This is a genomic window from Salinithrix halophila, from assembly GCF_042650125.1.
Lineage (GTDB): Bacteria > Bacillota > Bacilli > Thermoactinomycetales > DSM-45169 > Salinithrix > Salinithrix halophila.
In genome coordinates, this window is sequence record NZ_JBHSAP010000003.1 from 1 (window position 1) to 57671 (window position 57671).

Here is a 57671-nt window from a genome sequence, read left to right on the forward strand (position 1 = left end):
CAGGATCAAACTCTCCGATAAAGGTGAGCTTGAAACGCTCAAATGAATTAACAAGGTCGAATCAATTGCTCTTCAGTTTTCAAGGAACGCTTTGTTGTTCCCGCTGTTTTGGCGGTGCCGCTCTCTTGCGGCGACAAGATCTATCCTATCAAATCTATCGGATCCTGTCAACAACTTTTTTTGCGGGTTTTTCCGAGGTCCTGTCGAAACCTGCTGTTTCTCAAGGGCAAATAATACTTTATCATGCATGAAGACACAGGTCAAGAGTATTTTTCCCTATGAGGTTTCCAATCATACACAGCATGATATTCGTGTGATGAGGACGTATGTCGCTTCCAATCCTCCCGCCTCCATCGTATACTATTATAGAAGGTAAGCCTTATCGGCTTTGCCCAGGTCTCCAGGCTGCCTGTTAGAGAACGAAGCCTGGACAGGAGAGGAGAAGAACATTTCTTATGATGGACTGGCTCTCGTGGTTTCCCAAAGAACTTCAAGTATTAATCATGGCGGGACTTCCTTTTGTCGAATTACGGGGAGCCATTCCCTTCGCCACACTGATAGGATTACCCGCTCGTGAGACCCTTATATTGGCGATCGTCGGTAATCTGATTCCGATCCTACCCTTGATTTACTTCTTTCAACCTTTGACCGAACGCCTTTACGCTTGGTCACCCCGGGCCCGCCGTTTTTGTGAAAGGGTTCAACAGAAAGCGGTGGAAAAAGGGGATTCGATCCGCAAATACGGCGCCCCGGTCGGCCTATTTCTGTTCGTGGCCATTCCTTTCCCTGGAACCGGCGCCTACACTGCTTGCTTTGCAGCTGCCTTTTTCCAGGTGCCTTTCGGAATCTCCTTCGGTGCCATCGCAGCAGGCACCATCTGTTCCGGCTTACTGTTCGCAGCGTTGAGCCATCCTTTAGCCTATCTCTTCCATTGAACACGTGAACAAGAAACGGCCTCTGGATTTCCGGGGGCCGTTTCTTGTTGTGGAATGCAAATTCCCTTTGCTACCCACATAGTTTGAAATAGAGGTTGATGGGGAGGGAAAAGCATTGAAGCTGAGCGTATGGGAGGAGCACCGTTTCTGGTTGGAAATCTTAGAGGATCATGCCCGATTTGTCTTTGAATTTCTGTCACCCGATGAAAAGGAGTGGATTGAGCAAGCGAGAACCTATATGCACAGTTTCAAAACACTCCGTCAGCACCTTCAGGAGATAGACCGGAATGCAAGCCCATCCTCTCCTGAAATGATCCGTTTCGCTAAGGAGGCTCAACCTGTCGCATCGGGATATTATCGGCTAGAATGTATGATTCAAAGCCTACGTATCCAAAACCAGATCATCATTAATACAACGCCCACCTATTTTAACGGGACACTGGCTGAAAACGGAGAATATCTCCGGCTGCTCTCCTATTATGTCCATGGTCTAGAGGCGCCGCCTCTGCCATTGGCAGAATTATTGGAGCTCTGGCTCATCGACCAATTGGGGCATGCGCTGTTGCTGATCAGCCACATCGATCCCGTTGAAGTGGGGGTCAAGGTGCAAGCGGAGCGATTCCAGGCCGTCTTCCAGACTTTCTTAAACCAGAACCGGGTTCTGACAGGATATATGCGAACCCAATCACCAGGCTTCCCCAGACAAATGAAGCTGGCGGCGGAAGTAGGGGTGCAAGTCGTTCAATTTTATGCTTTTATCTATCAGGTGGTTCGCGATTACCAGAATGAGATGCTGATGAACAAAACCACTCTCCGGTTTTTGGAACATCACTTTCCGGAAGCCTGCTATTTCCTGATTAAACTGTCACTTTATATTCCTGGAATCCAACTTCCGGCTAACTGTTCTTTGACAAAGCCTCACCGCTTCCCTACTGTATAAATCCCTCCGATTTCGCTTACGCTACAAGAATCAACTGGGCTAAAAAGAGGGAAGAAGATGAGTCTTTTCCGTCGGTGGAGAAAAGAAGGTCAGAATCGCTCCACAGGTAAACCCCTATCAACAAGGATCGGGGATAACTTGACAGAACTTCAACGGCGCTTTCCCCATGCCCCTGATTTGGTCATCCGCCGCTTCCAAACAAAAGCTGGTGATGAAGTTGCTTTGTTTTATCTCGAAAATCTGGTGGACAAAATTGCTATCAATGACCAAGTGCTGCGCCCGTTGATGTATGACTTGCCATCCGTTGAAAATTTGGATCAACCCGAACTTCCCATCGGAAAAACAGAGACCGCATCGGATTGGGCCAAAGTTGAAGCTTCTCTTTTCGAGGGAAAAAGCATCCTTATTCTAGAAGGCCATCATTCAGCCCTCCTATTTTTCACACAGGGATGGCCCCAACGGGCGATTCAGGAGCCCCAGGTAGAATCCACCCTTAAAGGCGGGCATCAGGGTTTCGTAGAAACGGCCACGCAAAATCTTGCACTCATCCGTACTTACTTGAATCATCGGGAGCTACATATTAAGAAGTATACATTGGGACTGCGGGGGAATATTGAAGCTTATATCGTGTATCTGAATGATATCGTACAACCCGATTATGTGGCGGAGATGGAAGACCGTATTCAACAGATTCATGTAGATACCGTTCTTAACACCGGCGAATTGGAACAATATGTGGAGGATCATCCTTTTGCCCTGTTTCCTCAATTTCTTCACACGGAACGGCCGGACACGGTTGTGTCTCAGATCCTCCAAGGGCGAATCGCCGTATTGGTCGACCGCTCCCCTTTTGTCATGATTGGACCCGCCACGTTCACAACTTTTTTCCAAAATGTTGATGACTACAGCGTCCGTTGGCTAGTGGCGTCTTTTCTGCGCCTTTTGCGTTTTTTTGCCTTCTTCATTGCGATCAGCTTACCCGCTCTTTATATCGCGGTCATCTCCTTTCATTATGAAGTGATTCCCTTCGACTTGATGCTTTCCATCGCTACCTCCAGAGTTCGAGTGCCTTTCCCCCCGATTCTGGAAGCATTGTTAATGGAAGCGGCCATTGAGATGATCCGAGAAGCCGGGGTCCGCCTCCCATCCCCCGTAGGACAGACCATCGGGGTCGTAGGAGGGATTGTGGTAGGACAAGCTGCCGTACAGGCGGGGATCGTCAGCAATATCATGGTCATCATTGTGGCCATTACCGCGATTTCATCCTTTATCATCCCCAACCACGATATGGCCTTCGCCGTCCGTCTCGTTCGATTCCCGATGATGCTGATCGCTTCCCTGTTCGGGATGGTGGGGATCGCGATCGGGCTCATCGTTCTGTTCGTCCATATTATCAACATGGAATCCCTGGGCCAACCTTACGGCAGCCCTTTCGCACCAACTCGTCTTCCCGACTGGAAAGATACCTGGATTCGGGTCCCCCTCTGGAAAATGAATACCCGGCCCTTGTCCCCTCACCCCCTGCAACGGCGCCGGCAAGGTCAGACCCGAAAGGGTGAGGATGACTGATGGAACGCTCTACCTTCAACCAACTTTCTCTTTCCCAATACGTATTCATCATCTACAAAACCCAAATCGGAATCGGTGTTCTCACCCTGCCCCGAGATGTGGCGGAACAAGCAGGAACAGACGGTTGGATCTCTATTGTCATCGGCTGGGCCGTTTCCGTCGCACTCAGTATTCTGATCGTCAAAATCATGGAAAAGCATCCCGAAGACACCCTTTATGACCTTCTCCCGAAAATCTTTGGCAAGTGGATGGGAAAGGGGCTTTCGTTGTTATGGGTGCTTTATTCCCTCTTTGCCGCGTCCACGGTATTTTTTGTTACACTTCACATTATCGAAGTTTGGGTTCTTCCTGGTGCTAAAGCCTATCAGTTGACAATCCTTTTTATGATTCCCATCCTGATGATTGTCCAGCATGGTTTAAAGGCGATTGGACGAACCGCCGACTTCGTCTATCTGGCCACGATCTGGATGCCTCTCATCCTGATCTTCTCCCTTCAAGAGCATGTCGAGTGGCTGAATCTTCTCCCCTTGATGAAGGAGGGGTGGAAGCCTGTTTTTGGGGCGGTGAAATCAACGGCCCTTTCCTTTCTCGGATTTGAAATGGCTTTTCTCCTGTATCCCTTCCTGAAAAACAAGAAAGCTGCCGTCAAAGGAATTGTCATCGCCAATTCCCTCTCCCTTTTAATCTATTTTATCGCCACGCTTTTCAGCTTTGTCCGTTTCAGCCCGGAACAAGTGAAACAATTCGTTTGGCCCACGCTCGTCCTTTTGAAACCCATTCAATTCCCTTTCCTTGAACGGTTGGAAATTACGTTTTTATCTTTTTACCTGTTTGTTTTGTTCATGACCGTTATCCCTTATTTTTATATGGCCCTATTCGGAACCATGAAAATTACAGGAAAGCAGGATCATCGTCCGCTGATGTGGGGAATTGCCCTGTCGGGAATCATCCTGATGTTATTTGTTGAGCCCTTAAGTACCGAGGTCAACCAATTACAAAAATGGTTCGGCAACGTGGGAATCCTGTATGCGTTTTTATTCCCCCCTTTCCTCTGGCTCATGGATCGCATCGTAACCCGAACGAAAATGGGGTCGATGAAATGAAAAGAAAGTTTTTGTACGGACTACAAGTTGTTCTACTCATCCTAATGCCTGGGTGTGGGGAAAAACTATACCTGGAGCAGGCAAGTATTGTTTTAGTGTTGGGTCTAGATAAGGAACAAGATACATACAAGATCTTTCATTCCAATCCCGTCTTCAACAGGCAAGCAGAAGAAAAGGTGGATATCACCACCGCCACCGGATCGACTCTGCGTGAAACCACCACACTCATTAACAACATGACTACAGGAAAAGTCGTAGGCGGAAAGCTGCAAAATATCCTGATCGGAAAACGGTTGCTAAGAAAACAGAACGCCTTCCCTTTATTAGACGTCTTGTTCCGGGATCCCAAAAATGAAACCAACGCGAGAGTTATCGTCGTCGACGGCCCGGTTCAGGATGTGATGTATGCCGACACACAAGATAAAGGAATGCTGGGGACGGTCATCCGAGATATTGTTGAATCCTCGAGTAAAAATGGCACCACGGTGCTGACTCGGTTGTTACAATTTCATCGACAGATATTTGATAAACGGATTACCCCCCACCTATCGGAAATGACCATGAAGAATGACGAAATTACGGTAACGGGAACCGCCCTCCTCGATCGACAGGGGAAATATGCGACTTCATTAAACAACAAAGAAAGCACATTGCTGTTGCTATTGCAGGGAGACACCAAACAATCGGTGCCTCTGATGCTTCATCAGAAACCCGGCGATCAGGAGGAAATCAGTATCAATATCGACAACTCCTCTGTTAAGGTATCAACTGATTTTCAAAAAGGCCGGTTTGTTTTCGACATCGGCATTCAAGTCGAGGCCTCTGTCACGGAACGCAAGTTTCCGATCGACTGGAAAAAGGAAACACCCCGAACAGAGTCTCTCTTGCAAAAGCAAGTGAAAAAGGAATGCGAAAACCTGGTCAAAAAAATTCAGCAACATCAATTGGATCCCATTGGATTGGGAATTTACGCCAAGTCTCATCGGTATGCAGAGTGGAAAAGGGTCGAAAAAGAGTGGGGAAAAGCTCTCTCCAAAGCAAAAATCACCATCTCCCCTGAAGTAAAAATCAAAAATTACGGCGTATCCATGTGACAAATCGACGTGGTCTTTATCAAAGCGGCCTTCATATAGCCCCTTACGCGATCGATGCAAAGATAAAACAGAAAAAGAAAAGGGAGAAACCAAACCATGAGAGTACCTGAGCAGGTGAAGGAGTGTCGGGTAGCTTCCCATTATTTGCGTACAGATCTCTCGTAAGGGTTCCTCCCGCTTATGATGATTGCCAACGCGATAGTGGGTTCTCAATAATTTCTTTACAGAAAGCATCTACATTTCACCTGCTTTCTTGTTTGAGAGCTGAGACCCTGCGACTCTGCGGAGTGCATATTAAAAACACCCCTAAAAAGCAGTTTCCTTTCAAGGGATATTTTTCGAAGCAGATTTGTATCATTCATCGAACTTTTAACAAAGGCTTTTTTCAGTCGGCGGAAGGGTCAACCGACGGCTTCGGTCGGGCACCGCCCTCCTCTTTCAGCGAACGAATCCAATCACGCTCCAATTGTTCCAGTGATTTCCCGTAAACCTTCCGTATGGCAGAACGGGTACGCCGGTTGATGAGAGGGAGCTTCTCCCCGCTGTCTCGATCCACCGCCGGGCTGAGTTCCAGGACCGCAAACAGCTGTTTTACCTTTTCCACTCCATATTGTTCCATCAGAAAGCGGAAAAATTGATCGCACTCCGCATAGTAAGCCTTGGCCTCCTTTTCCGGAAGGCTCTCCAAATGGATGGTCTCAAGACGCCCAAGAGACCACCTGGGCTTGACATAAGCTTCTTCCTCTTCAGTCCGGATCCCTGGGAGAAGGTGAGACTGAAAATATTCGGCAGCCCCTTCCTGAAGCCAATAAGCCGCGTTATCTCCAGTCATCTCACTGATCATCTGATGGGTCACCTCATGAACGATACCCGAAGAAAGCAATTTGCGGTCTGTGACAGCGGCCGTACCGATCAATTTGACCGACTGACCTGCCTCGTGCCATCCCCCTGCCCAATCAGGGAGGGAAAGCTTGATAGACTGGCGGAACACTTCCGGTGAGTGATACAACTTCACTTCCAAACGCTCAGCAGGATGCCATCCGAATTGGCGTTCCAAGCCGTGGACGGCGCGATCCGCCGCTTCCAGGGAGATCAAAGCCTGTTCCTTCAACCTTTCATCCGAATAATGAACCAACACGTCGCCTCGGGCGATGTGATAAAAGGGAAGGTCTGCGTCACGCCATCCCTTCTCCGTCTCCTGGAACAAAAGCGGAAATTTGACGGTTGTCGTCTTCCCTTTACGGCTGTATTGTTGTTCCAGCCAAACACGCACTTGGTGTTCCTTCCCAGGAATGAGGGAAATCATTTTCAGACGGAATGAACCCCGGTCAATCCAGCGGACGGCATCGTCAAACCAACGTTTCTGTTCCTGGATATACGTCCTCATCCCCGGATGAATCACCTCCAGAAACCGCCGTCGATCCTTGTGATTCACTGCATCTTCTTTTTGCTTGATTAACCGTGTGATCTCCTTTTCAACAAGCGATTCGTGAGCTTTTATCACCAAAGCATCTCCGGAGACGGGTCCTGCTCCTATGAGTAAGCACGCCGCAATCCAGAAAAGGAGTAGGTGCCTACATCCCTTCTTCATCCGTATCAATGGCATACCCTCCATAAAAAGGTGGTACCGATACGACTAGTTTCATACGGAGGGGGCCCCTTCATACCCCCTATAAAAAAACCGCTTCCCAACGAGCAGGTTGAGAAACGGCAGAAGAACGTCGAAATCCTATATTTTCCAATAGCATGAACACATCATCCGTCTTCAGCCCAAGTTTGTGACAAAACCCCTCATACGGAGACCCCTCGATCCCGTCTACGCGATGCTATCCACTGTTTCACCAGGGGGTAGAACAGGGATACCACCGTCACAGCCAGCAACGCAACGGTGATGGGTCGGTCCACAAAAACACTCCAGCTTCCTCCGGACAAGGTCAGGGACTGACGAAGGGATTGTTCCATCATACCTCCCAGAATAAAAGCCAGGATTAAGGGAGCCGCCGGAAAGCGGAACCGGCGCATAAGGAAACCAATGATGCCAAAGAGGATCAACAGATACAGATCAAAGGTGGCGAAGCTGACTCCGTACACCCCAATCATACAAAAGAGGATAACCAGGGTAATCAAAAGGGGCCTCGGAATCAGAAGCACTCGAGCAATATAAGGAATCAGGGGCAGATTCAGAACCAACAGGAATAGGTTCCCCACATACATGCTAGTGATCACCCCCCAAAATACATCCGGGTGTTCATTGAGCATCAGTGGTCCGGGCTGCACCCCATATACCAGCAGGGCTCCTAACATGACCGCTGTCGTACCCGAACCAGGAATCCCCAGGGTAAGAAGGGGAACGAAGGCCCCGCTACAAGCGGCATTATTGGCTGTTTCTGGAGCAGCCAACCCCTTTAAAGCACCCTTTCCAAACCGGGAAGGATCCTTGGCCAGGCGTTTCTCAGTCACATAGGCCAAAAAGGAGGCGATAGTAGCACCGGCTCCCGGCAATACTCCCAGTAAAAATCCCAATACGGACTGCCGCCCCGTCGGCCCGGCAATTTCTTTTATATCTGCTTTGCTCAACTTGAGGCTGCCTACTTCCTTCCAAGTTGAAAAGAGAGACTTCTTCCGGTTCCTGATCATGAAAGCCACTTCGGCCAAGGCGAATACCCCCAAAGCCACGATCAAAAAATCGATTCCTTCCATCAGTTCAGGTTTGTTAAAGGTAAACCGCTGGGTCCCCGTCTGCTGGTCAATCCCCACCGTCGCCAGTATCAACCCGACTACAGCAGAAATAAAGGCTTTAATGGTGGACCCTTCCGCCAGACTGGCAATCGCCGTCAACCCCAGTAACATGAGAGCAAAGTATTCGGGAGGTCCGAAACTGACCGCAACCTGAGCCAATTTCGGTGCCACGAGCATCAAAGCGACCACACCAAAGCTTCCCCCGATAAATGAACATATCGCAGCTATCGCAAGGGCTTTCCCCGCTTTTCCCTGCTGTGCCAACGGATATCCGTCAAATGAGGTGGCCACCGTTCCGGCTACACCTGGGGCGTTCAGCAGAATCGATGAGGTGGATCCGCCGAAAATGGCCCCGTAATATACCCCAGCCATCATAATCAAGGCGGAAGCAGAGTCCATGCCGTAACTGAGGGGGATCATGATCGCGATAGCACTAATCGGTCCCAAACCCGGAAGCATGCCGATGATGGTCCCGGCAAGCACACCGATAAAAACATAAATGAGATTTTCCGGGGATAGGGCCACTTGAAATCCGTATAGGATGCTATCCAATGTTTCCATGCTGCTTCCCTCCTTTTAAAAGGGCAAGGGGCCCTGGGGTAAGGTGATATTGAGCAGATAGGTGAAAGCGTAATACATCACCCCGGTAAAACCGAGGGCTACCGTTACATTGACTCCCCACCGCCGGTATCCTAGCAAGACTGTAACACCCAAAATGAAGGGGATGGTAACCAAAACGAAGCCCAACCACTCCAAAAAGAACACATACAGGAGAGTAGCTCCTAAAACAGTCCCCAGCACACCCCATTCCTTGCGAGACAGAGAATCTTCTTGATCGGCAGGAGTCTTCTCTCCGAAAAAGAATAACAAAACCGCTAAAACCAAGAGGAGCCAGCCCAGTCCGATAGGTAGTGCATCAGCGTCCATGACAGCCAATGCATAAGAAGGAAGGCGGTAACTGAAAAGAAGATATAGCACAGCGATAATCATCAACACAATGGACGCTTGTCGATCCCGTGTCATGGATTCGGCACTTTCTCCCGCGCAGAACGGGGAGTGCCTCCCTCCCTTCGTGAGTAGAAAAAGATGGCGGGGAAACCGCCATCCCAGTTCAACGGTTAGTGCTTCAGTCCTGCTTCTTTTATCAATTTTGCAAAGGTTTTGTACTCCTTGTCCATATGGCGACCGAACTCCTCGCCGGTCATGAACCCTTCCTCCCAGCCCAGTTTGTTAGCCTGGGCTTTCCATTCATCCGTCGCCAGCATTTTTTTAATTTTCTGTTCGTAGTACTTCACCGCGGCGGGCTCCATATTCGGAGGCCCCATGATTCCCCGCCAGACTGTGAAGGAATCATCAATGCCCTGTTCCTTCAAGGTAGGGAATTCAGAAACGGTCTCTCCTTTCAACCGCTTCTCCGCCGTAATCGCCAAGACTTTTACCTTACCGGCCCGTGCCTGTTCTGTCGCTTCGGCTAAACCGGTCGAATACACATCTACATGACCGCCCAGGAGGGCACTCATCCCTCCCCCGTCCTGCATGGATACGTATTTCAGTTTTTTCACTTCCACTCCGGCTTTCTTTGCCGCTTTCACAAACTGCATGTGATCCATGCTGCCCGGGGAAGAATCACCTACGATCGACGCGGCCTGGGGATTCTTTTTCAAATCGCCCATCAAATCGCCGATATTTTTCCACTTGGCGTCTTTCTTAACCACAAACGCTCCATAATCGGCGATCACTCCGGCAATCGGTGTGAAGTCTTTATGCCCAACCTTTGACTGCCCATTCAGTGGAACAAATAGAATCGGCGGAGAGGTAACGAAGAGCGTATGGGGATCCCCCTTCTTATTGGCTACATAAGACCATCCCACCGCTCCTCCGCCTCCCGGTTTGTTCACCACCGCCATCGGCTTATCCAAAAGCTTTTCTTTATCCATCGTCTTCTGAATAATCCGGGCGGTCGTATCCCAACCACCACCTGCACCTGCCGGTGCAATCATTTCAATCGGTTTCTTCGGTTTCCACTCACCGGATGCTCCGCTTTTACCGCCGGTACTTTGCCCTGTACAAGCCGCCGTAACCAGTGCAAGAGATATCGCCCCGATCCCGAGCAACCATTTATTCACTTTCATCGTATCCACCCCTTTTCCGTTGGGAAAGCGCTTCCAACTGTCTTCACCATAACCAATGATGGCGATTTTGTGAACTATATCGAAATAAACACCATTTTGCTCATTTTGTTCACGGACACAAAAAAAACCCGCTTCCCAAAGAAGCGGGTGAATCTGTTGAAATCACCTTACATACTACCCAAGAAAACAAAGCGGATGATAAATAGAGCAGCTAATATATAGATGATAAGATGAACCGATTTCCACTTTCCGGCGAAAATCTTAGCCAACGGGTACAGAATAAATCCAACAGCGATTCCGGTAGCGATGCTGAAGGTGAGCGGCATCATCAATACGGTCAGAAAAGCCGGAACCGCCTCACTCAGATCCTTCCACTCGATTTCCTTCAAACTGGCAGCCATTAAGACCCCGACGATGATCAGAGCTGGGGATGTGATCGCCGCTACAGAAGCGAAGGCCTCGACCAGTGGGAAAAAGAAGATGGACAGGAGGAAGAGCAACCCGGTGGTAACTGCCGTCATTCCCGTCCTTCCACCAGAAGCCACTCCTGCGGTGGACTCGATGTAAGACGTTACCGTGGACGTCCCCAAGGCTGCACCCGACATCGTAGCGACGGAGTCAGCAGTCAAGGCTCGTCCCGCCCGAGGAAGTTTGTTGTTTTTCAAGAGCCCGGCTTGGTTGGAAACGCCGACCAAGGTGCCCGCTGTGTCAAAAAGGTCCACGAACAGGAAGGCAAAGATAATCGCAAAAAAACCCATGTCCAAAGCCCCCATGATGTCCATCTGCATCAAGGTTGGGGCAAGGCTTGGCGGAGCATCAAAAATCTTGTCCGGCACCTGGACAACGCCTGTGACCATGCCGGCCACCGCCGTACCAATCATCCCGAAAAAGACAGCTCCCTTCAGCCCCCGAATCATCAGAAACAAGGTGAGCACCAGGCCGAAGAGAGTGAGGAGCTCCCCCGGTTTCAACAGATTCGGGTTGAGAGAAACGTAGGTGGCATCATTGGGGACGATAAACTGGGCGTTCTTCAGGCCGATAAAGGCGATAAAGAGACCGATCCCCGCAGAAACGGCATATTTAAGCCCCGGGGGGATCGCATTGATGATCAGTTCCCGCAGTTTGGTTACCGTCAACACCAGGAAAATGAAGCCGGACAGAAAGACCGCACCCAGGGCGGTCTCCCAAGAGACACCCATCCCAAGCACGACAGTGTAGGTAAAGTAAGCGTTCAAACCCATGCCCGGAGCAAGAGCGATGGGATAGTTGGCCAGAACGCCCATCAACAAGGTACCGATCGCCGATGCCAGCGCCGTGGCTACAAAGACGGCGCCAAAATCCATTCCTGCCTCTTTCCCAAGCAGAAAAGGGTTAACCAACAGGATATAAGCCATGGTTAAAAACGTGGTTGCGCCTGCCAGTATTTCCGTCTTCAGATTGGTTCGATGTTCTCGAAAGCCGAAATACCGGACAATGAAAGATTGTCGTTCCAAAACGTTAGCCACCCTTCAGTGGATGTTACTCCCATTCGATCGTGGCCGGCGGCTTCGAGGTGATATCGTATACCACCCGGTTGACGCCGTCCACTTCGTTAATGATCCGGTTGGAGATTGCCTCCAGCACATCATAGGGAATTCGGGACCAATCCGCCGTCATACCGTCGATGGAGGTAACCGCCCGGATACCGACCGTGTAAGCATACGTACGGGAATCCCCCATAACCCCGACACTCTTGAAATCGGGGAGGGCGGTGAAGTACTGCCAAATCTCCGAATCCAACCCTGCCTTGGCGATTTCATCCCGCAGGATAGCATCGGACTCGCGGACGATGGTGAGCTTCTCTTCCGTCACTTCGCCGATGACACGGATTCCAAGGCCGGGTCCCGGGAAGGGTTGACGCCACACAATTTCCTTGGGCAACCCCAGTTCTTCCCCGACTTTACGTACCTCATCCTTAAACAGGGTATTGACGGGTTCCACCAGATCCATCTCCATATCTTCCGGCAGCCCTCCGACGTTATGATGAGATTTGATCGTCTGAGCGGTATCCGTCCCGGATTCCACGATGTCCGTATAGAGGGTTCCCTGACCGAGGAAGTGGTGTTTACCCAGTTTTTCGGCTTCTTCTTCAAATACACGGATAAATTCATTGCCGATGATTTTCCGTTTCTGTTCCGGATCACTCACACCCGATAGCTTGGACAGAAAACGTTCCTGGGCGTCCACTTTGACCAGGTTCATTTGAAAATGATCGCCGAATGTGCGGACTACACTATCCGCTTCCCCTTTGCGAAGCAGCCCGTGGTCGACGAACATACAGGTTAACTGATCACCGATGGCACGGTGAATCAACGCGGCCACGACGGAGGAATCGACCCCGCCGGAAAGGGCGCAGAGGACGCGTTTGTCACCGATTTGGCGTTTTAACTCAGCGACTGTATCGTCGATGAAGGTTTCCATGCTCCAGTTTCCTTCACAGCCGCACACATCATACAGGAAGCGGCGAATCATCTCATTTCCGCCCTCCGTATGGCGCACTTCCGGATGGAATTGGACGGCATAAACCTTGCGGACCGGATCACTCATGGCAGCGACGGGAGCCGAATGCGTCTTCCCGTCCACCTGAAACCCTTCCGGAGGAGAGATCACCACATCACTGTGGCTCATCCATACCAGTTGATTCCGGCTCATTCCGTTATACAACGGGCTGTCGGATACCAGTTCTACCTCGGCTTTTCCGTACTCCCGTTTATGGGCTCGATCAACGACGCCCCCGTAGTGGGCGGAGATCATCTGCATCCCATAACAAATACCGAAGATCGGAATACCCAATTCAAAAATTGCGGGATCGCACTTGGGAGAACCGTTGGCATAGACGCTGTTCGGCCCCCCGGAAAAAACGATCCCTTTCGGAGCCATTTCACGCAGCTCTTCGGCACCTGTGCTATGAGGGATCAATTCACTAAAGACCCCTAAATCTCGAATCCGTCGGGCGATCAGCTGATTGTACTGACCCCCGAAATCCATCACCACAACGCGCTCCATCGGTTTATCCATCAGAAAGTCCCACCTTCTCATTCAGGAATGTCAACATAAAAAGACCGGCCACCTCGCACCGCTCCTACCCGGCGATACAAGACTCCGGTCCACCGTTCCTTCGCATAAAAGCACATCCATGCATAAAGAAAGGCACCGGTGACCCATATGCTCGTAGTCCGGCCGTTTACGGCAGCCGGGTAGAAACGTTCAGGCCGTATTCCTGAAAATATACGAGATAGATCTACCGTTCATTTTGGTTCCCGTATCCCATCTCAAAAACGCGATTTAATCATACCAATCGGCAGAATCCGGGTCAAGCAGTTGTTTCCAGGAGGTTGTTGCCAACAGTTTTCCCCCAGGCCTGGAAACCATTCTTTGGTGAAACTTTAATCCGTTACCATCGCCCACTCCCGAATCTCGAGACGACGGGCCCCCTTTTTGATATAGGGATCGCTTTTAGCCAGGGATTCCGCTTCTTCCGCTGTTTTCGCCCGGTAGATGACCATCCCTCCAGAGCCATCCTCAAAACGACCGTAAGCCCATATGTTTCCCTTCTCCTTCGATTCCCTCAGATAATTCAGGTGCTCCTCCCGGAAACGAGCGCTTTTCTCTTCATCCAACCTATTCAGAAATGCCACAAAGGCCTTCATGGTGCCCCCTCCTCTTTTTATCTTGAACGGATTTCTCATAACAACCTCTATCATAGTTCATCCGGATACTGAAAACTAGCATACCCGCTGTTTGCCGATCCCCTCTGGGTGTTGGAGAGAGGCAAGTGTTTTTTCTTTGCCCATGGAAACTTGATCAAGGCAATTCTCTTTCTATAGACCCACACCGGGTTGATGCTTTAACCTATGGATGACCTTACCGGGGAAAGAGGGAGTCGATGAAGAATCAAGCAGAATCGGGAGCTTGGGTTAGTATAGGAGCCTATATTCTCCTGAGCCTATTTAAAATATCTATGGGTTTATACACCGGTTCCCAAGCCTTGACTGCTGACGGGCTGAACAATGTGACGGACATTATCGCTTCCACCGGGGTACTCATCGGCTTGAAAATATCCAGGAAGCCACGAGATGACGATCACCCTTACGGGCATTCGCGAGCGGAAAGCATCTCCGCCTTGATCGCTTCCTTTATTATGGCGACAATCGGTTTACAGGTGTTGGGAGATGCCATTCAGTCCGCTTGGCTTGGGCAGGCAATCGCCCCGAACGCATTGGCTGCTGCCGTCGCCTTGGTTTCAGCTCTGGTGATGTTCGGCGTTTATGCTTTCAACCGGAGATTAGCCGATAAAACCAACAGTCATGCCCTTTCCGCCGTCTCCAAAGACAACCTCTCCGATGCCCTGATCAGCATCGGGGCTGCTGTTGGAATCATCGGGTCTCAGTTCGGTATGCCTTGGCTGGACCCCGTTGCAGCTGTCATCGTCAGCTTCCTGATCCTGAAAACTGCTTGGGAAATCTTCGCAGAAATGTCCCACCTTCTGACCGATGGTTTTCAACCAAAACGGTTGGTTCAATACCGGGAGACCATGGAGCAGACGGACGGGGTGCTAGCTGTCGTCGACCTGAAGGGACGCATGCAGGGGCACGATATTATCCTGGATGCCGTGATCGAGATGGATGCCCGCCTCAGTGTTGAGGAGAGCCATCAGATCACGGAAGAATTGGAGCAGGTGATGAGGGAGAAGCACCACGTGAAGGTCACGCATATCCATGTAGAGCCGGATTCTCCGGAATCCTGATCATTCCTCCTCGTACCAATTCCAAAAGTCCACTTCTCCCAATGACGCACCCGCAATCCAAGGTTCTTTTTTCAGTTTCAGTACCTCTTTGGTCAGCCCCGTAATAAGGGCACCAGAGAGTTTAATTCCGTTCTTTTCTAAGTAACCAATCCGCCGCTTGAGCTGCAGATCGGACTTCCAAGACGGGTCCAGCTTGGATTCGCCCTCTGCCAGCGTCCGCAAACTCTTCATAAAATATTTCTCCCGGTTAGCGGCGCTTCCATACGGTTCCAAGTCCGGGCCAACAGCGCTCTCACTTACGGTTTCAAAAAACCCCTTCGTTTCCACCTTGCGGGATGTCACCTTCTGATAAGGTTCCAGCCAACTATCCCCATAGGGAAATCCGATCGGCTCCCATGGACGTTCTTCTTCCTTTATTTTTTCGTCACCAGTATCGACGGCGAACCAGACAGGTGCAAAATCTTTCCCCTTCATCTTTTTCAAGACAGAAGCCGTAGAACGAGGATGATCAAAAACCAGGTAGGCTTCCACCACTGTGCCTTTCGGGAGTTTATCGAGCCGTTCCCATTCGTACCCCTCCGCATCTTTCGCATCCATGAAAGGTAAGCCTTTCGGTTCCTTGTCTCTCCACTGCCAGTCCATCCAGGTCATCTGTTCGAAGGTAAATTCCGTATCAATGCTCCCAGTCCTCACATGCTCCCCTCCTAACTGCCGGCAGAGTTCCCCGGTCATCTCCACGGAAAATAATCCACCGACAGAGGAGGAGAGGGGACCGCAGGATTCCGTTCCGGGTTCGGTTAAGGCGACAGTAGTCTCAACTAACCTCCTCAGCTTCTCATCCCGCGCCGGCTCGCCGCTGCCATAGTAAACGCTCGTTCCAATGGCCGAAATCAATCCCACCAGCAAAAGAACGGCAATCACCAGACATAACTGTGAAATCCACGTCCTTCTCTCCTTCAAAAACCCCGAATTTCTTTTTTTCATTACTTATCTTCCTTTCCACCATATTCCTTCCGTATATATACGGATGAAAAAAGAAAAGGATTCGTGAGATTCCTAACTCCGGAGACAAGTGGCCACAGATTTAGATAAGAAGGTGCCCAACGTCCTTTACCAAAGGGAAAGGGTATCTTCTTTATTAAGTGTCCGAATTGCGACGGATGAAGATAAAAACCCCCTCCTGGTTCCTTCTACCTGGAGGGGGTTTTTTTGAGTCTTTCCCTTTACTCACAATACCTTATCCGCTCTTACACAGTCCTCAAAGCTGCCGGAGTGGGCTCCGTCGCAAAAGGGCTTGTTTTGGGAAATTCCGCAGCGGCAGAGGGCAAACTGTTTCTTCGTTTCAAACACATTCCCTTCGGCGTCCACCAATTCCACGTCTCCTCGGACAATCAACGGTCCGCGGTCCATCGTCTGAATCCTGACATCCGCCATGATTGCGCCTCCCTTTTCATGATGGTTACAAAAGCATTGTTCACCTTTCCATGAAAGTTCAAACCAACATTTCGCGGTGACCGACGGGATCTTTCAAGAGGGGTCTGGGTCCCCCTGTCGCCACGGCACAGATCGAATCCGATATTCGTAAAGGATGGCATTCAACTGCCCGCCCATGATCAGGATCATCGCAGAAAGATAAAACCAGATGATCAGGACGATCAACCCGCCCAAATTCCCGTATATCAGGGAGTAGTTTCCCAAGGAGACGTAATAGGAGAATCCCAAGGAGATCAGCTGCCACCCCAGCGTGGCAAAAAAAGCCCCCGGAGCTGCTTCTTCCGTTTCCATCCGAAGGTTGGGAGCAAAGTAGTACAGGCAAAAAAAGGCCAGAAAGAGCACCAAGCTGGAAAACAGCCAACGCATCAAGGACCATAGCGACTCCGACCAGGCAGTGAGGCCCAATTGCGGGAGGATGGATCCGCTGATTAACGATCCGAAGATCGGGAAGAGCAGGGAGATCACCACTGCGGTGAGCAACCCAGCCACCAGCAGGAGACTTTCGGCCACCCCCCGCAGGAAGGGACGCCCCTCCTCCACCTGAAAAGTATAATTCAATATCCGAACCATGGATTGAATCCCCATATAGGTTAGCCATAAAGTAGCTAAAATACTGAAGGAAAGGAGATTCCCCCGCTGTACACCCAGGATGCTTTTCAGCGTGTTCTCGATCAGTTGATGAGTGTGGGCAGGAGCATAGGGACGGATGAATTCCAAAACATTGTCCGCAGATAGGGGGAGATACCCGATCAAGGTGATCGCCACCAATAGAAAGGGGAACACGGATAGAAGGAAATAATAGGCCAACTGGGCCGACAGGTCAAAAACCCCGTCACTAAAAAAGCGATTTTTCATCTCCCGGATCACCCAAAGAGTGTCCATGGGCCTGCCTCCTTTGTCCCTTTCGTTCCATGATTACGGCCTATCCATCGTAAATATGTTGTGCGCTTCCCCCCTTTTTTATGGCTTTTCTCCTTGTTTCGGTAACCTATGCTCGAAAGCCCAGGAAGCAATCCCTAACCCGGCTTTCGAGTATTACAGTAGTTGGGCCTATCGATAAACGATAAAAAAAGAGGCTTTCCATAAGCCTGTGCAGCTCATGGAAGCCTCCAATTTTACGTTACCCGATCTTCGGGTTTATTTAGGTTAGGGCGAGATTTACATCATGCCGCCCATGCCGCCCATGCCGCCCATACCACCCATGTCGGGAGCGCCACCGGCATTTTCGTTTTCTTCTGGTTTGTCTGCAACCACCGCTTCGGTGGTGAGCACCATAGCAGCCACGGAGGCAGCGTTTTGCAGTGCGGAGCGGGTCACCTTGGCCGGGTCGACGATGCCGGACTTGATCATGTCTACCCATTCGCCAGTAGCGGCGTTAAAACCGATGCCCACTTCTTCGTTCTTAATCCGTTCCACGATGACGGAACCTTCCAGACCGGAGTTGAAAGCGATCTGGCGCAGGGGCTCCTCCAGTGCACGGCGAATGATCTTCACACCGGTCAACTCGTCACCCGAAGCATCCAGGTTCTCAACGGCGCGCAGCACATTGACGAGAGCAGTACCGCCGCCGGAGACGATCCCTTCTTCCACAGCAGCGCGGGTAGAGTTGAGGGCATCTTCAATGCGGAGCTTGCGCTCTTTCAATTCGGTCTCGGTAGCAGCGCCCACTTTGATGACGGCAACGCCGCCAGCCAGTTTCGCCAGGCGTTCTTGCAGTTTTTCCTTGTCGAACTCGGAAGTGGTATCTTCCAGCTGCTGACGGATCTGCTTGACGCGGCTGTCGATCCCAGCGCGGTCACCAGCACCGTCCACGATGATGGTGTCTTCTTTGGTCACGCGAATCTGACGAGCGCTTCCCAAAGAGCTGAAATCAGCAGTTTTCAGGTCAAGGCCAAGGTCTTCGGTGATCACCTGGCCGCCGGTCAGGATCGCGATGTCTTCCAGCATGGCTTTACGCCGGTCGCCGAAGCCAGGAGCTTTGACGGCGACTGCGTTGAAGGTACCGCGCAGCTTGTTGACCACGAGGGTAGCCAGGGCTTCGCCTTCCAGATCTTCCGCGATGATCAAGAGGGGTTTACCCTGCTGGACGACTTTTTCCAGCAACGGCAGCACTTCCTGCACGTTGGCGATCTTCTTGTCGGTGATCAACACGTAAGGGTCATCCAGCACGGCTTCCATTTTGTCGTTGTCGGTGACCATGTACGGGGAGATGTACCCGCGGTCGAACTGCATCCCTTCAACCACTTCCAGCTCGGTGGCAAAGCCTTTGGACTCCTCGACGGTGATCACGCCGTCGTTGCCCACTTTTTCCATCGCTTCAGCGATCAGTTTGCCCACTTCTTCATCGTTAGCGGAGATTGCTGCCACTTGGGCGATGGAGTCTTTCCCTTCGATCGGCTTAGCGATATTGCGGATCTCTTCTACAGCAGCCGTAACGGCTTTTTCGATCCCTTTGCGGATCACCATCGGGTTAGCCCCGGCAGCTACGTTTTTAAGACCCTCGCGAATGATAGCTTGAGCCAGCACCGTAGCGGTGGTGGTACCGTCACCAGCCACATCGTTAGTCTTGGTAGCGACCTCTTTCACGAGTTGAGCACCCATGTTCTCAAACTTGTCTTCCAGTTCGATTTCCTTGGCGATGGTAACACCGTCGTTGGTGATCAAGGGAGAACCGAACTTCTTCTCCAGCACCACGTTGCGTCCTTTCGGACCCAGGGTGACTTTCACAGCGTTGGCGAGTGCGTCCACGCCGCGCAACATGGAACGGCGGGATTCTTCACTAAATAGAATCTCTTTAGCCATTGCTTGCGTCCCTCCTATGTAGGGGTTTTTTATTTCAAAGGTTCACGTACGGGATTGTCAGTCGACAACAGCCAGAATATCGCTCTCCCGCAGGATGAGGAATTCCTCTTCGCCCACTTTCACTTCCGTGCCCGCATATTTGGAGAAAATGACGCGGTCGCCCTCGTTTACTTCGAGTCCGACTTTTTGGCCGTTTTCATAACGACCGCTGCCCACGGCAATGACTTTCCCCTCCTGAGGCTTTTCCTTGGCCGTTTCCGGCAGGACAATGCCACTGGCGGTTTTTTCTTCTTTTTCGATCGCTTTCAGTACGACGCGATCTCCTAACGGTTTGATCACGAAAGACACCCTCCTTCATGAGGTGGAGTTCTCGTTGTTAGCACTCACTGATATCGAGTGCTAACACCCATAACCATAATATCTTCCTCCCTTCGATTTTGCAAGCCCCGCACCTCAATTTTTTTCCCTTTTTTCTTCCATTTCCATGCAGCCAGCTTTGTAGCAACAAAAAACAACAGAGAGCGTACTCCCTGTTGTTTTTTCTGACCCATTCCCCCGGCTCCATCACTCAAAAGAACTGCCCCACTCTTCCTCATCTTCCTTCCACTTCGCTTCGTAAGCTTCCTCTTCAGCGAGCATTTTTCGGTATACACGGTCTGACAGGAAGATACTCCCCTCATACAAGAGGATCAGTGGAATCGAGACCAGTATATTGGAAACCAAATCCGGTGGTGTCACCAAAGCCGCCAGCACAACCATCCCCAGCCAGGCATACCGGCGCCCCTTCCTCAGAAGTTGAGGAGTAACGATCCGGATCCGAGTCAGGAAGAGGATGACCACCGGCAATTCAAACAAGAGGGCGATCGGAAAGACAACCCGGAACAAGAAGCGAAAAAACTCGTACATCCCATAGGTTTCCTGTGCTCCCAAACGTTCCGTCAGGACGGCCATAAAATTGAGCAAGAAAGGAAAGACCCAATAATAGCCAAAACAAAGGCCCGCTATAAAGAGAAGCATCGCAAAGGGGATATAGCTTAGGGTGGCCTTCTGCTCCTTTTTAGTCAGGCCCGGCTGCACAAACTTCCAAGCCTGGTAAAAAGCCACCGGCATTGTGAATGCAAGGGCGACTATGAAGGCGAATTGCATATAGATCGAGAGGGCTTCTCCCGGGGAGAAAATATTCAATTTCACCGTTTTTTCCAATGTTCCGTTAAGGATATCACCTATCGTCCACCGGATGATGGGCTCCGCGAAAAACAGACCTATCATCAAGCTGAGAATGAAGGCGGCTAACACCATCAGGATGCGACCGCGCATTTCACCCAGATGCTCTGTCCAATGACGTTGATTCATGATATGGTACCTTCCCTCTTCCGGTTTCCTACCTTGCCACCGACAGTCCTATCCCTTAGCCTTCCCGGGTGGGGTCGGGCAATTCCAATGGAGGGACGTACTCATCGATAGGGAAATTTTTCAGGAAATAGATCAGCGTCTGCAACTCGATGGTTAGATCAATGTTGTGCATCCGAACATGAGGCGGGACTGTTAACCGGGCCGGGGTGAAGTTGAGAATACCCCGGATTCCAGATCGAACAATCCGATCCGTGGTCGCTTGGGCCACATTGGCCGGAACGGTGAGGATGGCCACCTCCACATTGTGCAGCTCTCGGACCTCCGCGAAACGCTCCATGGAATAGACGGGGATCCCGTCCACTTCTTGTCCAACCTTGCCCGGATCGGCATCAAAACCAGCAACGATCTTGGTATTGTGACTGCGGTAGAAGTTGTATCCAAGCAGGGCGGTTCCCAGGTGACCCACCCCCACTAGAACCACATTGGATACTTCGTCCTGACGAAGAAAATCCCGCAGGAACTGAAGAAGATAGTTCACATTGTATCCGTATCCCTTTTTCCCTAGTTCACCTAGATAGGAAAAATCGCGTCGGATGGTAGCCGGATCGATTTGCAGGGCATCAGAAAGCTGGGCTGAAGAGACCCGTTTCTTCCCGATGGCGTGGAGCTTTTCCAGGTATCTGTAATAAAGCGGTAACCGTTTGGCGGTTACTTGCGGGATTTTTTGTTCAGACATCGTATGCCTCCATACCCCGGGTCGTCCCCGGATTGGATATGGGTTGGATGAATCCATTATCAACCAGTCTCTTCTTTCATCATACATACTGCGCTGCCCTTTGCCAAGGTTAACAGGAATGCAGGCCGCCGTACCCGAGAGCAACGATCTCTTCCCGGGTAATCTTCTCCCCAGCCAAAAGGCGTGGGAGGAGAACATCAAAGGAGGTAAAAGCGTCGTGGATTACACAGCCCGGAAGCCCCAGCACCGGCACCCCTCGATAGTAAGCAACCAAAAGCATCGATCCCGGCAGCATCGGCGTTCCATAGCTGACCACTTCGGCTCCCATTTCCGTGATGGCACCAGGGGTCCGATCATCAGGATCGACAGACATGCCGCCGGTTACCAACACCATGTCTGCCCCGCTATCAATAAAGGAACCAATCTGGTCCATGATCCGCTGTTTATCATCACTCGCCAGGGTCTGCCCCAGGATGCGGGAGCCGTATCCTTCCACCTTCTCTTTCACCACGGGGCCAAATCGATCCTGGATCCGTCCGTGGTAAATCTCGTTCCCGGTTGTAACGACACCGATGTTGTGAGCCCGATACGGTTTTACCTGTAGGACAGGTTGTGCCTCTCTGGCGATGACTTCCACTTCTTTCAATCGTTCTTCCGGATAAATCAAAGGGATCACCCGACAGGCAGCGACGATTTCTCCTGCCCGGACCGGTTCTTTGTCATTCAGAGTGGACAACACGGCCTGTTCGACGCCATTGATACGATGGACAGCATCGGGGTTCACTTGGAGCAGGCCGTCGATCTTCGCTTTCAGATTCACTTTCCCTTCCCGGGGTTGGGTTCCTGTCAGGTTGGGGCCCCGAACCGCGTCGGCGATACGAAGGGACGCATCGTTCTCGTGGAGCTCCCCAGCCGCCAACTCGATCACATAGATGTGCTCTTTTCCGATGGATAGAAGAGCCTCGGTATCTTCCTCCCGGACGACATGCCCTTTCCGGAATAGAGGGCCTTTGTACTGACCGGGCACCACTTGGGTCAGGTCGTGGGCCAACACCAGCCCGGCCGCTTGGGAGATATGCACCTCTTTTAACGAACTTTTCATGCTGGGACTCCCCCTCGCGGTGGTATGCTGCTTTTTTTCAGTCGGATTGTTTCTATTGTAACAACACCTGATCATCCTGTGTATGGTTTCACTGTTTCTTAACGGACGGCTACCAGACTTTTATTGCCAATCATGTACTAAGCGGCTTGTCCGATAATCTGTCGCACTCTGCATCTCCGTAAAAAAATTGCTTATTGCAGGGTAAAACCGGGAAAAACCGTCTAATATAGAATGAAAGGAGTGAGGATATGAAAGCCCTGAAAATCCTCGTCCATGCAAGTACCTGGTTCGCCCCCTTGTTGGTACCCCTGTTTGTCTGGCTGTTCACTTCGGATGAAGACCTTAAACGACTAGCTAAACAAGCCATGGTCTTTCACTTTGTGATCTGGCTATTGGTCTCCGTTTCGTACATCTTTTCTTTCCTTCTGATCGGAATTCCCTTCCTGATCCTGTTCGCTCTGATCGGATTTATCGCTCCCATCATGGGCATCGTCAGCGCACTCAAGGATCGCCGCTACGACTACCCCATCATCGGCTCTTTCATTCGCTAAGAACACGCTCCCTTTCACGTCCAACGACCCACTGACCGCCTTGATCCCCTCGACAGAAGGGGATCGAGGCGGTCTTCTGTGAGGAGTGGGGTCTATCGATCGTATGCTGCCCCCTTGAGTGGGAGGTCCAACACCCCATCAGGAATGGCCAACCCATGCAAGGGTTCATCGTGAGATTCGGGGTAAACCGTCGCTACCAGCTGAAAGCTATAGCTAACACCGATACGGTTGATGGAGGCCCCTTCATTGGCGAAGAACCGGTCATAATAGCCCGCACCGTAGCCAAGCCGGTAACCGGCGGTATCGAAGCCCACACCGGGCACCACTGCCAGGTCTACCTCCTTGGCTGCTACCTGATTTCCTGGCCGTTCTACCGGTTCCAAGATCCCGTATGCCCCGGCGGTCACATCCTCCGGATGGTCGACCCGATGGAGGGTGAGGAGACGACCTGCCGGATGAGCACGGGGAAGGAGCACCTGTTTCCCCATCTCCCGAGCCCACATCAGCAAAGGACGGACATTCACCTCCCCACGATGGGGCATGTAAAAAAGAACAGTCCCCGCTTCCCGGAAAGCGGAATACTCCCTGAAATGCCGGCAGATCGCCGCCGCCTCATGTTCCGCCTGCGTCGCTTCCATCTCTTTCCGCTTCTGCAATAACCGGGCCCGCAACGCTTCTTTTTCTCGTTTCAATCCTCCACCTCCTGAATGATTGGCTTCATTATATCACGTGTGGGATATGATCCACGGCAGGCTGCCCGCCCAGAGTGGATCCCTTACAAAGAGGCCATCGTTTCCTCCCGGACCTCCATCCGTTACAATGGAGGATGGTGAATCATGGAGGTGAGTACGGGTGACGATTCTACAAGCAAAAGACATCCATAAATCCTATGGTGGTACGCCGGTACTGGCCGGAGTGAACCTCAGAGTCGAAGACGGAGAACGAGTCGGCCTGATCGGACCCAACGGTGCCGGCAAATCCACCCTGTTGAAAATCTTGACCGGACGCCTTGCCGCTGATAACGGAGACGTGTCCGTTTCAAGACAGGCACGGGTAGGATACCTCGCTCAGGAGGGGGAGTGGAATTCGGAGCGTGGAATCTGGGAAGAAGTATTAACGGTCTTTGCTCCTTTGAAAGCGATGGAAGCGGACCTACGGAAGCTGGAAGAGGAAATGAGCTGGGAAGACGTCTACTCCGATGAGCTCCGTTACACCAAAGTGGCCGAACAGTACGCCCGCCTGCAAGAACGGTTTGAGCAAGCCGGGGGATATGGCTTTGAGGCCCGAGCGCGGGGCACTCTCCACGGGTTGGGTCTAGGGCATTTGGATTGGGAATCAACAAAGGTCAGCGCCTTGAGCGGTGGACAAAAAACCCGCCTCGCCCTGGCCAAACTGCTGCTGGAACGCCCCGACCTCGTCATCCTCGATGAGCCGACCAACTATCTAGATATGGATGCCCTCACTTGGCTGGAGCAGACCCTGGATACTCATCCCGGCGCCCTCTTGATTGTTTCCCATGACCGCTGGTTTCTGGACCGTCTTGTCCAAGTCGTCTATGAGATCGATCGCGGCCACGCAACGAGGTACCCCGGAAACTACTCTGATTACATGAGACAGAAAGCAGAACATCTCGCTCAATGGGAAAAAGAATACGAACAGCAACAGACGGAAATCAAGCGGATGGAGACCTTCATTCAGAAAAACATCGTCCGAGCCTCCACCACAAAACGAGCCCAAAGCCGCCGCAAAGCCTTAGAAAAAATGGAACGGATGGACCGCCCACCCTCTGAACGGAAAAAGGCGGGGATCCGTTTTGAACCCGCTGTCCAAAGCGGTCGCCAGGTTCTGGAGACGGAAGATCTCACCATCGGCTACGACCCGAACGCCCCATTGATTCATGGAGGAAGCTTGCAACTAGCACGCGGTCAACGGATCGCACTCCTAGGCCCCAATGGGACTGGCAAAACCACCCTGCTGAAAACCCTGGCTGGACACCTCCCTCCTCTCGGAGGCCGGATCACTTTCGGCACCGGGGTCGAGGTCGATTATTACGCTCAGGAGCAGGAAGAATTGTGCGAAGAAGAAACCGTTCTGGAGGAAGTCTGGAAAGCCCACCCGAAGCTGGACCAGACAACGGTCCGTTCTTTTCTCGGACAATTCCTGTTCAGCGGCGACGATGTCTATAAGACGATCCATGCTTTGAGCGGCGGCGAAAAAGCCCGTCTCTCCCTCGTAAAACGCCTCCTCAACCGAGGCAATCTCCTTCTGATGGACGAACCGACGAACCACCTGGACATGGACACGAAGGAGAGGCTGGAAGAAGCGCTGGAGAACTTCACCGGCACCATCCTGTTTGTCTCCCATGATCGCTATTTCATCAACCGCCTGGCAACGGGCATTTGGGAAGTAAAAAACAAAGGTGTTCATCCCTTCTCCGGGGATTACAACGCCTGGCTAGAAAGGAATCAGGCCCAAGCCGGAATAGCATCCACCCCTGAAACCCCCTCCGCCACCTCCTACACAGAGGAGGTCCGACTCCAACGACAACGGGAACGGGAGGAGCGCCGGATTCGAGAAGAAATCGAAGAGCTAGAGCGGGAAATCGAATCTCTAGAAACAGAGATTGCCCGCATCCAAGAAGAGCTTTGCCGTCCGGAGATTTTCGGCTCCCCCGACGAAAGCCTCTCCCGCCAACAGCGCTTGATGGAATTGGAGGACACCCTCGGAGAAAAGACGGAACGCTGGGCAGAAATCGCAGAATAAGGGAAATCCCCCGTCGTGGAAGGGGGATTTCTTTGTATATTCCAGAGAACACAAGCTATCGAGCCTCGAGGCCCCGGGCTCCTGCCTCCAGCTTCCGCAACAAGCGTTCCTGATCGATAGCCGTCTGTTGTGCTTCCTCCATATCCACTTGTCGGAAAGTGATCTTATGGCCAGGGGCGGCTTGGGCAAGCAATGGGATGTCCACGGAGATCACCGTTGCAACCTTGGCATAGCCACCGGTCGTCTGCCGGTCCGCCATCAACACAATCGGCTGCCCATCAGCAGGCACTTGAACCGAACCGGGAGCCGTGGCATCAGAGAGGATATCGGCCGACTGCCGGTGGCGAATGGTCGGACCTTTCAACCGGTAACCCATGCGATCCGATTGAGGAGTCACTTCGTAGGAAGAAGAGAGAAACGCTTTCACCCCTGCTGAAGTAAAAGCATCGTTCTGAGGCCCCATCACCACCCGTAACTCCGTCTCTTGTCGGTAAACAGGCCGTTGATCATGGGCCAGCCGGAGCCCGGCTCTCCCCGATTTCTCCTCGGATTGCGCGAGAGGAAGGCGGTCCCCCTCCTTCAGCTTACGCCCTCGCCAACCTCCCAGAGCGCCCTTTATATACGTGGACTTGCTCCCCATCACTGGCTCTACAGCGATGCCCCCGGCAACAGCCAGATAAGCCCTCATTCCCTGTCTCGCGCCGCTAAAGGAAAGGATTTGCCCCGCCTTCACTTGAAGGCTCCTCCACATCGGCACCTCTTCCCCATCCAGCTTCGGTCCTAAATCTCCCCCGGTCAGAGCGATACGGATATCACAGCCAAAATAGAGCACCGGCCCCGTGATCGTGATTTCCAGCCCTGCTTCTCCCCGGCGATTCCCTAAAAGGAGGTTGGCCACCTGAAAAGAAAAAGAATCCATCGCTCCGGCGACGACCATGCCGTACTGTTGATAGCCGGTCCGCCCCAGGTCCTGCACCGTCGTCAATAACCCACTTTTCAGTACCTGGATTTCCCTATTCACGACTCACCCACCCGTTTCACATCGATTCCCTCTGCTTCGAAGGCCCCGCAGAGGTGACGGACGAAAGCCACGGCTTTGGGGTCATCTCCATGAACACATACTGTATCCGCTCTTAATTCAATATCCGTGCCGTCAACGGCGCGAACTTTCCCTTCATTCAGCATCCGCACCACTCGGGCGGCTGCCTCGCCGGGGTCATGGATGAAGGCATCGGGGAGAGTACGAGGAGTTAGGGTGCCGTCAGGTAGATAGGTCCGATCTGCAAAAACTTCCTCTGCCACGGGGAGCCCTTCCTTCCGGCCCGCTTTCACCAATAGACTACCTGCAAGCCCGAATAGGATTAGTCCCTTGTCCACTGCAGCCACAGCCCCGGCGATCGCCTCGGCAATCGCTTCTTCCTTGGAGGCCATATGAAAGAGAGCCCCATGAGGTTTGACATGTTGGAGTTTCGCCCCTTCAGCGGTGGCAAAAGCGGCAAGCGCCCCGACCTGATAGAGGGTCAGATTGAAGACGTCTTCAGGCTCCATGGCGATGTACCGGCGACCAAAGCCCAACAAATCCGGCAATCCGGGATGAGCGCCAAGGCCTACTCCTTTGTTCACGGCTGCTCGTACGGTTTTCTGCATGACGTTGTGGTCTCCAGCATGATAGCCGCAGGCAATATTGGCGGAACTGACGTATTCCAGAATCTCTTCGTCCCGGCCCATGGTATAGGAGCCAAAACTCTCGCCTAAGTCACTGTTTAAATCAATCCGTAGTTTCATCGGTCCGACTCTCCCACGTTTTTTCCTTCACTGGATTCTTTCCCCGAGCCACTTCTTCTTCGATGCTGCTGTACTCTTCTTCTGAAATCGGTCGAAACTGCACATGGTCACCCGCAGCCAGCAACATCGGCGGATGTCGGTGCGGGTCGTACAGGCGCAGGGGAGTCCGCCCGATCAACCGCCATCCCCCTGGCGTTTCCAGGGGGTAAACGCCTGTCTGAGCCCCGGCGATCCCCACGGAACCGGCGGGGATTTTTTCCCGGGGCTTTTCCAGCCGAGGGACAGCAATGGTCTCCGACATGCCTCCCAGATACGGAAACCCGGGGACAAATCCCATCATGTAGATCCGATAGGGTGATTGGCTGTGGATACGGATCACTTCCTCTGGAGTAAGGCCGCTGTATCGGGCCACCTCCTCCAGGTCAGGCCCAAACCTGCCACCGTAAACGACAGGAATCTCTACCAACCGGCTTTCCAGCTCCTGATCGGATTCTATCTCCTCCACCAATTCCGAGAGGATGCGGACCAATTCTCCATACCTGACACGATAAGGCTGGTAGTAGACCGTAACCGCTGTATAGGAAGGTACCCACTCCACTACGCCTTCCAGCGACAGCTTCTTCAGTCGGCGGCAATACCTTCGAATTTGGTTATTGATCGCCGGATCGATGCGATCTCCAAACTGGACCCGCACTCCCGTGTCTCCCAGGGGTTGAAAATGGAGTGACAATACACGGCCCCCTCTCCCTCTTTCTCAACTTACTGCGAAAAGAGCTGCGGCAATTTTTCCATGAGGGTGACCCCTCCGAGCCAAGCTGTTCCCAGAGCGACTACTGTACCAAATGCCGTCATCCAGACGGGATGGCGATACGATCCAACAATCCTTTTTTGATGAGCCGCGATGAGAATGGTCCCCAAAGTAAGGGGAAGAATGAGTCCATTGAGCGCTCCTGCAAGGATCAACAACTGTACCGGTTGCCCGGCCATAACCAGGACCAAAGTGGATACCAAGATAAAACCGATGACAAACATGGGCTGTTTTTCCTTCACTTTCGGTGAAAAGGAAGTGAGGAAGGTCACCGATGTATAAGCGGCCCCCACAACTGAAGTGACGGAAGCCGCCCATAAGACAAGGCCGAACAATTTCAGACCGACCCCGCCAGCCGCCGTTTCAAAAACGGTCGCCATCGGGTTGGCGGGAGACAATTTCACCCCCTGGGCCACGACGCCCAGGACGGCCAAAAACAGGATCACCCGCATCAGGGAAGCCACTAAAATTCCCGAAACAGAGCTCTTTGTGACCTCCCTCAGACTCCCCTTTCCGCTGATCCCGGCATCGAGAAGTCTGTGACCACCAGCAAAAGTAATATATCCTCCCACAGTACCCCCGACTAGGGTAATAATGGCCATTAGATCCACCTTGTCCGGTGCCACCGTTTTGAGGGCGGCTTCTCCCACCGGGGGGCCGCTTACAAAGGCAACGTAAGCAGTCAGGAGGATCATTAATCCTCCCAACCATCGGGTGATCCGATCCATCGCCATTCCCGCTTCTTTCGACAGAAAAATTCCGATGGCCAGGATCGCGGTGAGGGCTGCACCCCATCGGGGATCAAGTCCTGTGATCACCTGCACGCCAAGCCCTGCACCCCCCAAGTTTCCGATGTTAAAAGCCAATCCTCCAAGGGAGACAGCAAAAGCTACCAGATAACCGAGACCGGGAAGTACGGCATTGGCAATATCCTGTCCCCGCTTTTCTGTCACCGCGATGATCCGCCAAATGTTCAATTGGGCCCCGATGTCCAGCAGGATGGAGATCAGGATAACAAAGCCGAAGCTGGCCAGCAACTGCTCAGTAAACACCGTCGTTTGCGTCAAAAACCCAGGCCCAATGGCAGACGTAGCCATCAAGAAAGCAGCTCCCAAAAGAACGCTCCGACGGGTGCCGGACCCCTTTATACCACCTGGTGCCTTCATATCCTTCCCTTCTTCCGCTGCAAGGTTTTGCAAAGATTCTATCATATTCGACTTCCGGTATTCTACCGGAAAAACGAAGCTGGAAAGCAGAACCGCGGCTTATATGGAAAATAAATCTTTCATTAGAACGAAACATTCCTCCAAAAGTTGTAGTTTATAATGGTGATGCTCCAAAACAAAAAGAGACCGGAGCGGGGTCAAAACTAAGGAGGTTGATGGATTGGAATTCTTTACGGATTGGATTAACCTTAAAGGATGGATTTGGTTCCTCTCTTTCTTTTTTATTAGTATCCTCGTGGTCACAGGCGTAACGATGATCGTCACGGAAAAGATCGAGCGCCGCCACAAAGAAGAATTCGAACAGGAATTTTCCGGCCCGCTAAAACCCGTTTCAGCCGAGGAAGAATAAAATCGAAAGCTGACAACCCCGCCCGGCCCTCACCCGCGGCGGGGTTTTTATGTACGGGAGCCCGTGATTTCTGGGGAGGGGTCATGAGACCGACTCCACTCCCGAAAGGCCAAAATCATCACCGGCATCACCGCGTATACGATCGCCGTCGCGGCGGCAACAATGCCCGAATCGTTGAAAGCGAGAGCAGCCAAAGAACCCGCCAAAATCGCGACGAACCCGTTGAAAAGCTGAGGATAAGCTTCCATTAATCGTTTTAACCCTCCCGCCGGTCGGAGAGAGAGAAGAATCATCGTCCCAAGGGAAACTAGAAACAGTTTTCCCCAGGATGAGAACTGGATCAACTTCCAATTCATGTGCAATTTTCGATCCATGATATGAAGGATTTCTTCCAAATTCCCTTCACTGAGGAGGCCAAAAGCACGCCCGATATGGGTGGGGGCACCAACATGGAAGACCATATTCATCAGGTACAGGACCAAACCGCCAGCAACCAAGAAAATCCCCGCTTGCCACAACAACCAACGGCGACTCCCCCGATGAAAGAAACGTACCCAGGCTACGCCGAAACCGACGGCACAGGCCAATGCACCACCCGCGTTGGTACCCCAGAATGGAGCTGCAAAAAAAAGGACGACACCGAGAAAAAGGATTCCTATCACCAACTGGACCCGTTTGGATATGGTCCCTCTCTTTTCCAGCCAGGCGGCGGCGGTTAGGATAGTGGAACCGAGAACCACCCCCATGTATTCATTACCAATCCCGTAGTACCGTGCACCTTTGATCGGATCATAGCCGAGAAAGGACTGTTGGATTAAGGGACCGCCCAGACAGCCATCCAAAATCACAGGTAAAAACCCGACCAGCCCTGTCCAAAACAGGAGAGGGAGAGTGCGGAGCCGGGACATCAATAGGGAAGCGACCATCCCCGCCGCAAAAACAAGAGCCGACACGATCCAGTAAGAACGCGCCGTTACACCCGACACCATCAGGAACAGAAAAGGCGTGAGCATCACCCCGAGCAAAACTGCCTGCACACCGCTCCCCGGTCGACGAGGTTCCCGCAACAAACGGGCCAAACCGATGAGGAGAACCATGATCTGGAACAAGACATAGGAGTACAGGACGGATGGGCGAAGCCGGTTGATGGTTTCTGTCCGTTCGACCGTGCCCCAAAATTCGGCCAAGGTACCCCCGACCCGTTGCATCGGCTGTCCGGCCATTTCCCGAGGGGAATCGATCCCCAGCAATTGGAGCAGGGTAGGGGCCAAGTCGATGTTGGCGATGATCCCGGGCCGTCGGGTGGTCGCTGAACGCAACAACCCTGTCGGCTCTCCCTTCCGATAGACGAGCAAAGGCAGCAACCCTTCTGCTTCCGATTTTTCCACTGGAACTCCGGTCCCTGGAGAAACGAGGACAGCCGCGGTATCGCGGTCCGCCTGGGCCATTACTTTCCCAATAAAACGATCCACTTCCCCCAATACTTCTTTTTTCACCCGCTCATGTTGCTCCGGGAGCATCTGACCGGCAAACTGCTGTAAGCGGTGAAGATCACCTAGGTCAATGACAGCCAACCCGGGCTTATTCCAGGAAAACAAACGCTCTTCCAACCGCCGGTAATTCGTCTTTACACCAAAAGGGCGACCGGGTGCTGAGGAAAGTGTGTTCACCCCGATTTCTCCTTCTTCCGTCACCCCCCTCTTGTCCATGGTTAAAAAAGGAGCGTAACGGACCGGTTTTTCCCCTTCGTCCATATTGCCGAGGGCAAGAACGTGTAACCCCTTCTGCTTCAAAACTTCCCCCAGCGCCCCCGGTTGAACCTCATAAGGGGATTCCTCATTCTGTCGCACATATTCCATAATACCGGGATAAATCACTGCATGAGAGGGAGGGATCCGCCCCATGCGTTGAGCGTAAAGGAGGCCCGCCGCGAGATGGGTCGGTGCCAAGGTGGGATCCGGTTGTTCCTTCGGATGATAGAACATCTCTCCAGTAGGAGCGACCGCCCGCGTCCCGGCACCCAGCGTCGCATAGCGATTGGCTTCCGTTTCCTTCCCTCCGGTTTTTAGATTCATCCCCCCGACAACGGAATGATGGAGCCATTCCCGCAAATGGGGAAAAGAGGTTTCCCGCAGATCGCCCAAGGTTAAGCCATGGATATTAACCACCCAAATTTGTCTGAGCGGCTCTTCTCCCAGCTTCCCAGGCTGTGCGGAAACCTTGAGATTTTCTCCGTTCCATCCCCCTGCCAGCAGAGAAAGGATAAGCACCAACCAGCCGATTCGCAACAACCGCCCCTCCCTCAAACATTCCACACTCCATAGCTAGGGTTCCCCAAGCCTGTGGTTGTATGTCCCCAGATCCTCCACAAGGTATCCACAGTTTTATCCACAATCAAACCACCGATATCTCGTTATCCACACAACTTATCCACAAAACCCACAGACATCCCCCTCTTTTTATCCACATCCATCCACAATGGAAACAGCTTTTTCTTCGGCAAAAAACAAAAGAACGGCGCTTAACGCCGTTCTTTTCCCTTACACTAAAGATAGATTGGGTTCTGCGTTCAGGTTTAACCCGGCCAGTTGACCGTCCCGGAATCGGTAGGTACCGGCGGCTGCGATCATGGCCGCGTTGTCTGTACACAACTTCAAGGGAGGCACTCGCAGATGCAGACCTTCCTCTTTACAACGGAGAGTAAGAGATTCCCGGAGGTGAGAGTTGGCGGAGACCCCTCCGGCCAGGACCAGCTCGGAAACTCCCTTCATTTTCGCCGCTCGGATGGCCTTTTCCACCAAAACTTCGACAACGGAATCCTGAAAGCTGGCAGCTAAGTCCGCTTTGTTCAGTTCCTCTCCCCGTTGGCGGGTATTATGGAGGAGATTGATGACCGCTGATTTCAGCCCGCTGAAACTAAAATCGAGAGAGTCCGGTTCCAGCCAGGCCCGAGGGAGATCCAATGTGGCAATCCCTTCCTTAGCCAGCCGGTCGATATGGGGGCCTCCGGGATAAGGCAGATCCAGCACTCGGGCCACCTTGTCAAATGCTTCCCCCGCGGCATCATCCCGGGTTTTGCCCAACCGTTCGAACCGGTTGTGATCCGGCATATAGATGAGCTCCGTATGGCCCCCCGAAGCCACCAAGGCCACGAGGGGAAACTGTAAAGGTTCCACCAGATGGCTGGCATAGATATGACCCGCTATATGATGGACCCCTACCAAAGGCAAGCCAGCAGCAAAGGAAAGGGCCTTCGCCGCTGAGACCCCAATCAACAACGCCCCTACCAGCCCTGGTCCCTGGGTAACAGTAACAGCGGACAGGTCGGTCAGCCGCACCTCTGCTTCATCCAAGGCTTGTTGGATAATCTGCGTTACCCGTTCCACATGGCGACGGGAAGCCACTTCCGGCACCACCCCGCCAAAACGGCGGTGTACATCCATCTGGGAAGAAATGAGATTGGATTTTAGGATATGTCCGTTTTCCACCACAGCTGCGGAAGTTTCATCACAGCTTGTCTCAATACCCAGCACCAAGCACTTCTCTGTCTGCTTCATCGGATCCTCCATCCAGTTTCGCCCACATGATCATGGCATCTTCTTGGTTATCTGTATAATAACGCGGTCGGATGCCCGTCATTTCAAAGCCTTTTTTTCGGTACAGTTGTTGGGCGATCGCATTGGAGACGCGCACCTCCAGGGTCATGCTGTCTGCTCCCGCCTCCCGTGCCAACGCCATCATGCCGTCGATCATCATCTCCCCGATCCCCCTCCCCCGGTAATCGGGATGGATGGCGATATTGGTAATATGCGCTTCATTCAAGATCAGCCACATTCCACAGTAGCCGATGACACGGCCTTCCTTCTCCACCACCATATATTGGGCAAATTGATTGTAAGCCAATTCGTTGTAAAAAGCCTGCCGTGTCCAGGGAGTGGTGAAAGAAGCCTGTTCCACTTGCAGGACGGCGGGAATGTCCCCCAGGGTCATCGGCCGAAATTCAATCGGTAGACGCTCCATCCTTGGTCACTCCGTTCGTCTGACCCTTCAACCATTTGGCTTCCGCCTCGGCCAGTTGCAGATAATTCGGGGCAGCATCTTCCAGTTCCGGATCTTCGCCCCGCCTCCGGCTGGCGATGGCCAACTCTCCCAAAAGAGAGGCACGAGACACATTTTCTGCAGCCAACCCGAAATGGGCTTCTCCTCCCAGCACCTCAATAATCCGGTCACGAAACCGAGCCGTATCATCTCCTAAAAAGAGAAGCGGCCCCTTCCCTCTCAACTCCATCAGCCACTGATCCAAATCGATGACCCGCTCCGGGAGCGCTGGGATGACCTCCCCCAGCCTCCCTTGATACAATCCGGTATAGACCCGATTGCGACGGGCATCAAACAGCGGGACGACCCCCCCGGGAAACCGGAGGCCGTTCATCGCCAATACCGCCAGACTGGATACACGGTACAGGGGAATATCCCGGCTCCAGGCGATCGTCTTGGCGGTAGTAAAACCGATCCGTATCCCCGTATAGGAGCCTGGGCCGCCCGCAACGGCCACAGCATCCAGATCAGACACCGACAGATCCAGATCCTCTAGCAGGCGAGCGACGGTGGGCATCAATCGAACAGAATGATTTTTATGTAAGTTCGTGGTAACTTCCCCGAGGAGGCCCCCTTCCTCCATAACGGCCACTCCCAATACCAGGGTCGACGTATCTATGGCCAACCACTTCATCACGCTTTTCCCCCCCGGCAGATTCGTTCCTCACACTCATCCGGCGGGAGAACGGTGATTTCCCTGCCGCCGCTTTCCAAATGCCGGATGGCTACCCGAATCAACCGGTCCGGCAGCCAGTTCTGGATCCGTTCTGCCCATTCCACCAGCGTCACTCCGTCTCCGTAAAAGTACTCATCCCACCCCAGTTCCTCATCGGGGGAGTCCAACCGGTAAACATCCATATGGTAAAAAGGAAGCCGTCCTTCTCCATACTCCTTGATAAGCGTGAAGGTGGGGCTGTCAATCGATTCTTCTATCCCCAATCCTTTCGCTACCCCCTGGGAAAAGGTCGTTTTCCCCGCACCCAGATCTCCCTCGAGGGCAACCACATCCCCAGGTTGGAACCGTTCAGCTAGCCGACCGGCTAATTCCCGCGTCTCATCCGCGCTGTTGGTAACAAATCGACATCCTTTCACTTGGATCACCCGTTTGCCGCAAAATGGTTATACCCTTTTTGAGTTAATGGTTTTCGTTTCCCGTTTTCTACATAGTCTACCCCTGGGGTTCCCGCTTCCACCCAGCCGACGGGGATCAGGTCAATTCCGCAAGCGGTCGCCCGCTCCCGGAGTGCCTCCCAGGTGTCTCTGGAGCCTGTCCCCAAAAGCTGAAAGTCCTCCCCGCCACTCAACGCCCAGTTGAGCGGATCGATTCCGCACTCCCATGCATAAGCCCGCATATCCGGCGCCAAAGGAATTCGCTCCCCCTCCAGCACCAGCCGGACTCCGCTCGCTTCGGCAATCTCGGAAGCCTCCTGCGCCAATCCGTCACTGATGTCATCACAGGCCGGGACTAAGCCGGAGGCAAGGAGCAAACGGCCTGCATCCACTCGGGGAATAGGGCGTTGATGAGCTTGAACCAAGGAGGAAAAACACCCTTGCCACTCCTCAGCATCTTCCCGTTGAAGGAGATGAAGCCCGGCAGCAGAGCTCCCCAAATCTCCCGTAACAAAGACGATATCCCCCGGTCGGGCAGATGATCGCAACAGGGCTTTCCCTTTCTCCACTTCTCCCAGCAGCGTGATTGTCAGGACCAGATGCTTCGGAGAACGGACGGTATCCCCGCCAAGGATGGATACTCCGAAGCGCTGGGCCGCTTCTCCCAATCCCCGGTAAACCTCCGCCAATTGGCCATCCGACCACTCTTCCGGTGCCGCCAGGGAAATGACCGCCCCAATGGGATTGCCGCCCATGGCCGCGATATCACTGATATTGGCAGCCATCCCCTTCCAGCCGATATCCGAGGCGGCCATGGTACAGGGAAGGAAATGAACGGTTTCCATCATCGTATCACAGGTTACCACCAGGGACATCCCCGACCGAGGACAGATAACGGCGGCGTCATCTCCTACGTCCACTTCCACCTCGTTTCCCGGTCGGGGCCGGTGCCGAAGCAACTCCCGGATCAACTGGAATTCATCCCTCATCATGGACACCCCTTCCCCTTTCATCTTCGACAAAAAACCTATACAAAAACCGCAGCCGATAAGCTGCGGTCCGTCTTTGGAGCGGGTGAAGGGAATCGAACCCTCGCATTCGGCTTGGAAGGCCGATGTTCTACCACTGAACTACACCCGCATAATCACTGGTTCTCTTTTAATGGTCGGGGTGACAGGATTTGAACCTGCGACCTCCTCGTCCCGAACGAGGCGCTCTACCAAGCTGAGCCACACCCCGGAAAGCAATGAAGAAAGAAAATTGGTGCGGTCGGCGAGACTCGAACTCGCACGGCCTTGCGGCCACTACCCCCTCAAGATAGCGTGTCTGCCGATTCCACCACGACCGCCCGTTTCTTAAAATTGTCTGGTGCGGGTGGAGGGACTCGAACCCCCACGCCGGAGGCGCTAGATCCTAAATCTAGTGCGTCTGCCAATTCCGCCACACCCGCAAAATAACGCTGTTTCAACCTCTGATTGGCTTCAGCGTCGAAATGTCTTCGCCTCGCGTCGACAAGAACTATCTTACCACGGGGCATAGGTTGAGTCAAGCGGTTTTTCAAAAAAGAAGTGAGGGATCCTTTTTTGGCTGCTTATCTAGGGTTCCTTTTGGGCATTTTCATAGATTTACCAGATGACTTGAGGTATCATTAAGAGACATAGGCAAGAAGAATCGTCGTTGTCCTGCCCCTTGGGTTAAGTTTCGACAGAAGGGGGGTAGGACAGTGGAGCTGGTTAAAATCGGCCTTTGTCAAGATAGTTATCGCAATTTACTTGAAATTATATTAAGACAAAAGAAAAGCGATTGAAACGATCTACAGACACATTGAGTTTTCTAGAATAGGAAACGAATTCATCTAAGAAAGGGTCATAATATTTTTGGTAGTGTCCACTTTCTTGACAGAGGCCTAATCATATTAAAGTATCTGTTTTATCTTACCTTACCATGTTATATTTTTTAAAGGTAGATATTATAGGGAGGTTAAATATGTTGAGAAAGAGTGCAAGTTCAGATAGAAGGTCTGCAGTAATTACTGGATTGTTATTAATAGCCGGGATGGTTGCGGGTATATTTAGTGTTGTTCCTGTTATAGATGGAGCAGACTACATAGTCAAGGCTATTACATATGAAAACCAGGTACTAATAGGAGCGTTTTTCCAGTTGTTAATGGTTGCTGCATATGTTGGTATTCCTATTTTGATGTATCCAATTTTAAGTAAGCATAATAAAGGTTTAGCTCTTGGATCTGTTGCTTTCGGCATTATTGCAGGTGTGTTCATTATTATTGGTGTAATCATTCTTCTGTTGCTATTGACATTAAGCCACGAATTTACAAAAGTTGGAACTCTGGATGAATCGTATTTTCAGACCTTAGGTGGATTGTTGCAAGCAGGACGTGATTTGGTAAACCATGTGGCAACGACACTGGCATTTGTTTTGGCTATGCTCTTGTTTAACTGCATATTTTACCAAACAAAACTAGTTCCACGTTGGTTGTCAGTTTGGGGTCTTATTGGATCTACATTGTCCATATTGGCAAGCTTATTATTTATGATTCGCTTCATCGGTCTGGATGAAACCTACATGATGTTGAACATTCCAATAGCCTTTCAACAATTGGTTTTGGCTATATGGCTAATTGTTAAAGGCTTCAACCCAACGGTACAGGATTCTGTATCAAATTAGTATGAAGGCTCTAGAAAAGCAGGTGTAAATGAAATGAATAAATAAGAAAGTTTTTGGGACAAAACAGCAAGCATACAGGTTGCGGTTGAAGTCAAGCAAGACGGATGAGGGGTACGAGATACGTAGTTTTTTTAAAGTCAGAAATGCGGGGGTTTTCTCTTACCTTAACAGACCACGTTAGAGATCAACGACGCTTATGGAAGCCCCCCGATTGATGCTCCTCTCACAATTTCCATCCATGGGACGTTCCAACCGCTATCACATACTCCTCCGGCTTTATCCATCGTTTTTGAATCAACTGACGGGCAGCGGCTAGAATCGTGGCGGAGGACAATTCCAGATAGAGCCCATGCTGCTCCAGTTCCTCCTGGGCGGCAGAAGCTTCTTCGGCACCGACTACCACAGCACTACCCTCGGTCTCCTGTAGTGCTGATACTGCCTGCCAAGCAACCGTGTTGCCTCCAATGGAAAGAAGCGGTGTATGGCCATCGGTAAACTCCTTGCGCCAGTCTTCTCCCACCAAGACTTCACTCAGACGTGGGATCGGCTCTATGGCTACCAAGCGGGGGATACGCTGGATGAGACCGATACGAGATAACTCATCAAAGCCTTCTTTGATTCCCCACAGTAGATCTCCGCGAGAGGTCGGTACCAGTACGGCATCGGGTGCCCGATTCCCTGACTGTTCGTAGATTTCATAGGCAATCGTTTTATAACCCTGAACACCACAGGGGTGGCTTCCGACCGGGGGATTGATGTAATTCGTGACCGGGAAATAGCCCTCTTCTTCCACGAAACGGTGCATGAGCTCCCAGCGTTCATGGGGCTGATTCATGAGAAGCAACTTTGCTCCAGTGCCTTGGATCGCTTTTTGTAACCCTTTGTTGAGGTTTTCTTGGGAGATGACTACACAGTCCAGCCCAGCAAAAGCGGCATAGGAGGTCACCGACAAGCCGGCGTTTCCACTCGATGCTGTGACAAGGACACGTGCGTCGGTCTCCAATGCCCGAGCTATAACGAGGGGACTAAAGCGGTCCTTGTGAGAACCGGTGGGGTTTTGTCCTTCATCTTTCATCCGAAAAGAGCTGATCCCTAGCTTGTCAGCTAGGCGAGGAAGCTCCAACAACGGGGTATTTCCCTCACCAAGCGTTGGAAAAATCGTATACGGCAACCGATTTCCATAACGCATCATGCCCGGTTTCTTCCCATCCCGATCCCAAGGGAGCATGGAACGGTAATCCACTCGCAGGCTAGACGGATGTCCCGATTGCCGGCAAGCCGGACATCCAGTAAAAAAGTCTCCCTCCTGATAAGAAGTACCACAACGGATACAGGTCAAACCCTTAACAAGAGGGTTCCGGCAAAACGTATGAATGGTCATCCCCTCCCAGTCCTTGTTGTCTCTTTATTCCGGCTTAAAATGCCTATCCAGGTTGGGACATAGTAATATGAATAAACTAGATTAGTTCTTCTAATTATTCTTGCCAATGCCGTTTAAAATCCCGATCCAACTGTTTCAGCAAAGCCGTTGGCTCCCTCTATTTATCCTTCTATAAATGATAGCACAAATTATTTAAAGGAGCGCGGACGACAGAGGAAACCCCGTTTGTAATCATGTCCAGTCATGAAAACAAAAATCCCCGACCGTTAGGCCGAGAATGGGTGTTCATCCAATTAGTCAGGTTGTAGATGGGCCATGAGCCAATCAAACGTAACCAACGACACGAGCGTGAAGAGAACAAAAAGGCCAATAAGGATACCTATTATTTTAACGAACTTGTATCCACTCATTACTTACCTCCCTCAGGGTTTTCATCCCTACTGCTGAAAAGATTCTAACAATCCGTCTTAACGATGTGATCCTCCCTGGCCTGAAACCCTTAAATCCCCAGTACTGAGGCGATCACCAAGGTCATGAAGGTAACAGCCGCTATCATCTTAAAAAGACAGCCCATGGGGGTCCCCCATTTCTTTTTTGCTCATAAAAAAGAACTCCTTGTAACTTATACGTTTTTTGGTATATTTGTCGAGGTTCCCTTTCGCTGTTTTTCCAAACCTTTACCGATATTCTGTATGATTGCTCTTTATAGCTGTCTTTTTCTATTAAATTTAACAGCCAATCTCAAAAATATCCCGGCACAAACCCCCGGGCCCATCTTCAAACCAAAGCCAGTTGTTTCTCCCGGCTTCTCTTGTCAGATGAATTTGTTTTCGTGAGTAGGAACCGACATATCTGCACATACTAAAAGCGGCAAACCATCCTGTCGGATTGGTTTGCCGCGTACGTTCTATATTGGTGAGCCATGCAGGGCTCGAACCTGCGACACCCTGATTAAAAGTCAGGTGCTCTACCAACTGAGCTAATGGCTCACGGTTGGCTGGGGCGGTAGGGATCGAACCTACGCATCACGGAGTCAAAGTCCGTTGCCTTACCGCTTGGCTACGCCCCATCACTTCAATAGGATAGAAGGATAAGGGTGCTTTAATAAAAAATTGGGGCGACCAGTGGGAATCGAACCCACGAATGCCGGAGCCACAATCCGGTGCGTTAACCACTTCGCCATGGCCGCCATAATAATGGCGGAGCTGACGGGACTCGAACCCGCGACCTCCGGCGTGACAGGCCGGCGTGAACTCCAACTTCACCACAGCTCCGCGTATGGTGGACGGTGACGGGATTGAACCGCCGACCCCCTGCGTGTGAAGCAGGTGCTCTCCCCCTGAGCTAACCGTCCGATACCTGGTGACCCGTAGGGGATTCGAACCCCTGAATGCCAGCGTGAAAGGCTGGTGTGTTAACCGCTTCACCAACGGGCCTTGTGTCTAAAGCGCTTGTGGAACAAATATGGCGGAGAGAGCGGGATTCGAACCCGCGCGGGGCCATAGAGCCCCCTAACGGTTTAGCAAACCGTCCTCTTCGGCCTCTTGAGTATCTCTCCTCATTGGCTCCTCCGGCAGGACTCGAACCTGCAACCTACCGGTTAACAGCCGGACGCTCTACCATTGAGCTACGGAGGACCACTTGAAAGCGACATGATTCATTATAACGGATGAGAGGAGAAAAAGCAAGAGTTTTTTTAACCTCTTAACCGCCGCATTTCATATGAGGCCCGTCCCTCAAGGCGCTTTAACAGAGTAGCATACATCTGATGAAGACGTCAACGGTTTTTTCGAGAAAAAATCGCCTGATATTCTCCTGCTCAAAAGGGCTGATCGAAGACTGTATGAAAGGGAACCGATGTCCTGTAGAATCCTTTGTGGTCGTCGAGCCTATATGTCTCCATGGCCCTTCAACGGTGCTTCAGACGAAGAGTATCCGGCGAAAGGGTTTGTCTGAAGCCGAAAGATGCCGACCGGTCTGCATCTTCCTTCTCCCGTGCGACCACTTGCACCTCGGTGACGGATTTGACATTGAGGCAGTTACTGCTCCCGTCAGGAACGTAGAGACGGAGGGGTCCTCCTCGTTCAAGAGGGCGTCCCTCCTGACGCTGATAAAGGAAAAAAGCTTGCTCCAATTCCTTCAGGGGAATATCCGCCTGAAATTCGTCCGCAGCGATAAAGCGTACATGGGTTGCACCGCGGGTAAGCACAGCATACCCTAGAACGGCTTTTAAGCTGACCGCCTTCCCGTCCACTCCTGGTACCCGTTCCTCGGGACGGACGGACCCATCATTCATTCGGTTGGCGATTTCCTCTGTCAATTCATAGGGAGACTCCACCGCTCCCACTACCTTCACACGCCAGTTTCCCATCAAATTCTCCTTTCCATCGACCCTCTAATCCGCCGTTGATAGATCCAGCCCCGGTTAATCGTGATCACCGAATCTTTCAGTCAATATTTCCAAGGCATGAGGAAGCACATCGAGGATCGCCTCTAGGCACTCACGTACTGCTTTGGGACTTCCCGGCAGATTGATGATCAGCGTAGAGCCTCGAATTCCTGCCACCGAGCGGGAGAGGACAGCGAACTTCGTTTTTTCCAATGAGGCGAGTCGCATCGCCTCGGGAATTCCCGGCACCTCCCGCTCGATGACGGAACGGGTGGCTTCTGGTGTAACATCCCGGGGAGCAAACCCCGTGCCACCCGTGGTGAGGATGAGATCCACCTGTTCCTGATCACACATACGGATCAGGGTGCGGCGGATCACTGCCCACTCGTCGGGGATCACCTCATGGACGATACGTTCCCCGCCGATACGCGTAACCAGGGTAGCAATTTCCCTGCCGCTCCGGTCTTCCCGTTCACCCCGGTAGCCTTTGTCACTGGCGGTTAAGATACCAACGCGCCACATGCTCATCTTTCCTCCCGTTGATAATCGCCGCTCTTGCCCCCGGTTTTGGATAGAAGGCTTGTCTCTTCCACCGTCATCCCTTTATCCAAGGACTTACACATATCGTAAATGGTGAGAGCGGTCACGGAAGCGGCTGTCAGGGCTTCCATCTCGACGCCGGTTACGTTGTCCGTCTTTACTGTCGCCTCAACCACCAGTCGCTCCACCCCTTCATAGGAAAAAATGATATCGGCTCCCCGGATCGGAATCGGATGACACATGGGAATCAGTTCCGGCGTTTTCTTGGCAGCCATGATCCCCGCCACCTGGGCTACCGCCAGTACATCCCCCTTACTTACGCTCCCTTCCCGGATCGCCGTCAGGGTTTGTGGTTGCATACGGATGACGGCTCTGGCTGTCGCTGTCCGCCGGGTGACGGCTTTTCCGCTCACATCGACCATGCGGGCTCGTCCTTGATCATTGATATGGGTAAACGGATTTTCCTGGTTCATCCTCTTTTCAACCCCCGATATAAGACATTTCTACTTTCTTGCGAGGCGCGGTCGGGGTATCGGCGAGGCGTTCTTCCGAGTAACGGTCCTGCCGGTCCCGCCAAATGTTTCGAATGTGATTCGCCAACTGTTCATCGGTTTCCGCTTCCCGCAAAGGGCCTCGCAGATCGGTCCCCTCTGAAGCGAACAGGCAGGTATACAGCCGACCGTCCGCCGACAGGCGGGCCCGGGTGCAGCTACCGCAAAAGGTATCCGTTACCGAGGAGATGACGCCGATTTCCTGATCGCTTCCCTCGTAACGATAACGGGATGCCACTTCACCGAAGTAATTGGGATCAACGGGTACAAGAGGCATCTCCCGATGAATACGGTTCACGATTTCCTGTTTGGAAACCACCTGGGAAAGATCCCACCCGTTGCTATTCCCTACATCCATGTATTCAATAAAGCGAAGGATGTGGGCTTTATCCCGGAAAAAACGGGCCATGGGCAAGATCTGACTTTCATTGACCCCTTTCTGGACAACCATATTCACTTTAACCACCAAGCCAACCCGGGCGGCAGCCTCGATTCCCGAAAGGACACGGTCGACGGCGGATCGCCTCCCGGTCATCTCGGCAAAGACGGTTTCGTCCAAGGCATCGAGGCTGACATTGATTCGATCCAGGCCCGCATCCCGAAGTGCTTCCGCCTGCTTTTCCAGCAGAGAGGCGTTGGTGGTCAGGGCCACATCACGGATCCCCGGCACCCCTTTAATCATCCGAACCAGTTGGGGAAGATCCTTGCGGAGAAGAGGTTCCCCTCCAGTCAGACGGATTTTTTCCACACCGAAGCCCGAAAACAGGCGAACGAGTCGTGTGATCTCTTCAAAGGTAAGCAATTCTTTGCGGGGTAAAAAGGGATAATCAGGTCCGAAAACCTCTGCTGGCATACAGTACCGACAGCGAAAATTGCAACGGTCAGTGATGGATACCCTCAGATCTCGGAGCGGTCGTCCCAATCGGTCTGTCACTGGTTCTGGTTGTCCCATGAGACCACCCCTTCGTTTGATTGTTCCAATTTTTCTCCCGTCGACCGAGTGCTATAACCAGGCAGTTCCTCCGCCGCCTGCTGGAAAGCTCGGGATCGAAGGGTGGAAAGGAGCCTCCCTCCTCCCTCCGTTTTCAAGGTGGCGTTTGGAAGCCACAAATCCAGGGGGAGGATTCCAGCGGGGATAAAGGAAAGGCCAAATGGGTGCGCCGCCGTCCGGGTTCCAACAGCCACGTCAGCAGTTCCTGAGGCCACGGCTGCCGCCGCCTTCAGGAGAGTCGGCTCTCTCCGCAATCGCCCCTCCAGTAGCTCCTCTGCCTCTCGGTACTTCCTATCCAACCCGTCATCCAATCCGCTCCCAGCAGCCGGACGAATGAGACCAAGGTCTGCCTTGGGAATACCCTTCCCCCCGAATATCCTTCCCCGATTTTCCGGCATCGTTAGCCAGCCCCACTCCCGTTCCACCAAGCGAAAGAAAACTCCTCCTGCCGGATCGAAAGTTTCCCGCATCCTATCCGCAACGCCTACTAACCCGTGCCAATCGCCGCCAGAGCGATTATCGCCGTTCCCGGATAACCGCCGTAAGGACCAGCCCGGGTGTTGCTGTTGAAAAAGAGAAGCCAACCGATCCAACAGGGGGTCATCCTCCCCAGCCAACCACAAGGTGCGTGCTATTTCCGATGGGGAACGAAGCCCCTCCACTTCTACCCGCTCACCCGCTTCCCAACCGGATTCTTGGGAAGGAATGCGTAGGAGAGCATCGGCTTTCACCAGAGACATCGTTACTCCCGCCCCTCGTTGAAGGGGAAAAGCCCAAAATTCTCCTTCCTTATAGATAACGCCCAGCCGGATAAAATCCTCCGCTCCCAGCTTCCCGGAGATGGAACGGGATAGGCGCACCGTCAATCGACGACCCTCTCCTTCCCTTTCCCCATACCAGGTTTGGATCAAAGGACGGGCAAACCAGTCAAGGGAGTGGTAAGCGGACACCGGATACCCGGGAAGTCCAAGGACCGGCTTCCCCTTAACTACGGCCAAGACCACCGGTTTCCCCGGACGAGCAGCCACTCCATGCAGCAGGACATCTCCCAATTCCGACAGTACCTGATAGGTATAATCCCTGGTACCCGCAGAGGAGCCTGCATTCAGAATGACGAAGTCACAATCCGCTACCGAGTCGAGCACCGCCTGCCGAATCGCTTCCGGATCGTCGGGGACGATTCCTCGGTTCACCGCTTCGGCCCCCCATTCTTCCAAATAAGAGGCAAAAACCGCCCCGTTAAACTCAATAATTTGTCCCCGCTTTGGCAAAGTACCGGGAGTGACCATTTCCGATCCCGTCGGAATGATCGCCCCACGAGGTTTTTTCAATACCTTTACCTGCGTCCTACCGCCGGCCAGCATCGCTCCTATATCGACGGGACGAATCCGGTGACGAGCAGGGATGATCATTTCTCCTGCGGCCACATCCTCTCCCGCCTGCCGCACATGCTTCCAAGGGGGAATTGCTGTGCGAACTTCCGCCAAACCCTCTTCTCGCTCACGCACGTGCTCGATCATGATGACAGCGTCCCGGTTCGCTGGGAGCGGGTCGCCAGTATTGATATAGTCAAAGTCCCGCCCTTCCATCAACAGGATCGGGGACTCTGAAGAGGCACGTTCTGTCAAGACAGCCTTCACGGCGATCCCATCCATAGCTGCAGCGGGATAGGCTGGCATCGAAAAGCGGGCGAAGACCGGTTCTGCCGTCATCCATCCCGTAGAGCGGGTGACCGACACCTCTTCTACATCGGGAACCAGAGAGGCGGCGGCGAGTAACCGTTCCCGAGCCTCCGAGATCGGTACGTTATCCAATCGAGTCTTCCGCAAATGGACGCCCCCCTTTTCCCAGCCGTAAAGTTATGTTAAGGATAGCACCCGCTCTTAAGGCTGTCGAGGCGTAGGGAGGAATTAAAGGAAGAACGAACCGGTCACCGTCGATTTCTGTCCATTGCGAGAATTACAAATAGGTAAGGTCTTCGTAAGGAAAATCGATTCTTATTCGAATCTTGTGTCATGCTTAAGCCGGAATGCGTTCGACCTCCCAATCATTTACCAATTCACACGCTCAATTTCTTCTATAAAAAATAAAATTACCTTTTTACGACAATGATCACTCTCTGATCAAATTTCGTTAAAAAATGGTATAATATAAAAACGGAATAGAAGTCATTTAACGAATCTAGGAAGGGTAGGGATGTCAAACGCGTTCACAAAAGTTTCCTATATATCTGCAATCATCTACATAAGGAGGTTTACCCGTGAAAAAAGTATGGCCTGTGGTTGTATGTACCACGCTTTTATTATCCGGTTTGGGATTGAATTCCTCGTCCCCTGCTCAAGCATCTCCTTCAGAAGGATTTTTGAATGCGAAATTGCGTGAATTCCAAAAACACAAACTGGCTCCCGGGGTGCCCGTTCAATCGGGAAAGCGCGTTTCTGTACTGGTGGAGATGAACAGTGCTCCGACGGCTGCTTTTCAGAAGTTGGCTAAATCTGAGGAACTACCCAGACAAAACGCAAATCAATATCGGAAAGAATTACAGCAGGAGCAACAAACACTCACTTCGGACTTAAAGGAAGTCGCTCCTCAACTTCAGGTAAAAGAAACCTACGATACCGTTTTTGCGGGAATGTCCGTCCGCTTAAAAGGGGAAGAAGTAGAAAAATTAGCTGCTTTACCCGAGATTAAACGCATTTATCCGATTCGAAAATACCGAGCCACCATGAAAGAGAGCTCTCCCCTCATTGGTGCAACCTCCACGTGGAAAGAAAAAGACAGCCAGGGGAATTCTCTGACAGGGAAAGGCATGAAAGTCGCGGTGGTTGATTCCGGTGTGGATGCCAAACATCCCGATTTGAAAGGGAAAATCGTAGGCGGTTATGATTTCGTTGAAAAAGATCGCACCCCCCAAGATGAGGCCGGCCATGGCACCCATGTGGCAGGTACAATCGCGGCCAAGGGAAAGATTAAGGGCGTCGCTCCAGATGCTTCGATCTTGGCCTACCGGGTACTGGACGAAAACGGAGTAGGCACCAACGAGGACATCTTAGCCGGGATCGACCGAGCCGTAAAAGACGGAGCAGACGTGATGAACCTGTCCCTCGGAGCTTCCGTCAATGTCCCCGATGGCCCGCTGGTTCAAGCTGTCAAACGGGCAACCGAACACGGAGTCGTCACGGTTGTCGCCAATGGAAACGACGGACCTGAAGGATGGTCAGCGGGAACTCCGGGTACCGCTATGGACGTGATTTCCGTCGGAGCCTCTACAAAAGTCATTCCGTTACCCGTCGTCCAAGTAGCCGGCGATAAAAAGAAAATGGAGATGAACATCATTACCTCTTCACCGGCTTTTCCGATGAAAGGTACCCACTCGATTGTCAATCTGGGAAATGGAAAAGCGAAAGATTTCAAAAAGAAATCCCTCAAAGGAAAGATCCTCCTGGTCAAACGAAACAAACAAATGACAGAAGGCGGGATCACCATCGTGGATGATGTAGCCATACGAGCGAAAAAGGCAAAGGCCAAAGCGTTGATTGTCTATAATGATCACAGCGGTGAGCTCAGCGTAACCCCGATGATTCCCGATGACGAAGCAAAACCGGTTCCTACCGCCACCTTATCGGGAGCGTATGGGAAATATCTCAAAAAGAAAATCGCGGCAGGGAAAAAGAAAATTGTACTCCGTTCCGTAAAGCAGGAACGGATGATTGATTTCAGTTCCAGAGGTCCGGGCCTCGGCACTTGGGCGATTAAACCGGATGTCACTGCCCCTGGGGTCGATATCCTCAGCACTGTTCCCAGGAAGGTCGACAAAAAGGGCTACGAAAAGATGAGCGGGACAAGCATGGCTGCTCCTCACGTAGCTGGAGCCGCAGCCTTGCTCCGGCAAAAACATGCGGATTGGGATCCACAACAGATCAAAGCGGCTCTCTCCAACACCGCTGTCAACCTAAAAGATAGCGAAGGCAAACGGGCCCCATATATCCAACAAGGTTCCGGACGAATAGATATTCTAAAAGCCCTTCAGACCGATACATTGGTCACCCCGAACAACCTCAGCTTCGGATTGTTTAAACCCCAATCGGGCACACAAGAAGCCGAGCGAATGCTTCAAGTGAGAAACACCGTCAACCAAGCAAAAACCTATACCATCCGAGCCGAGTTAGACGGCGGAAAATCCGGCATTCGGGTGGAAGTTCCGTCGCAGCTTCAAGTAAATTCCGGCAGCACGGAACAAATTCCTGTCAAGATAAGCTTCGATACCGGATTACCTGTGGGTCAGTACACCGGCACGATTTATATAAAAGAGGGCTCCCAGGAATGGAAGGTCCCTTTTATCGCCTTAAATGACGCAAAGGATTATGAGCTGATCAACTCTTTCGGACTGGATACCCTGTTTTTGTCTCCCAATGGGGATAAAAAGCTGGATACGGCGCTGTTGACCTACTATATGCCGGTGTCGCCGGACCGTTTGAAAATCACGGCAAGAAAGGTCGAAGAAAATTCGAAGCCCATCACCCTACATTCTGCCAAAAATCCGCAGGAAGGTTATATGGATCGCTTCTGGAACGGTAAGGATGCGAAAGGGAAGAAGCTACCCGACGCTCTCTATTTACTCGAAGCTACCGCTAACAAAGGCAAAGCGCGTACTTCCGCACAATCCATCGTCTTTGTCGACAAGACGGCTCCTAAAATTAAATGGGGGAAAACCGGTAAAAAGCCGCAGTTGAAGGGCAAAATCCATGATCTACTGGTTAAAAAAGATTCTCTGGGTTTATTGCATTTCATGCATATCATGGCTGGAGTGGACATCAAACCTGTCACTCTCCAGTGGAAGCGGGAGAAAAGCAGCAAATGGAAGAGGATTCCGCTTTCCCTTGAAAAACTGCACAAAAACAAAGGGAAGTTCACCTATACCTTCAAAAAGAAGGAACTGAAAAAAGGGAAGAACACGATCCTTGTGCGAGTCAAGGACGCCGCAAAAAACAGCCGTACGCAAAAGATAAGGATCAAAAAATAAGTCGATTCCCCTATAAAACCGAGTCCCCCTCTGTATCCGATGGGGATTCGGTTTTTATATCCGGGATTGGGCTGTGCCTCATTATTTGATACGGTAGGAGAAACATCCCTACACAAAGAGGTGGACACATGAACCAGTCTTTTCAAAGGAAATGGAGCGAGATGGATGGAATTACCGCCGAACGCCGCCGACAGCTTCCTCTGCACCCTGCCATAGGAGGGAAGTCCTATGTCTAATCCTCCTCCTTTTTCACGCCTGGTCTCTTCCCTTCCCGCCTCTGTCCCCTTCGTTCCGCCGGAGGAGACGGAACGACAGAAGGGACGCCAGATCTGGTTGCGCCTGGGAGCCAATGAAAGCACCTTTGGCATGTCTCCGAAGGCCCTGGAAGCGATGCAGCAGGCGACGGCGCAATCCTATTTATACGGGGACGCCACTAGCTATGAGCTCCGGGGCGAACTGGCGGATTTTTACGGGATCGAACGAAAAAACATCCTAATCGGGAGCGGAATCGACGAACTCCTCGGCTTGACCGCCCGTGTATTCCTCAACCCTGGGGATGCCGTCACCACTTCTCTCGGGGGGTATCCCACCTTCAACTATCACGTGGACGGCTTCGGTGGCATCCTCCACACCGTTCCCTACCAAGACTTTCGCAATGACCTCACTGGACTAGCGGAAAAAGCACGGGAGACGGGTTCCCGCATCCTCTACCTGTCCAACCCGGATAACCCGACGGGCTCGTTTTATCCGCCCGAAGCAATCGAAAAACTCCGGCGGTCCCTTTCCCCTGATTGCCTATTGTTGCTGGACGAAGCCTATGTTGAATTCGCAGGGGAGAACGCAATCTGGCCCATTGACCCTGAAGATCCCCAGGTAATCCGTACCCGCACCTTCTCCAAAGCCCACGGAATGGCCGGGGCTCGTATCGGCTATATCCTGGGAAACCCGAAGACCCTAGCAGCCTTTGACAAGATTCGGAACCACTTTGGAGTTAATCGCCCAGCCCAGGCCGGTGCACTCGCCTCTTTACGCGACCGTACTTTTTTAGAGGCAGTCGTAGAAAGCGTCACAGAAGGAAAGAAGGAATACGCCCGGTTGGCTAAGGAAACAGGATTCATCACGCTTCCCTCATCTACCAACTTCGTCACCTTCGACATGGGCACCGCTGAACGAGCCCGCGCTACGATGGATGACTTATGGGAACGGGGTGTTTTCACCCGGGTTCCTGGCACTGCACCATTGAACCGCCTGCTTCGAGTCAGCGTGGGGACCCCCGAAGAACGGCGCGAATTTGCCCGCGTATTCCGTGAAGTGGTCTCCTCCCTCCCGGAATAAAGCCCCTTGTAAAAAACAGCCGCCTCCATACCAAGGGAGGTGGCTGTTTTTGGGGTTAATCCCGGTTTCCCAGGATGCGGAGAAGGAAGATAAACAGGTTGATAAAATCCAGGTAGAGAGCCAAAGCCCCCATGATTGCCGCTTTGGCGTGTGAATCTTCGTCCATCTGCATCTCCTGCATCCGCTTGATCTTCTGGATGTCATATGCGGTCAAGCCACAAAACAGGAGAACACCTGCATAGGAAATGATCCAGTAAAGCGTGGTGCTGTTCATAAAGAGGTTGACCACACTCGCCAGAATGAGGCCGATCACGCCCATCAGGAGGATGCTGCCTAGTTTGGACAGATCCCGTTTGGTAACGGCCCCGTAGACGGCAAAGATCCCAAACATCCCCGCCGTGATGAAAAACACGGAGGCGATCGAGAGGCTTGTATAGATCGCTAAAAGAGGCGTAAGCGTCACCCCATTTAGGGTGGCATACAGAAAAAAGATGAAGGTGGCGGTAGGAACCGCCATCTTGTGAACCCGTGCAGCCAGAAAAAAGACCAGTACGAATTCGAAAATGACGAGGCCGTAAAAGACCATCATGTTCTGTTCAAAGTAATGAATCACCTTCTGGTCGGGATCACTGACAAGAAGGAAAGAAATGATGCCTGTCAGAGAAAGACCGGCAAACATCCAGGAAAAAACACGGGTCATCAAGCCGGATTGAAGGGATGCAGTATTTTTGCCTACATAAGGGCTCATCGCCGTTAGCAGCCTCCTTTACTCGTATCCATGGGAACATCGCTCAACGTTGCGGCACCTGATTGGAAGCTTCCGTCGACATGGTCTTGGCTAGGGATTGGCGGAGATTCCGAAGGAGCCCTTCCATCATCTCCGATCGTTTCTCCCAGGGAAAATCCGGAACAAGAGCCGCCAGATCCTTCATTTTTTCTTTGTCATACTCCATAAACTGGACCACCAACTCACAGGTCCGCAGGAGTTCCTCCCACTCTTCTGCGGGCACGATGACGACATCCTGTTCTTCAAGCGGTTTATTCGACGAATACACAGACTCCCCGCTCCTTTCTCCGTCGGCTTGGTCTCCCGGTGACTGTACCGGCTTTACTTCAATCCGATATTCTTTACCACCGGCGAGGGCGACTTCCAGGCAATCCCCGACCAGTTCAATTCGCGAAAACAGGCGGTTTTCCTGCTTTGTCGCCTCCAGTTGGCTGACGATCAACCGGAACAAGGTCCGGGCCACGTCCTTTTCGTTACCCATCGTTTCTTCCTCCTCGCCCCGGACAGATTTTGGTAATGGGTTCCCATAACGGATGACGTCTTCATTCCGACTGTGTCTACGATATAATAGGGAGGTACTGTTGCGGCTAATCCGGCCCGCCATCATTCGGAACCTGCTGTCTGTCAGAAAAGCTGACTACCGAAAGGAGGAAGGCGATTTTCGCCGTACTTATGAAGATTAACGTGCTGTTTTTCGCCGGGGTTGCGGAAGCCGTCGGCAAACGTTCCGCCTCCCTCGACCTTCCGGAAAAAACGACCGTCCGAGACCTGTCTATACGGTTGGCCGAGCTCTATCCCGATGCGGCGGATACCATCCGCTCGTCACTGATTGCGTTAAACCAAGAGTACGCTGGAGCCGACCATATGATCCAGCCCGGCGACGAAGTGGCCCTCATCCCTCCCGTCAGCGGTGGGGAAAACTCGGAAGAGGATTGGTGTTTCGTTACCGAAAATCCCCTTTCTCCTGAAGTGTTGATCCGACGGGTATCCAACCCTCGTGCCGGTGCCGTCCTCACCTTTGCAGGAACCGTGCGGGAATTCACCGGAGATCAGCGCACCGTTTTCCTTGAATACGAGGCCTATGCCCCCATGGCAGTCAGAAAGATGGATCAGATACGGCAGGAGATTCTAAAACGCTGGCCTGGGGTCCACGCTGCGATCGCTCATCGGATCGGCAAGCTGTCCATTGAGGAGATCAGCGTCCTGATCGCCGTGGCATCTCCCCACCGGGCCGAGGCCTTCGAGGCAGGCCGTTATGCCATCGAACGTCTAAAAGAAACGGTTCCTATATGGAAAAAAGAAGTCTGGGAAGACGGTTCCGAATGGATAGGAGCCCAGACAGGCCCCTGGAACCACAACAAGAAAGACACGGAACCCTGATTGATTCCAGTGTAACCTAAAACCGGCGGTCCTTACAGGATAAAGCGCTTGTTCTCAGCAGGACTTGCCGGCTCGGAGGCGATATCCGTTGCAGATAGATCGAGAACGTTTTTCCAGGCAGATCCGCTTCTCACCCATCGGAGAAGAAGGCCAGGAGCAACTCAACCGGGCTCGTGTCGCCGTCGTCGGCCTCGGCGCCTTGGGAACCGCTCTTTCCCATCACATGGTACGAGCGGGGGTGGGCTTTGTACGCCTGATCGACCGGGACTTTGTCGAAAGGAGCAACCTGCAACGCCAAATGCTCTACGACGAAGCCGATGCCCGGGAAGGGCTGCCTAAAGCAGTTGCGGCAGAGCGGAAGCTCTCCGCCATCGATCCCACGACCCGGTTGGAGACTTTTGTCACCGACCTCACCCACCAAAACGCCGAATCCCTCCTGGCCGGAGTCGATCTTATTCTTGATGGAACCGATAATTTTTCCGCCCGCTACTTGATTAACGATGTCTCCGTCAAACACAGCATCCCTTGGATTTATGGCGGAGCCGTCAGTGCCCGCGGGATGACCTTTACAGTTCTACCAGGGGAAACACCCTGTCTTCGCTGTCTGTTCCCGGATGTTCCCTCTCCGGGCCAAGCAGAAACCTGTGATACCGCCGGGGTGATCGGCCCTATCGTCCAAGTAGTTGCTGCCTATCAGGCTACAGAAGCCATGAAGTTTCTCGTCGGAGACCGGAACTCCTTGGACCGTCGCCTGCGTCACTACGAATTGTGGGACAATCAAGATCACGCCATACAGGTGGAAAACCGTAAACAGGCGGATTGCCCCGCCTGCGGTCAATCTAGCTTTGAGTTCCTCACACCAGGTAATCATGAGGATTCTGCTGTCTCCCTTTGCGGTCGGGATACGGTCCAGATCACTCCGGCCCGAACCATGGACACCGACCTTGAACGGCTGGAAAAGCGGCTTGCCCCCCTCGCCCAGGTGGAACGGAATCGATTTTTGCTCCGGGCCCAGGTGGATGATACCCACCGTCTCGTGGTCTTCCCCGATGGACGGATCCTCGTTCAGGGGACCTCTGACCTTTCGACCGCCCGTTCCCTGGCAGCCCGCTATGTAGGGAGTTAACCCTCCAACGAGGATGAAAAATAAGGAAGCAACTTTCTAAAAAAAGCAAGGAAAGTGATGGGGGTGCTGTCCCGCCTCATGGGATCGGAAGTCCATCGAAGCAGCTGCTTCGATGGGCTTTTTCTATCACCTCACCTTGCTCATCGAATTCTATCATTTTCCATCTGTCTTTCATAGAGGGGACTGAATAACAACCGAGGGCTGATTCACTTCCCGTCGGTTGGGACGATATCCACGTTGCCCAATTGCTCCAATACCCGTATCAGGGAGTGCGTACCGTCTTCATTGCCGCCATGGGCTTGGACGGAGCGGAGGAGTTGGTTAACGGTTGCGGTCCCGATCAAGGGAAGCTCCAACCGTTCCGCTTCCTGAAGGACGATACGCAGGTCTTTCTGCTGAAAAAGGACTGAAAAACCCGGTTCCAAATCCCCTTTCACCACCCGGGGGGCCAGATTGGACAATGCCCAGGAACCGGCTGCCCCCTGGGTCGTCACCTGAATCATCTTCTCCAGGTCCACCCCTGACTTCTTGGCGAAGGAGAGAGCTTCCACCATCCCCAACAGATTCAACCCGCACATAATCTGGTTGCAAGCTTTCACCGTCTGACCCGCACCGACCGGGCCGCAATGAACGATATTTTTACCCATCGCTTCAAAGAGTGGCTGGACTCGCTCCAGATCCTCCGCTTCTCCTCCGATCATAATGGAAAGGGTCCCTTCCCTGGCCCCCACATCCCCGCCGCTTACAGGCGCATCTAACATGCGTACCCCTTTTCTCTTGGCCTGCTCCGCCAATTTACGGGTTGCATCGGAGGAAATGGTGCTCATATCTACAAGCACTAGACCCTCTCTAGCTCCGGCCAACACCCCTTTTGGCCCCGTCACCACCTCTTCCACATCGGGGGTATCTCCGACGATGGTGATGACTACATCGCTGGTTTGAGCCACTTCTTGCGGGGATTCCGCCCGTTTTGCCCCCCATTCCTGGGCTGCCTCCATGCGGGAAGCTGTCCGATTCCACACGGTGATCGGAAACCCGGCTTGATAGAGATTACGGGCCATGGAGCGACCCATGATCCCCAATCCAATAAAACCGACACGCATCTTTTCAGCCAAGTCGACTCCTCCTCTCCCCATCTAGGGGATTTCTTTCGATGTTCCTTCTCCATTGTACCGGTTTCAAGCGGGGAGCCAAATCCTCCGTGAGAGAAGGACTTTGATGTTACTCAGGGATCGTTGTTCCTGATACGATCTCTATCTCGATCTCCGTTTTTATCATCTCTTTACGGCCGGCAAAAAGAGATATGGATAATTCCATAAGGTCTTGCTGACATCGAAAGGCTTATTGGGCATTCCGAACTCATTGTATGGGAAACAAACAAATGCAAGTCTTGGAAGGAGAAAAATTGACCAAAGGCGAATATAAGATATCGATTGGAAAAAACAAATATAGCCGAAGAATGTAGAGGTACATTTATTGTAACCTATTTTTCATCAAAAAGAAGGCGATTGACCTTAAAAGCATGTGGTTATCCATCGTGATGGTTTTAATCGGTTCCATTGTTGGTGGATGGCTTATTTTTCATATAAATGCCAAATATCTCATAATGATATTCTTAGGAGGGAGAAGATGTCTAAGATTGTTGCGGCATATAGCCCTAATGTAAGCAAATTGATTTCATCTCTCTCGAACTCTCAATCAATGAAGATCATCTACCAGATTATTGAAACATCATCAATATGTGTCGAAGACATTGAACCTTATCGTCACTTTGAGACATCCTCGTATGGAAGAAATTTGATCTATGGTTGCAGTCAATTTGAAATGATTCTAATATGCTGGAAGCCAGAGCAAGAATCAGCAATTCATGACCATGACCAATCTGACTGTATTATGCGATGTATCAGCGGCAAGTTAGAAGAGACACGATACATTCAAACCTCTTGTGAAGATGGTTCTGCTTCAGAGATCAAGCAGGTCAATTCAAAAATAGTCCGTGAAGGAGATGTGACCTACATTAACAATGATATTGGACTTCACAAAATAAGGAATATAAACGAAGGCGTATCGTTTGCCCTTCATGTTTATTTTCCTGGGATTAGAAAGTGCCATATTTTCAATACAGAGGACAATAGCAAAAGAGAAATAATGAATTCATTTACCAGCGAGTATGGCGTTAAAAAAAATAAAGCGGGGATGGGTTATGATGAATACTGGAACAATTAAAAAACATGAAATTTTAGAAATAATGCTCTCTGAATACGTAAGCAATCAAATCAATAGGATCATAGAGAGCGAGTTGAAAGAGCACAATCCTTATTTTTGTGATGAGTCAGTGGTATTTTCATTTGCCCAAACGGTATTCACCTGTTTAGAGGATTATTCCAAAAGACATCAATGCCCGGATACTGAGAAGCTTATTACTATTATCAAAGAAGCTCATTCCGGTGGAAATATACCACCTCTCTTCATCAGAAATACTCCCTGTGACCCCGTAGAGACATTATTACCGGCTGAAAATCGTAAAGGGTTCGATTATGGTGAAAGTGAACATGACAGAATGAAGTTGTATTTTTATTCGGAATGGGTAACATGGCTCTTTGCGACGCTTTTGAATCATGATGCTCTCGTTCATCCGTCTGAGCATGGCGGTAAAAACAGATTTCATCTCATTTCACCTGTAAATAACCATGAAAATTTGCGGAATGTCGGTGCAAGTACTGGCGGCGGGAATTTTTATCAGCATAATGATGCAACGGTTCATACAGAGGTGAAAAATCAATCGGATGTCGAGGAGAGACTAAAAGCATTTAAAACTGATTTAAATACTACTTCACGCAGGCTTAATAAACCGGTTGAAACCATCATTTCTGAAATTACTTGCGGCAAGTTCACCAGAGTTGATGCCCTTTTGTTAAAGGGAATACTGAACTTACAAACGGAGACTCATATTGGAACACCGCGCTTACTTCAAAAGCACCTCGAGGAAAACTCCTTCAACAAAGACGATATATTATCCTTGAGTCAAATGCCCATTGCTCATATTGCAGGAATGGCAGACGGGAAAATATCCGGGTATGTTGGTGAAATAAATAGAATCATCAATTTGGATAAAGATGGAACTATCATTGCCACTTGTTTGAATGGAGCAGAGAACAGATTGATTTACGTTGGTAAAAGTGACCGGGATCAATTAGTCTTTGAAAGATTTTTGGAGTTATTGCGGACTATGCCGACATATAAGGTCTTGCTGACATCGAAAGACTTATTGTTCATTCCGAACTCATCGTATGGGAAACAAACAAATGCAAGTCATGGAAGGGGAAGATTGACCAAAGACGAATATAAGATACCGATTGGAAAAAACAAATACAGCCGCAGAATGATCTGCAGGCAATATGTTTCAAGCCGCATGCGTGATAATAAAGAAAGCAGGTTAGGAGAAATGATAAATGGACTTTAGTTTGGAGGTATTTCTTTTACTATTCCTGGTGGCCATTCTGGCAGGTTGGGTTGATACAATCGCCGGTGGCGGGGGTATGCTTACTATACCAGCTATGTTATTAGTTGGTATTCCTCCTTCAGTAGCAGTATCCACAAATAAACTTCAAGGCAGCAGCGGTACATTTATTGCAACCTTATTTTTCATCAAAAAGAAGGCGATTGACCTTAAAAGCATGTGGTTATCCATCGTGATGGTTTTTATCGGTTCCATTGTTGGTGGATGGCTTGTTTTGCATATAGATCCCAAATATCTCGTAATGATATTGCCCTTTTTGCTTATTGCTATTGGTCTTTATTTTTTGTTTTCCCCCAATGTAGAAAACAAAGATCGACCAATGAAAATCAGCATATCCGTTTTTGCATTAGCGATAGCTCCGATTCTCGGTTTCTATGATGGTTTTTTCGGGCCCGGTACGGGCAGCCTAATAGCATTATCCTTTATTACGTTATGTGGTTACGGTGCTTCAAAAGCAACAGCCAATGCCAAGGTTTTGAATTTCACCA

General features: G+C 51.7%; 54 protein-coding genes, 12 tRNA genes and 1 riboswitch (1 of these 67 running past the window's edge). Of the genes, 18 read left to right on the forward strand and 48 right to left on the reverse strand.

What is annotated here, in order from left to right; all coding sequences use genetic code 11:
- The 6 genes from ACFOUO_RS00300 to ACFOUO_RS00325 form a co-directional block, all read left to right on the forward strand.
- A partial coding sequence (locus tag ACFOUO_RS00300) for a hypothetical protein (RefSeq protein ID WP_380701015.1) occupies positions 1-251 on the forward strand: 251 nt, incomplete at its 5' end.
- Positions 252-455: 204 nt separating this feature from the next.
- Positions 456-935, forward strand: a complete 480-nt coding sequence (locus ACFOUO_RS00305; RefSeq protein ID WP_380701017.1) for a COG2426 family protein — start codon at positions 456-458, stop codon at positions 933-935.
- Between the two features lie 115 nt (positions 936-1050).
- A complete protein-coding gene (locus ACFOUO_RS00310) occupies positions 1051-1875 on the forward strand; it encodes a DUF2935 domain-containing protein (RefSeq protein ID WP_380701019.1) in 825 nt (274 codons plus the stop codon).
- Positions 1876-1932: 57 nt separating this feature from the next.
- Complete coding sequence (locus tag ACFOUO_RS00315) at positions 1933-3444, forward strand: spore germination protein (protein WP_380701021.1); 1512 nt, start codon at positions 1933-1935, stop codon at positions 3442-3444.
- Complete coding sequence (locus tag ACFOUO_RS00320; RefSeq protein WP_380701023.1) at positions 3444-4547, forward strand: GerAB/ArcD/ProY family transporter; 1104 nt, start codon at positions 3444-3446, stop codon at positions 4545-4547. The genes ACFOUO_RS00315 and ACFOUO_RS00320 overlap by 1 nt, the downstream gene beginning before the upstream one ends.
- On the forward strand, positions 4544-5641 hold the full coding sequence (locus tag ACFOUO_RS00325; protein WP_380701025.1) for a Ger(x)C family spore germination protein: 1098 nt from the start codon (positions 4544-4546) through the stop codon (positions 5639-5641). The genes ACFOUO_RS00320 and ACFOUO_RS00325 overlap by 4 nt, the downstream gene beginning before the upstream one ends.
- Before the next feature lie 385 nt (positions 5642-6026).
- Here ACFOUO_RS00325 and ACFOUO_RS00330 read toward each other — a convergent pair whose 3' ends face one another.
- The 7 genes from ACFOUO_RS00330 to ACFOUO_RS00360 all read right to left on the reverse strand — a co-directional run bounded on the left by ACFOUO_RS00330 (position 6027) and on the right by ACFOUO_RS00360 (position 14201).
- The gene (locus tag ACFOUO_RS00330; RefSeq protein WP_380701027.1) at positions 6027-7145 is read right to left on the reverse strand and encodes a peptidase MA family metallohydrolase; all 1119 of its coding nucleotides are present in this window, start codon (positions 7143-7145) and stop codon (positions 6027-6029) included.
- A gap of 287 nt (positions 7146-7432) precedes the next feature.
- A complete protein-coding gene (locus ACFOUO_RS00335; RefSeq protein ID WP_380701029.1) occupies positions 7433-8941 on the reverse strand; it encodes a tripartite tricarboxylate transporter permease in 1509 nt (502 codons plus the stop codon).
- A gap of 15 nt (positions 8942-8956) precedes the next feature.
- Positions 8957-9403 carry a tripartite tricarboxylate transporter TctB family protein gene (locus tag ACFOUO_RS00340; RefSeq protein WP_380701031.1) on the reverse strand — a complete coding sequence of 149 codons (447 nt, stop codon included), beginning with the start codon at positions 9401-9403 and terminating at the stop codon, positions 8957-8959.
- 95 nt (positions 9404-9498) lie between these two features.
- Positions 9499-10512: a Bug family tripartite tricarboxylate transporter substrate binding protein gene (locus ACFOUO_RS00345; protein ID WP_380701033.1), complete on the reverse strand. Its 1014-nt coding sequence runs from the start codon at positions 10510-10512 to the stop codon at positions 9499-9501.
- Positions 10513-10679: 167 nt separating this feature from the next.
- On the reverse strand, positions 10680-12005 hold the full coding sequence (locus ACFOUO_RS00350; RefSeq protein ID WP_380701035.1) for an NCS2 family permease: 1326 nt from the start codon (positions 12003-12005) through the stop codon (positions 10680-10682).
- 25 nt (positions 12006-12030) lie between these two features.
- Positions 12031-13569: a glutamine-hydrolyzing GMP synthase gene (gene guaA, locus ACFOUO_RS00355; RefSeq protein ID WP_380701037.1), complete on the reverse strand. Its 1539-nt coding sequence runs from the start codon at positions 13567-13569 to the stop codon at positions 12031-12033.
- Between the two features lie 134 nt (positions 13570-13703).
- Positions 13704-13805, reverse strand: a riboswitch (purine riboswitch).
- Positions 13806-13937: 132 nt separating this feature from the next.
- Positions 13938-14201, reverse strand: a complete 264-nt coding sequence (locus tag ACFOUO_RS00360) for a YciI family protein (protein ID WP_380701039.1) — start codon at positions 14199-14201, stop codon at positions 13938-13940.
- A gap of 236 nt (positions 14202-14437) precedes the next feature.
- Here ACFOUO_RS00360 and ACFOUO_RS00365 point away from each other — a divergent pair, with 236 nt between their 5' ends.
- Positions 14438-15298 carry a cation diffusion facilitator family transporter gene (locus tag ACFOUO_RS00365; RefSeq protein WP_380701041.1) on the forward strand — a complete coding sequence of 287 codons (861 nt, stop codon included), beginning with the start codon at positions 14438-14440 and terminating at the stop codon, positions 15296-15298.
- On the opposite strand, the gene ACFOUO_RS00370 is transcribed toward ACFOUO_RS00365, so the two are convergent.
- The 9 genes from ACFOUO_RS00370 to ACFOUO_RS00410 all read right to left on the reverse strand — a co-directional run bounded on the left by ACFOUO_RS00370 (position 15299) and on the right by ACFOUO_RS00410 (position 22785).
- Entirely contained in the window at positions 15299-16282 is a 984-nt protein-coding gene (locus ACFOUO_RS00370) for an anti-sigma factor (protein ID WP_380701043.1), read from the reverse strand.
- Positions 16283-16525: 243 nt separating this feature from the next.
- Complete coding sequence (locus ACFOUO_RS00375; protein ID WP_380701045.1) at positions 16526-16732, reverse strand: CDGSH iron-sulfur domain-containing protein; 207 nt, start codon at positions 16730-16732, stop codon at positions 16526-16528.
- Positions 16733-16825: 93 nt separating this feature from the next.
- A complete protein-coding gene (locus ACFOUO_RS00380; RefSeq protein WP_380701047.1) occupies positions 16826-17674 on the reverse strand; it encodes a YihY/virulence factor BrkB family protein in 849 nt (282 codons plus the stop codon).
- A gap of 276 nt (positions 17675-17950) precedes the next feature.
- Positions 17951-19594 (reverse strand): chaperonin GroEL, encoded by a 1644-nt coding sequence (gene groL / locus ACFOUO_RS00385; RefSeq protein WP_380701049.1) that lies wholly within the window; start codon positions 19592-19594, stop codon positions 17951-17953.
- Positions 19595-19651: 57 nt separating this feature from the next.
- Positions 19652-19933 (reverse strand): co-chaperone GroES, encoded by a 282-nt coding sequence (groES, locus tag ACFOUO_RS00390; protein WP_380701051.1) that lies wholly within the window; start codon positions 19931-19933, stop codon positions 19652-19654.
- Positions 19934-19977: 44 nt separating this feature from the next.
- Entirely contained in the window at positions 19978-20145 is a 168-nt protein-coding gene (locus ACFOUO_RS00395) for a hypothetical protein (protein WP_380701053.1), read from the reverse strand.
- A 13-nt stretch (positions 20146-20158) separates the two neighbouring features.
- Positions 20159-20947 (reverse strand): twin-arginine translocase subunit TatC, encoded by a 789-nt coding sequence (tatC, locus tag ACFOUO_RS00400; RefSeq protein WP_380701055.1) that lies wholly within the window; start codon positions 20945-20947, stop codon positions 20159-20161.
- Between the two features lie 55 nt (positions 20948-21002).
- On the reverse strand, positions 21003-21683 hold the full coding sequence (locus ACFOUO_RS00405) for a redox-sensing transcriptional repressor Rex (protein ID WP_380701057.1): 681 nt from the start codon (positions 21681-21683) through the stop codon (positions 21003-21005).
- Positions 21684-21792: 109 nt separating this feature from the next.
- Positions 21793-22785, reverse strand: coding sequence for a molybdopterin-binding protein (locus ACFOUO_RS00410; protein WP_380701059.1), 993 nt, complete (start codon positions 22783-22785; stop codon positions 21793-21795).
- Between the two features lie 248 nt (positions 22786-23033).
- Here ACFOUO_RS00410 and ACFOUO_RS00415 point away from each other — a divergent pair, with 248 nt between their 5' ends.
- Positions 23034-23336 carry a DUF4870 domain-containing protein gene (locus tag ACFOUO_RS00415; protein ID WP_380701061.1) on the forward strand — a complete coding sequence of 101 codons (303 nt, stop codon included), beginning with the start codon at positions 23034-23036 and terminating at the stop codon, positions 23334-23336.
- A gap of 92 nt (positions 23337-23428) precedes the next feature.
- On the opposite strand, the gene ACFOUO_RS00420 is transcribed toward ACFOUO_RS00415, so the two are convergent.
- Positions 23429-24028, reverse strand: a complete 600-nt coding sequence (locus tag ACFOUO_RS00420) for a 5-formyltetrahydrofolate cyclo-ligase (RefSeq protein ID WP_380701063.1) — start codon at positions 24026-24028, stop codon at positions 23429-23431.
- Between the two features lie 160 nt (positions 24029-24188).
- Between ACFOUO_RS00420 and ACFOUO_RS00425 the strand changes: the two genes are divergently transcribed.
- Positions 24189-26099: an ABC-F family ATP-binding cassette domain-containing protein gene (locus ACFOUO_RS00425; protein WP_380701064.1), complete on the forward strand. Its 1911-nt coding sequence runs from the start codon at positions 24189-24191 to the stop codon at positions 26097-26099.
- A gap of 55 nt (positions 26100-26154) precedes the next feature.
- Here the strand turns inward: ACFOUO_RS00425 and ACFOUO_RS00430 are convergent, their stop codons facing one another.
- From ACFOUO_RS00430 to ACFOUO_RS00445, 4 genes are read right to left on the reverse strand one after another with little or no spacing between them, the layout of a single operon-like run.
- Positions 26155-27120, reverse strand: coding sequence for a 5-oxoprolinase subunit C family protein (locus ACFOUO_RS00430; RefSeq protein ID WP_380701066.1), 966 nt, complete (start codon positions 27118-27120; stop codon positions 26155-26157).
- Positions 27117-27884 (reverse strand): LamB/YcsF family protein, encoded by a 768-nt coding sequence (locus ACFOUO_RS00435; protein WP_380701068.1) that lies wholly within the window; start codon positions 27882-27884, stop codon positions 27117-27119. The genes ACFOUO_RS00430 and ACFOUO_RS00435 overlap by 4 nt, the downstream gene beginning before the upstream one ends.
- On the reverse strand, positions 27868-28614 hold the full coding sequence (pxpB, locus tag ACFOUO_RS00440; protein WP_380701070.1) for a 5-oxoprolinase subunit PxpB: 747 nt from the start codon (positions 28612-28614) through the stop codon (positions 27868-27870). The genes ACFOUO_RS00435 and pxpB overlap by 17 nt, the downstream gene beginning before the upstream one ends.
- Positions 28615-28643: 29 nt before the next feature.
- On the reverse strand, positions 28644-29858 hold the full coding sequence (locus ACFOUO_RS00445; protein WP_380701072.1) for an NRAMP family divalent metal transporter: 1215 nt from the start codon (positions 29856-29858) through the stop codon (positions 28644-28646).
- A gap of 220 nt (positions 29859-30078) precedes the next feature.
- On the opposite strand from ACFOUO_RS00445, the gene ACFOUO_RS00450 reads away from it, so the two are divergent.
- Complete coding sequence (locus ACFOUO_RS00450) at positions 30079-30267, forward strand: hypothetical protein (RefSeq protein WP_380701074.1); 189 nt, start codon at positions 30079-30081, stop codon at positions 30265-30267.
- A gap of 47 nt (positions 30268-30314) precedes the next feature.
- Here the strand turns inward: ACFOUO_RS00450 and ACFOUO_RS00455 are convergent, their stop codons facing one another.
- The 10 genes from ACFOUO_RS00455 to ACFOUO_RS00500 all read right to left on the reverse strand — a co-directional run bounded on the left by ACFOUO_RS00455 (position 30315) and on the right by ACFOUO_RS00500 (position 36925).
- A complete protein-coding gene (locus tag ACFOUO_RS00455; RefSeq protein ID WP_380701076.1) occupies positions 30315-32555 on the reverse strand; it encodes a hypothetical protein in 2241 nt (746 codons plus the stop codon).
- Between the two features lie 252 nt (positions 32556-32807).
- Positions 32808-33824, reverse strand: a complete 1017-nt coding sequence (tsaD, locus tag ACFOUO_RS00460) for a tRNA (adenosine(37)-N6)-threonylcarbamoyltransferase complex transferase subunit TsaD (protein WP_380701078.1) — start codon at positions 33822-33824, stop codon at positions 32808-32810.
- A complete protein-coding gene (gene rimI / locus ACFOUO_RS00465) occupies positions 33787-34287 on the reverse strand; it encodes a ribosomal protein S18-alanine N-acetyltransferase (RefSeq protein ID WP_380701080.1) in 501 nt (166 codons plus the stop codon). Before rimI ends, tsaD begins: the two co-directional genes overlap by 38 nt.
- The gene (gene tsaB / locus ACFOUO_RS00470; RefSeq protein WP_380701208.1) at positions 34268-34999 is read right to left on the reverse strand and encodes a tRNA (adenosine(37)-N6)-threonylcarbamoyltransferase complex dimerization subunit type 1 TsaB; all 732 of its coding nucleotides are present in this window, start codon (positions 34997-34999) and stop codon (positions 34268-34270) included. The genes rimI and tsaB overlap by 20 nt, the downstream gene beginning before the upstream one ends.
- On the reverse strand, positions 34999-35457 hold the full coding sequence (tsaE, locus tag ACFOUO_RS00475) for a tRNA (adenosine(37)-N6)-threonylcarbamoyltransferase complex ATPase subunit type 1 TsaE (RefSeq protein WP_380701082.1): 459 nt from the start codon (positions 35455-35457) through the stop codon (positions 34999-35001). Before tsaE ends, tsaB begins: the two co-directional genes overlap by 1 nt.
- Before the next feature lie 5 nt (positions 35458-35462).
- Positions 35463-36464, reverse strand: a complete 1002-nt coding sequence (gene thiL / locus ACFOUO_RS00480) for a thiamine-phosphate kinase (protein WP_380701084.1) — start codon at positions 36462-36464, stop codon at positions 35463-35465.
- A 77-nt stretch (positions 36465-36541) separates the two neighbouring features.
- A tRNA-Gly gene (locus ACFOUO_RS00485) sits at positions 36542-36615 on the reverse strand.
- A 22-nt stretch (positions 36616-36637) separates the two neighbouring features.
- Positions 36638-36714, reverse strand: a tRNA-Pro gene (locus ACFOUO_RS00490).
- A 22-nt stretch (positions 36715-36736) separates the two neighbouring features.
- Positions 36737-36823 (reverse strand) — tRNA-Leu (locus ACFOUO_RS00495).
- Between the two features lie 18 nt (positions 36824-36841).
- A tRNA-Leu gene (locus tag ACFOUO_RS00500) sits at positions 36842-36925 on the reverse strand.
- Between the two features lie 536 nt (positions 36926-37461).
- Here ACFOUO_RS00500 and ACFOUO_RS00505 point away from each other — a divergent pair.
- Positions 37462-38160 carry a DUF4386 domain-containing protein gene (locus ACFOUO_RS00505; protein WP_380701086.1) on the forward strand — a complete coding sequence of 233 codons (699 nt, stop codon included), beginning with the start codon at positions 37462-37464 and terminating at the stop codon, positions 38158-38160.
- A gap of 223 nt (positions 38161-38383) precedes the next feature.
- Here ACFOUO_RS00505 and ACFOUO_RS00510 read toward each other — a convergent pair whose 3' ends face one another.
- From ACFOUO_RS00510 to ACFOUO_RS00575, 14 genes are all read right to left on the reverse strand, one after another.
- Entirely contained in the window at positions 38384-39541 is a 1158-nt protein-coding gene (locus ACFOUO_RS00510) for a threonine synthase (protein WP_380701088.1), read from the reverse strand.
- A gap of 913 nt (positions 39542-40454) precedes the next feature.
- Positions 40455-40530, reverse strand: a tRNA-Lys gene (locus ACFOUO_RS00515).
- Between the two features lie 5 nt (positions 40531-40535).
- Positions 40536-40610 (reverse strand) — tRNA-Gln (locus tag ACFOUO_RS00520).
- 44 nt (positions 40611-40654) lie between these two features.
- A tRNA-His gene (locus tag ACFOUO_RS00525) sits at positions 40655-40730 on the reverse strand.
- Between the two features lie 8 nt (positions 40731-40738).
- Positions 40739-40815 (reverse strand) — tRNA-Asp (locus ACFOUO_RS00530).
- A gap of 5 nt (positions 40816-40820) precedes the next feature.
- Positions 40821-40895: transfer RNA gene (locus ACFOUO_RS00535), tRNA-Val, on the reverse strand.
- Positions 40896-40901: 6 nt separating this feature from the next.
- Positions 40902-40977, reverse strand: a tRNA-Glu gene (locus tag ACFOUO_RS00540).
- A 29-nt stretch (positions 40978-41006) separates the two neighbouring features.
- Positions 41007-41099: transfer RNA gene (locus tag ACFOUO_RS00545), tRNA-Ser, on the reverse strand.
- Positions 41100-41103: 4 nt separating this feature from the next.
- Positions 41104-41178: transfer RNA gene (locus ACFOUO_RS00550), tRNA-Asn, on the reverse strand.
- Positions 41179-41450: 272 nt separating this feature from the next.
- On the reverse strand, positions 41451-41912 hold the full coding sequence (locus ACFOUO_RS00555) for a molybdopterin-dependent oxidoreductase (protein ID WP_380701090.1): 462 nt from the start codon (positions 41910-41912) through the stop codon (positions 41451-41453).
- Positions 41913-41966: 54 nt separating this feature from the next.
- Positions 41967-42452 carry a molybdopterin adenylyltransferase gene (mog, locus tag ACFOUO_RS00560; RefSeq protein ID WP_380701210.1) on the reverse strand — a complete coding sequence of 162 codons (486 nt, stop codon included), beginning with the start codon at positions 42450-42452 and terminating at the stop codon, positions 41967-41969.
- Positions 42453-42454: 2 nt separating this feature from the next.
- On the reverse strand, positions 42455-42943 hold the full coding sequence (moaC, locus tag ACFOUO_RS00565; RefSeq protein ID WP_380701092.1) for a cyclic pyranopterin monophosphate synthase MoaC: 489 nt from the start codon (positions 42941-42943) through the stop codon (positions 42455-42457).
- A gap of 7 nt (positions 42944-42950) precedes the next feature.
- Complete coding sequence (gene moaA / locus ACFOUO_RS00570) at positions 42951-43973, reverse strand: GTP 3',8-cyclase MoaA (protein WP_380701094.1); 1023 nt, start codon at positions 43971-43973, stop codon at positions 42951-42953.
- Positions 43952-45841 carry a molybdopterin-binding protein gene (locus ACFOUO_RS00575; RefSeq protein WP_380701096.1) on the reverse strand — a complete coding sequence of 630 codons (1890 nt, stop codon included), beginning with the start codon at positions 45839-45841 and terminating at the stop codon, positions 43952-43954. Before ACFOUO_RS00575 ends, moaA begins: the two co-directional genes overlap by 22 nt.
- A gap of 431 nt (positions 45842-46272) precedes the next feature.
- Here ACFOUO_RS00575 and ACFOUO_RS00580 point away from each other — a divergent pair, with 431 nt between their 5' ends.
- Together ACFOUO_RS00580 and ACFOUO_RS00585 are read left to right on the forward strand one after the other, a co-directional pair.
- Positions 46273-49035 carry a S8 family serine peptidase gene (locus ACFOUO_RS00580; protein ID WP_380701098.1) on the forward strand — a complete coding sequence of 921 codons (2763 nt, stop codon included), beginning with the start codon at positions 46273-46275 and terminating at the stop codon, positions 49033-49035.
- Between the two features lie 228 nt (positions 49036-49263).
- Entirely contained in the window at positions 49264-50370 is a 1107-nt protein-coding gene (locus ACFOUO_RS00585) for an aminotransferase class I/II-fold pyridoxal phosphate-dependent enzyme (RefSeq protein WP_380701100.1), read from the forward strand.
- Between the two features lie 55 nt (positions 50371-50425).
- Here ACFOUO_RS00585 and ACFOUO_RS00590 read toward each other — a convergent pair whose 3' ends face one another.
- Entirely contained in the window at positions 50426-51118 is a 693-nt protein-coding gene (locus ACFOUO_RS00590) for a Bax inhibitor-1/YccA family protein (RefSeq protein ID WP_380701102.1), read from the reverse strand.
- A gap of 43 nt (positions 51119-51161) precedes the next feature.
- On the reverse strand, positions 51162-51638 hold the full coding sequence (locus ACFOUO_RS00595; RefSeq protein WP_380701104.1) for a hypothetical protein: 477 nt from the start codon (positions 51636-51638) through the stop codon (positions 51162-51164).
- Positions 51639-51829: 191 nt separating this feature from the next.
- Here ACFOUO_RS00595 and moaD point away from each other — a divergent pair, with 191 nt between their 5' ends.
- Positions 51830-52537 (forward strand): molybdopterin converting factor subunit 1, encoded by a 708-nt coding sequence (moaD, locus tag ACFOUO_RS00600; protein ID WP_380701106.1) that lies wholly within the window; start codon positions 51830-51832, stop codon positions 52535-52537.
- Positions 52538-52631: 94 nt separating this feature from the next.
- Positions 52632-53663, forward strand: coding sequence for a ThiF family adenylyltransferase (locus tag ACFOUO_RS00605; protein WP_380701212.1), 1032 nt, complete (start codon positions 52632-52634; stop codon positions 53661-53663).
- Positions 53664-53869: 206 nt separating this feature from the next.
- Here the strand turns inward: ACFOUO_RS00605 and ACFOUO_RS00610 are convergent, their stop codons facing one another.
- On the reverse strand, positions 53870-54778 hold the full coding sequence (locus ACFOUO_RS00610) for an NAD(P)-dependent oxidoreductase (protein ID WP_380701108.1): 909 nt from the start codon (positions 54776-54778) through the stop codon (positions 53870-53872).
- Between the two features lie 514 nt (positions 54779-55292).
- Between ACFOUO_RS00610 and ACFOUO_RS00615 the strand changes: the two genes are divergently transcribed.
- The 3 genes in view from ACFOUO_RS00615 to ACFOUO_RS00625 are tightly spaced (each overlapping or abutting the next) and all read left to right on the forward strand, a layout consistent with a single transcriptional unit that may run on beyond the window.
- Entirely contained in the window at positions 55293-55889 is a 597-nt protein-coding gene (locus ACFOUO_RS00615; RefSeq protein WP_380701110.1) for a cysteine dioxygenase, read from the forward strand.
- Positions 55870-57126 (forward strand): hypothetical protein, encoded by a 1257-nt coding sequence (locus ACFOUO_RS00620; RefSeq protein WP_380701111.1) that lies wholly within the window; start codon positions 55870-55872, stop codon positions 57124-57126. The genes ACFOUO_RS00615 and ACFOUO_RS00620 overlap by 20 nt, the downstream gene beginning before the upstream one ends.
- Positions 57116-57671: the 5' portion of a TSUP family transporter gene (locus tag ACFOUO_RS00625; protein ID WP_380701113.1), read on the forward strand. It continues 200 nt past the right edge of the window; only the first 556 of its 756 coding nucleotides appear in the window; the start codon lies at positions 57116-57118; the stop codon falls past the right edge of the window. The genes ACFOUO_RS00620 and ACFOUO_RS00625 overlap by 11 nt, the downstream gene beginning before the upstream one ends.

Excerpts from the sequence above, each read along its gene's own strand:
- ACFOUO_RS00305 (WP_380701017.1), top strand. The coding sequence starts at position 456 with ATGATGGACTGGCTCTCGTGGTTTCCCAAAGAACTTCAAGTATTAATC.
- ACFOUO_RS00315 (WP_380701021.1), top strand. The coding sequence starts at position 1,933 with ATGAGTCTTTTCCGTCGGTGGAGAAAAGAAGGTCAGAATCGCTCCACA.
- ACFOUO_RS00320 (WP_380701023.1), top strand. The coding sequence starts at position 3,444 with ATGGAACGCTCTACCTTCAACCAACTTTCTCTTTCCCAATACGTATTC.
- ACFOUO_RS00325 (WP_380701025.1), top strand. The coding sequence starts at position 4,544 with ATGAAAAGAAAGTTTTTGTACGGACTACAAGTTGTTCTACTCATCCTA.
- ACFOUO_RS00335 (WP_380701029.1), bottom strand. The coding sequence starts at position 8,941 with ATGGAAACATTGGATAGCATCCTATACGGATTTCAAGTGGCCCTATCC.
- ACFOUO_RS00340 (WP_380701031.1), bottom strand. The coding sequence starts at position 9,403 with ATGACACGGGATCGACAAGCGTCCATTGTGTTGATGATTATCGCTGTG.
- ACFOUO_RS00345 (WP_380701033.1), bottom strand. The coding sequence starts at position 10,512 with ATGAAAGTGAATAAATGGTTGCTCGGGATCGGGGCGATATCTCTTGCA.
- guaA (WP_380701037.1), bottom strand. The coding sequence starts at position 13,569 with ATGGATAAACCGATGGAGCGCGTTGTGGTGATGGATTTCGGGGGTCAG.
- ACFOUO_RS00360 (WP_380701039.1), bottom strand. The coding sequence starts at position 14,201 with ATGAAGGCCTTTGTGGCATTTCTGAATAGGTTGGATGAAGAGAAAAGC.
- ACFOUO_RS00365 (WP_380701041.1), top strand. The coding sequence starts at position 14,438 with ATGAAGAATCAAGCAGAATCGGGAGCTTGGGTTAGTATAGGAGCCTAT.
- ACFOUO_RS00370 (WP_380701043.1), bottom strand. The coding sequence starts at position 16,282 with ATGAAAAAAAGAAATTCGGGGTTTTTGAAGGAGAGAAGGACGTGGATT.
- ACFOUO_RS00375 (WP_380701045.1), bottom strand. The coding sequence starts at position 16,732 with ATGGCGGATGTCAGGATTCAGACGATGGACCGCGGACCGTTGATTGTC.
- ACFOUO_RS00380 (WP_380701047.1), bottom strand. The coding sequence starts at position 17,674 with ATGGACACTCTTTGGGTGATCCGGGAGATGAAAAATCGCTTTTTTAGT.
- groL (WP_380701049.1), bottom strand. The coding sequence starts at position 19,594 with ATGGCTAAAGAGATTCTATTTAGTGAAGAATCCCGCCGTTCCATGTTG.
- ACFOUO_RS00395 (WP_380701053.1), bottom strand. The coding sequence starts at position 20,145 with ATGGGTCAGAAAAAACAACAGGGAGTACGCTCTCTGTTGTTTTTTGTT.
- tatC (WP_380701055.1), bottom strand. The coding sequence starts at position 20,947 with ATGAATCAACGTCATTGGACAGAGCATCTGGGTGAAATGCGCGGTCGC.
- ACFOUO_RS00405 (WP_380701057.1), bottom strand. The coding sequence starts at position 21,683 with ATGTCTGAACAAAAAATCCCGCAAGTAACCGCCAAACGGTTACCGCTT.
- ACFOUO_RS00410 (WP_380701059.1), bottom strand. The coding sequence starts at position 22,785 with ATGAAAAGTTCGTTAAAAGAGGTGCATATCTCCCAAGCGGCCGGGCTG.
- ACFOUO_RS00415 (WP_380701061.1), top strand. The coding sequence starts at position 23,034 with ATGAAAGCCCTGAAAATCCTCGTCCATGCAAGTACCTGGTTCGCCCCC.
- ACFOUO_RS00435 (WP_380701068.1), bottom strand. The coding sequence starts at position 27,884 with ATGAAACTACGGATTGATTTAAACAGTGACTTAGGCGAGAGTTTTGGC.
- ACFOUO_RS00445 (WP_380701072.1), bottom strand. The coding sequence starts at position 29,858 with ATGAAGGCACCAGGTGGTATAAAGGGGTCCGGCACCCGTCGGAGCGTT.
- tsaD (WP_380701078.1), bottom strand. The coding sequence starts at position 33,824 with ATGAAGCAGACAGAGAAGTGCTTGGTGCTGGGTATTGAGACAAGCTGT.
- rimI (WP_380701080.1), bottom strand. The coding sequence starts at position 34,287 with ATGGAGCGTCTACCGATTGAATTTCGGCCGATGACCCTGGGGGACATT.
- tsaB (WP_380701208.1), bottom strand. The coding sequence starts at position 34,999 with ATGAAGTGGTTGGCCATAGATACGTCGACCCTGGTATTGGGAGTGGCC.
- thiL (WP_380701084.1), bottom strand. The coding sequence starts at position 36,464 with ATGAGGGATGAATTCCAGTTGATCCGGGAGTTGCTTCGGCACCGGCCC.
- ACFOUO_RS00505 (WP_380701086.1), top strand. The coding sequence starts at position 37,462 with ATGTTGAGAAAGAGTGCAAGTTCAGATAGAAGGTCTGCAGTAATTACT.
- ACFOUO_RS00510 (WP_380701088.1), bottom strand. The coding sequence starts at position 39,541 with ATGACCATTCATACGTTTTGCCGGAACCCTCTTGTTAAGGGTTTGACC.
- ACFOUO_RS00555 (WP_380701090.1), bottom strand. The coding sequence starts at position 41,912 with ATGGGAAACTGGCGTGTGAAGGTAGTGGGAGCGGTGGAGTCTCCCTAT.
- mog (WP_380701210.1), bottom strand. The coding sequence starts at position 42,452 with ATGTGGCGCGTTGGTATCTTAACCGCCAGTGACAAAGGCTACCGGGGT.
- moaC (WP_380701092.1), bottom strand. The coding sequence starts at position 42,943 with ATGAACCAGGAAAATCCGTTTACCCATATCAATGATCAAGGACGAGCC.
- moaA (WP_380701094.1), bottom strand. The coding sequence starts at position 43,973 with ATGGGACAACCAGAACCAGTGACAGACCGATTGGGACGACCGCTCCGA.
- ACFOUO_RS00585 (WP_380701100.1), top strand. The coding sequence starts at position 49,264 with ATGTCTAATCCTCCTCCTTTTTCACGCCTGGTCTCTTCCCTTCCCGCC.
- ACFOUO_RS00590 (WP_380701102.1), bottom strand. The coding sequence starts at position 51,118 with ATGAGCCCTTATGTAGGCAAAAATACTGCATCCCTTCAATCCGGCTTG.
- ACFOUO_RS00595 (WP_380701104.1), bottom strand. The coding sequence starts at position 51,638 with ATGGGTAACGAAAAGGACGTGGCCCGGACCTTGTTCCGGTTGATCGTC.
- moaD (WP_380701106.1), top strand. The coding sequence starts at position 51,830 with ATGAAGATTAACGTGCTGTTTTTCGCCGGGGTTGCGGAAGCCGTCGGC.
- ACFOUO_RS00615 (WP_380701110.1), top strand. The coding sequence starts at position 55,293 with ATGTCTAAGATTGTTGCGGCATATAGCCCTAATGTAAGCAAATTGATT.
- ACFOUO_RS00620 (WP_380701111.1), top strand. The coding sequence starts at position 55,870 with ATGAATACTGGAACAATTAAAAAACATGAAATTTTAGAAATAATGCTC.